General features: G+C 61.3%; 51 protein-coding genes, 1 tRNA gene and 1 pseudogene (2 of these 53 only partly in view). 24 read left to right on the forward strand and 29 right to left on the reverse strand.

The annotated features are described in order from the left end of the window. The 6 genes from IB266_RS18825 to IB266_RS18850 form a co-directional block, all read right to left on the reverse strand. Positions 1-469 carry the 5' portion of an FkbM family methyltransferase gene (locus IB266_RS18825; RefSeq protein WP_192262075.1) on the reverse strand. The gene continues 356 nt to the left of window position 1, outside the view, so only the first 469 of its 825 coding nucleotides appear in the window; its start codon is at positions 467-469; the stop codon falls past the left edge of the window. 331 nt (positions 470-800) lie between these two features. Continuing rightward, entirely contained in the window at positions 801-2,033 is a 1,233-nt protein-coding gene (locus IB266_RS18830) for a methyltransferase (RefSeq protein ID WP_192262076.1), read from the reverse strand. After that, on the reverse strand, positions 2,014-2,703 hold the full coding sequence (locus IB266_RS18835) for an ABC transporter permease (protein WP_060739629.1): 690 nt from the start codon (positions 2,701-2,703) through the stop codon (positions 2,014-2,016). The genes IB266_RS18830 and IB266_RS18835 overlap by 20 nt, the downstream gene beginning before the upstream one ends. Beyond that, positions 2,700-3,395: an ABC transporter permease gene (locus IB266_RS18840; protein ID WP_103310089.1), complete on the reverse strand. Its 696-nt coding sequence runs from the start codon at positions 3,393-3,395 to the stop codon at positions 2,700-2,702. Before IB266_RS18840 ends, IB266_RS18835 begins: the two co-directional genes overlap by 4 nt. Before the next feature lie 78 nt (positions 3,396-3,473). After that, positions 3,474-4,229, reverse strand: a complete 756-nt coding sequence (locus tag IB266_RS18845; RefSeq protein ID WP_060739627.1) for an ABC transporter substrate-binding protein — start codon at positions 4,227-4,229, stop codon at positions 3,474-3,476. Positions 4,230-4,242: 13 nt separating this feature from the next. Continuing rightward, complete coding sequence (locus IB266_RS18850; protein WP_014336086.1) at positions 4,243-5,016, reverse strand: ABC transporter ATP-binding protein; 774 nt, start codon at positions 5,014-5,016, stop codon at positions 4,243-4,245. A 396-nt stretch (positions 5,017-5,412) separates the two neighbouring features. On the opposite strand from IB266_RS18850, the gene IB266_RS18855 reads away from it, so the two are divergent. Beyond that, entirely contained in the window at positions 5,413-5,862 is a 450-nt protein-coding gene (locus IB266_RS18855) for a carboxypeptidase regulatory-like domain-containing protein (protein WP_192262077.1), read from the forward strand. Positions 5,863-5,871: 9 nt separating this feature from the next. Here the strand turns inward: IB266_RS18855 and IB266_RS18860 are convergent, their stop codons facing one another. The 9 genes and pseudogenes from IB266_RS18860 to IB266_RS18900 all read right to left on the reverse strand — a co-directional run bounded on the left by IB266_RS18860 (position 5,872) and on the right by IB266_RS18900 (position 14,146). Continuing rightward, positions 5,872-6,318: a hypothetical protein gene (locus IB266_RS18860; protein WP_192262078.1), complete on the reverse strand. Its 447-nt coding sequence runs from the start codon at positions 6,316-6,318 to the stop codon at positions 5,872-5,874. A 40-nt stretch (positions 6,319-6,358) separates the two neighbouring features. After that, entirely contained in the window at positions 6,359-8,593 is a 2,235-nt protein-coding gene (locus tag IB266_RS18865; protein WP_192262079.1) for an ATP-binding protein, read from the reverse strand. Further along, positions 8,590-9,195, reverse strand: a complete 606-nt coding sequence (locus tag IB266_RS18870; RefSeq protein WP_192262080.1) for a biliverdin-producing heme oxygenase — start codon at positions 9,193-9,195, stop codon at positions 8,590-8,592. Before IB266_RS18870 ends, IB266_RS18865 begins: the two co-directional genes overlap by 4 nt. A 99-nt stretch (positions 9,196-9,294) precedes the next feature. Continuing rightward, positions 9,295-9,567: pseudogene (locus IB266_RS18875) on the reverse strand (PDDEXK nuclease domain-containing protein); the annotation flags it as partial. A 257-nt stretch (positions 9,568-9,824) separates the two neighbouring features. Continuing rightward, entirely contained in the window at positions 9,825-10,232 is a 408-nt protein-coding gene (locus IB266_RS18880; protein WP_060739619.1) for a hypothetical protein, read from the reverse strand. Between the two features lie 177 nt (positions 10,233-10,409). Further along, positions 10,410-10,485, reverse strand: a tRNA-Phe gene (locus IB266_RS18885). A gap of 102 nt (positions 10,486-10,587) precedes the next feature. Continuing rightward, positions 10,588-10,860, reverse strand: coding sequence for an oxidative damage protection protein (locus IB266_RS18890; RefSeq protein WP_060739617.1), 273 nt, complete (start codon positions 10,858-10,860; stop codon positions 10,588-10,590). Next, positions 10,857-11,924, reverse strand: a complete 1,068-nt coding sequence (gene mutY / locus IB266_RS18895) for an A/G-specific adenine glycosylase (RefSeq protein ID WP_060739616.1) — start codon at positions 11,922-11,924, stop codon at positions 10,857-10,859. Before mutY ends, IB266_RS18890 begins: the two co-directional genes overlap by 4 nt. After that, positions 11,921-14,146: an AsmA family protein gene (locus tag IB266_RS18900; RefSeq protein WP_192262081.1), complete on the reverse strand. Its 2,226-nt coding sequence runs from the start codon at positions 14,144-14,146 to the stop codon at positions 11,921-11,923. The genes mutY and IB266_RS18900 overlap by 4 nt, the downstream gene beginning before the upstream one ends. Before the next feature lie 506 nt (positions 14,147-14,652). Here IB266_RS18900 and IB266_RS18905 point away from each other — a divergent pair. The 7 genes from IB266_RS18905 to IB266_RS18935 all read left to right on the forward strand — a co-directional run bounded on the left by IB266_RS18905 (position 14,653) and on the right by IB266_RS18935 (position 20,450). Then, complete coding sequence (locus tag IB266_RS18905) at positions 14,653-16,314, forward strand: OFA family MFS transporter (protein WP_192262082.1); 1,662 nt, start codon at positions 14,653-14,655, stop codon at positions 16,312-16,314. Positions 16,315-16,594: 280 nt separating this feature from the next. After that, positions 16,595-17,188, forward strand: a complete 594-nt coding sequence (hisB, locus tag IB266_RS18910; RefSeq protein ID WP_003186751.1) for an imidazoleglycerol-phosphate dehydratase HisB — start codon at positions 16,595-16,597, stop codon at positions 17,186-17,188. Further along, entirely contained in the window at positions 17,188-17,826 is a 639-nt protein-coding gene (gene hisH / locus IB266_RS18915; protein WP_024619262.1) for an imidazole glycerol phosphate synthase subunit HisH, read from the forward strand. Before hisB ends, hisH begins: the two co-directional genes overlap by 1 nt. Next, on the forward strand, positions 17,826-18,080 hold the full coding sequence (locus tag IB266_RS18920) for a DUF2164 domain-containing protein (protein WP_003186749.1): 255 nt from the start codon (positions 17,826-17,828) through the stop codon (positions 18,078-18,080). Before hisH ends, IB266_RS18920 begins: the two co-directional genes overlap by 1 nt. 42 nt (positions 18,081-18,122) lie before the next feature. Further along, positions 18,123-18,860, forward strand: a complete 738-nt coding sequence (gene hisA, locus IB266_RS18925) for a 1-(5-phosphoribosyl)-5-[(5-phosphoribosylamino)methylideneamino]imidazole-4-carboxamide isomerase (RefSeq protein ID WP_192262083.1) — start codon at positions 18,123-18,125, stop codon at positions 18,858-18,860. A gap of 9 nt (positions 18,861-18,869) precedes the next feature. Then, complete coding sequence (hisF, locus tag IB266_RS18930) at positions 18,870-19,640, forward strand: imidazole glycerol phosphate synthase subunit HisF (protein WP_003196830.1); 771 nt, start codon at positions 18,870-18,872, stop codon at positions 19,638-19,640. 63 nt (positions 19,641-19,703) lie between these two features. Continuing rightward, positions 19,704-20,450: a substrate-binding periplasmic protein gene (locus IB266_RS18935; protein WP_192262084.1), complete on the forward strand. Its 747-nt coding sequence runs from the start codon at positions 19,704-19,706 to the stop codon at positions 20,448-20,450. 864 nt (positions 20,451-21,314) lie between these two features. Here IB266_RS18935 and IB266_RS18940 read toward each other — a convergent pair. From IB266_RS18940 to gpmI, 4 genes are all read right to left on the reverse strand, one after another. Beyond that, positions 21,315-22,094 (reverse strand): divergent polysaccharide deacetylase family protein, encoded by a 780-nt coding sequence (locus IB266_RS18940; RefSeq protein ID WP_192262085.1) that lies wholly within the window; start codon positions 22,092-22,094, stop codon positions 21,315-21,317. A 1-nt stretch (position 22,095) separates the two neighbouring features. Beyond that, complete coding sequence (locus tag IB266_RS18945; RefSeq protein WP_103309351.1) at positions 22,096-23,412, reverse strand: S41 family peptidase; 1,317 nt, start codon at positions 23,410-23,412, stop codon at positions 22,096-22,098. Between the two features lie 32 nt (positions 23,413-23,444). Beyond that, positions 23,445-24,737 (reverse strand): murein hydrolase activator EnvC family protein, encoded by a 1,293-nt coding sequence (locus IB266_RS18950; protein WP_192262086.1) that lies wholly within the window; start codon positions 24,735-24,737, stop codon positions 23,445-23,447. A gap of 214 nt (positions 24,738-24,951) precedes the next feature. Continuing rightward, positions 24,952-26,481, reverse strand: a complete 1,530-nt coding sequence (gpmI, locus tag IB266_RS18955; RefSeq protein WP_192262087.1) for a 2,3-bisphosphoglycerate-independent phosphoglycerate mutase — start codon at positions 26,479-26,481, stop codon at positions 24,952-24,954. 152 nt (positions 26,482-26,633) lie between these two features. On the opposite strand from gpmI, the gene IB266_RS18960 reads away from it, so the two are divergent. From IB266_RS18960 to secB, 3 genes are read left to right on the forward strand one after another with little or no spacing between them, the layout of a single operon-like run. Then, complete coding sequence (locus IB266_RS18960; RefSeq protein ID WP_060739607.1) at positions 26,634-27,047, forward strand: rhodanese-like domain-containing protein; 414 nt, start codon at positions 26,634-26,636, stop codon at positions 27,045-27,047. A 1-nt stretch (position 27,048) separates the two neighbouring features. Then, a complete protein-coding gene (gene grxC, locus IB266_RS18965; RefSeq protein ID WP_060739606.1) occupies positions 27,049-27,303 on the forward strand; it encodes a glutaredoxin 3 in 255 nt (84 codons plus the stop codon). Positions 27,304-27,342: 39 nt separating this feature from the next. Beyond that, positions 27,343-27,825 carry a protein-export chaperone SecB gene (gene secB / locus IB266_RS18970; RefSeq protein WP_060739605.1) on the forward strand — a complete coding sequence of 161 codons (483 nt, stop codon included), beginning with the start codon at positions 27,343-27,345 and terminating at the stop codon, positions 27,823-27,825. Between the two features lie 189 nt (positions 27,826-28,014). Here secB and trmL read toward each other — a convergent pair whose 3' ends face one another. Further along, a complete protein-coding gene (gene trmL, locus IB266_RS18975; protein WP_192262088.1) occupies positions 28,015-28,470 on the reverse strand; it encodes a tRNA (uridine(34)/cytosine(34)/5-carboxymethylaminomethyluridine(34)-2'-O)-methyltransferase TrmL in 456 nt (151 codons plus the stop codon). On the opposite strand from trmL, the gene IB266_RS18980 reads away from it, so the two are divergent. Next, on the forward strand, positions 28,469-28,909 hold the full coding sequence (locus tag IB266_RS18980; RefSeq protein WP_192262089.1) for a hypothetical protein: 441 nt from the start codon (positions 28,469-28,471) through the stop codon (positions 28,907-28,909). The genes trmL and IB266_RS18980 overlap by 2 nt on opposite strands. A 550-nt stretch (positions 28,910-29,459) precedes the next feature. Here IB266_RS18980 and ntrC read toward each other — a convergent pair. The 6 genes from ntrC to glnA form a co-directional block, all read right to left on the reverse strand. Further along, on the reverse strand, positions 29,460-30,896 hold the full coding sequence (gene ntrC / locus IB266_RS18985) for a nitrogen regulation protein NR(I) (protein ID WP_060739603.1): 1,437 nt from the start codon (positions 30,894-30,896) through the stop codon (positions 29,460-29,462). Then, positions 30,893-31,978 (reverse strand): nitrogen regulation protein NR(II), encoded by a 1,086-nt coding sequence (gene glnL, locus IB266_RS18990; RefSeq protein ID WP_053117539.1) that lies wholly within the window; start codon positions 31,976-31,978, stop codon positions 30,893-30,895. Before glnL ends, ntrC begins: the two co-directional genes overlap by 4 nt. 253 nt (positions 31,979-32,231) lie before the next feature. Further along, positions 32,232-32,855: a DUF4124 domain-containing protein gene (locus IB266_RS18995; RefSeq protein ID WP_192262090.1), complete on the reverse strand. Its 624-nt coding sequence runs from the start codon at positions 32,853-32,855 to the stop codon at positions 32,232-32,234. After that, entirely contained in the window at positions 32,852-33,370 is a 519-nt protein-coding gene (locus IB266_RS19000; RefSeq protein ID WP_192262091.1) for a DUF4124 domain-containing protein, read from the reverse strand. The genes IB266_RS18995 and IB266_RS19000 overlap by 4 nt, the downstream gene beginning before the upstream one ends. A gap of 189 nt (positions 33,371-33,559) precedes the next feature. After that, positions 33,560-34,129: a chorismate mutase gene (locus IB266_RS19005; RefSeq protein ID WP_192262092.1), complete on the reverse strand. Its 570-nt coding sequence runs from the start codon at positions 34,127-34,129 to the stop codon at positions 33,560-33,562. A gap of 121 nt (positions 34,130-34,250) precedes the next feature. Then, positions 34,251-35,657 (reverse strand): type I glutamate--ammonia ligase, encoded by a 1,407-nt coding sequence (gene glnA, locus IB266_RS19010; RefSeq protein WP_014336114.1) that lies wholly within the window; start codon positions 35,655-35,657, stop codon positions 34,251-34,253. A gap of 328 nt (positions 35,658-35,985) precedes the next feature. Here glnA and thiI point away from each other — a divergent pair, with 328 nt between their 5' ends. Continuing rightward, complete coding sequence (gene thiI / locus IB266_RS19015) at positions 35,986-37,440, forward strand: tRNA uracil 4-sulfurtransferase ThiI (protein WP_192262093.1); 1,455 nt, start codon at positions 35,986-35,988, stop codon at positions 37,438-37,440. A 138-nt stretch (positions 37,441-37,578) separates the two neighbouring features. After that, positions 37,579-39,399 carry a translational GTPase TypA gene (typA, locus tag IB266_RS19020; RefSeq protein ID WP_003186725.1) on the forward strand — a complete coding sequence of 607 codons (1,821 nt, stop codon included), beginning with the start codon at positions 37,579-37,581 and terminating at the stop codon, positions 39,397-39,399. 225 nt (positions 39,400-39,624) lie between these two features. Here the strand turns inward: typA and IB266_RS19025 are convergent, their stop codons facing one another. After that, complete coding sequence (locus IB266_RS19025) at positions 39,625-40,062, reverse strand: YkgJ family cysteine cluster protein (protein ID WP_025211360.1); 438 nt, start codon at positions 40,060-40,062, stop codon at positions 39,625-39,627. A 255-nt stretch (positions 40,063-40,317) separates the two neighbouring features. Here IB266_RS19025 and IB266_RS19030 point away from each other — a divergent pair, with 255 nt between their 5' ends. The 5 genes from IB266_RS19030 (at position 40,318) to IB266_RS19050 (ending at position 49,820) form a co-directional block, all read left to right on the forward strand. Further along, positions 40,318-42,768, forward strand: a complete 2,451-nt coding sequence (locus tag IB266_RS19030; RefSeq protein WP_192262094.1) for a glycogen/starch/alpha-glucan phosphorylase — start codon at positions 40,318-40,320, stop codon at positions 42,766-42,768. A 203-nt stretch (positions 42,769-42,971) separates the two neighbouring features. Beyond that, the gene (locus IB266_RS19035; RefSeq protein WP_192262095.1) at positions 42,972-46,595 is read left to right on the forward strand and encodes a DUF2339 domain-containing protein; all 3,624 of its coding nucleotides are present in this window, start codon (positions 42,972-42,974) and stop codon (positions 46,593-46,595) included. After that, positions 46,592-47,974 carry a DUF3999 domain-containing protein gene (locus tag IB266_RS19040; RefSeq protein ID WP_192262096.1) on the forward strand — a complete coding sequence of 461 codons (1,383 nt, stop codon included), beginning with the start codon at positions 46,592-46,594 and terminating at the stop codon, positions 47,972-47,974. The genes IB266_RS19035 and IB266_RS19040 overlap by 4 nt, the downstream gene beginning before the upstream one ends. A gap of 235 nt (positions 47,975-48,209) precedes the next feature. Continuing rightward, positions 48,210-49,220, forward strand: coding sequence for a class 1 fructose-bisphosphatase (locus IB266_RS19045; protein ID WP_018607993.1), 1,011 nt, complete (start codon positions 48,210-48,212; stop codon positions 49,218-49,220). Between the two features lie 3 nt (positions 49,221-49,223). Next, entirely contained in the window at positions 49,224-49,820 is a 597-nt protein-coding gene (locus IB266_RS19050; RefSeq protein WP_192262097.1) for a DUF924 family protein, read from the forward strand. 113 nt (positions 49,821-49,933) lie between these two features. On the opposite strand, the gene IB266_RS19055 is transcribed toward IB266_RS19050, so the two are convergent. Beyond that, positions 49,934-51,826, reverse strand: a complete 1,893-nt coding sequence (locus IB266_RS19055; protein WP_225613584.1) for a methyl-accepting chemotaxis protein — start codon at positions 51,824-51,826, stop codon at positions 49,934-49,936. A 284-nt stretch (positions 51,827-52,110) separates the two neighbouring features. Here IB266_RS19055 and IB266_RS19060 point away from each other — a divergent pair, with 284 nt between their 5' ends. Together IB266_RS19060 and IB266_RS19065 are read left to right on the forward strand one after the other, a co-directional pair. After that, positions 52,111-52,365: a hypothetical protein gene (locus tag IB266_RS19060; RefSeq protein WP_003186715.1), complete on the forward strand. Its 255-nt coding sequence runs from the start codon at positions 52,111-52,113 to the stop codon at positions 52,363-52,365. A gap of 31 nt (positions 52,366-52,396) precedes the next feature. Continuing rightward, positions 52,397-52,966 carry a lipocalin family protein gene (locus IB266_RS19065; protein WP_060739593.1) on the forward strand — a complete coding sequence of 190 codons (570 nt, stop codon included), beginning with the start codon at positions 52,397-52,399 and terminating at the stop codon, positions 52,964-52,966. Positions 52,967-53,086: 120 nt separating this feature from the next. Here the strand turns inward: IB266_RS19065 and IB266_RS19070 are convergent, their stop codons facing one another. Next, on the reverse strand, positions 53,087-54,451 hold the full coding sequence (locus IB266_RS19070; protein ID WP_060739592.1) for a formimidoylglutamate deiminase: 1,365 nt from the start codon (positions 54,449-54,451) through the stop codon (positions 53,087-53,089). A 143-nt stretch (positions 54,452-54,594) separates the two neighbouring features. Here IB266_RS19070 and hutC point away from each other — a divergent pair, with 143 nt between their 5' ends. The 3 genes from hutC to hutU all read left to right on the forward strand — a co-directional run. After that, positions 54,595-55,305, forward strand: coding sequence for a histidine utilization repressor (gene hutC, locus IB266_RS19075; RefSeq protein ID WP_170842365.1), 711 nt, complete (start codon positions 54,595-54,597; stop codon positions 55,303-55,305). Beyond that, positions 55,302-55,871 (forward strand): HutD family protein, encoded by a 570-nt coding sequence (locus IB266_RS19080; RefSeq protein WP_060739590.1) that lies wholly within the window; start codon positions 55,302-55,304, stop codon positions 55,869-55,871. Before hutC ends, IB266_RS19080 begins: the two co-directional genes overlap by 4 nt. A 459-nt stretch (positions 55,872-56,330) precedes the next feature. Next, positions 56,331-56,584, forward strand: the 5' end (the start) of a protein-coding gene (gene hutU / locus IB266_RS19085) for a urocanate hydratase (RefSeq protein WP_039592729.1). 1,435 nt of this gene lie beyond the right edge of the window; only the first 254 of its 1,689 coding nucleotides appear in the window; its start codon is at positions 56,331-56,333; its stop codon lies off the right edge, out of view.

Raw genomic sequence — 56,584 nt, forward strand, 5'->3', positions numbered from 1 at the left:
TGAAGTCCATGCCGCGCAGCACGGTTTCTTCGTGGCCTTCGACGTCGATTTTCAGGAAGTGGATGGGGTGGTCCTGGGCGTATTGTTCGCAGATGGAGGCCAGGGTGCGGGATTGGACGGTCTGGTTGCGCACGTCCATGCCGGCGTCGCGATGCTGTTGGGCGACGCTGGCTTCTACCGTGGACAGGCCCGTGTCGGCGATGGTGTAGAAGGTCAGGCTTTCGGCGTTTTCACCGGCCACGCATTGCAGGTTGGTGTCGTGGGGGCGTTGCTGACAGAGGGCGTCGTAGTAGGCCGGCACGGGTTCGATGTTGATGCCACGCCAGCCGCGGTCGTAAAACGCTCGGGTGACTGAATCATCTGTCGGATGGTTGGCGCCGACGTCGAGGTAAAAGCCGTTTTCCACCGATTGAAGGGCGCGCCACAGGCGTATGTCTTCGAAGTTTTGTGCGTAGGAAATGAACGTCACGGCCAGTCCTTGAGTGTGTCGGCATTGTGTCAATCACGATACGTGGGGCTGTTGTATAGCACGGGCGCGGCGGACGCAATTATTGGCGCGGGGCAGCACTGAATTCGGCGGTTATGTCGTTTTGCTTAGACGCTTATGCACAACGGGCTGGATGAGACGCAGGGCATCTTGCGATTTTGTGACCGCTTTCGCGTTTCGTCGCAAATGCCTGTTTTCATGGTTTTTTATCCATATGAACAAAAAATGACCAATGCTGATACGGTCAGGAAATCTCGGATTTCTTGGATCCGGGTTTATTTCATCAACAGAGTTATCCACAGGCTGTTTCGCCTCAGTAACGCTCTGCCAGCAACAGCAGATTGCGCGGCGTCAGTGGGGTTTCGCAGAAGGTGCCAAGGCGAACGTCGTAGCCTTTTTGCGTGAGGAAAAGCGCCCGGTCCAGCACCAGCCAAAGCTCCAGCGGTCGTCGGAAAAGGCCTCTCAGTAACTCCAGGTTGCGTACCTCGGCCAAGCGCTGATGGCCCGCTGCTTCCAAGGCGACCCAATCAGGCGTGCCGACTGTGGATAAGTCTTTCAGGGCTGCCAGATCGGTGCAGTACTGGGCGAAGGATTTTTCCAGCCAAGCGCTGGGGAGTGACGGCGTGGGCAAGTAGTCGTTGCACCCTCTGATTTGTCGTTGCAGCAAGTCGAAGCCCAGGCGCCAGGCCATGGAGTGGTCTCGTTGTCTTCTGACGCGTGCGCCAGCGGTGACGGATTCGGTCAGCGGCAGGCTGAGATCGTCGAGCGACAGCTGTAGGGCGGAGCCCTTGGCGGCGTCGGACAGCGCTTGATAGCGCTCGGTGTTGATGCGGTTGTAACAGCACGGTGCGATAGCCAGTTGTGCACAGCCAGCGGCGCTGGCCAGTTGCATCAAGCGCACATGCAGGTCGCCACAGGCGTGCAGGGCTACGGGAGTGTGTTCGGGGTGGAGCACCTGGGCTGCGTCCGCCGCTAGCACGTCTTGTTGCAGGTGCGTGGCGGGCAGGTGATGGCGCTGGCTCAGCTGTTGGCCACTGGCGACCAGTGCGGGGTCGTATTCCAGGCAAGTCAGTTGCTGTTCACCGTGCAGCAGGCGTCGACCGAGGTGACCTTTGCCGGCGCACCAATCCAGCCAGTGGGTCGGCTGGGTGGTGAAGTGCAGGCGGCTGGCGAAGGCTTCGATCTGCTGCCATTTGCGCCCGGGTACGTCGACGTTCAGGCGATGGCTTGGCGCTTCGAGTGTGCTGGCAGGCAATTCTGCGAGAGCGCTCAATGTGCGAGAGATAGCGGCCAATTCCGGGAACGGTGCGGGTGCGTCCTCCATCAACCACGGCTGATGATGATCATTTTCCGCCGCTTCCAGCGAACGCTGGCGTAGCCATCGGGCCAATTCCGGGTGGGACGTTTCCCAAGGCAGCTGCAGGTGGGTGAACGGACGTGGTTTCCACAGCGCCTGGTGCGCTGTGAGAAAAACGTCCAGCGCCGTGAAGCGGGCGAGCAATGCCTCGCCCGTCAGCACGTCGCTGTCAGCGCCCTTGGCAGGCATCGACGCGCAACCAGCGCTCCAGCTGCTTGAAGCCTTGCACCAACAGGAAGGACATCAGCAGGTAGAACATGCCGGCGGCGAAGAATATCTCCACCGGCAGGTAGGTCCGGGCAATGATGGTGCGGGCCATGCCGGTGAGTTCCAGCAGGGTCACGGTGCTCGCCAGGGCACTGGCCTTGAGCATCAGGATCACTTCGTTGCTGTAGGCCGGCAGGCCGATGCGGGCAGCACGGGGCAGCATGATGTAGAACAATGCCTTGGGCCGAGACATGCCCAGGGCCCGTGCGGCTTCGATCTCGCCCTTTGGGATGGCCTGGATCGCGCCGCGCAGGATCTCGGCGATGTAGGCGGCGGTGTGCAAGGTCATGGTGACCGTGGCGCACCAGAACGGGTCCCGCAGGTACGGCCACAGCGCGCTGCTGCGCACGGCGTCGAACTGCGCCAGGCCGTAGTAGACCAAAAACAGCTGGACCAACAGCGGCGTGCCACGGAAAAAGAAGATGTAGGCGTAGGGCAATGCCCGCACCTGCCACAGGCGCGAAGAGCGGGCGATGCCCAGCGGAATCGCCAGCAGCAGCCCGGCGATCACGGCGATGGCCACCAGCTCCAGGGTCAGTGTCGCGCCTTGGGCCAGCTTCGGCAGCCACTTGATGATGACGTCCCAGTTCATTGGGTGCTCCTGGCAAATCCACGGGCGGCGCGTCGTTCCAGCAGGTGCATGCCGAGCATGGCGAGCACCGTCAGCCCCAGGTACATGAACGCTGCGACCATATAGAAGGTGAACGGTTGCTTGGACACGGTCACGCCAATCTGTGCGTGGCGCATGATTTCTTCCAGGCCGATCACCGAGACCAGCGCGGTGTCCTTCATCAGGATCATGAACAGGTTGCCCAGGCCCGGCAGGGCGATGCGCCACATCTGCGGCATGATCAGTCGGGTGAAGATCCGCCACTTCGACAGGCCCAGGGCGACGCCGGCCTCACGGTGGCCCTTGGGAATTGCCAGGATCGCGCCGCGAAACACTTCCGTGGCGTAGGCGCCAAAGCACAGGCCCAGGGCAATGACACCGGCGGCGAAGGCGTTGAGGGCAAGGTCAGGCATGCCCAGGTACTCGCCCAGCGCACGCATCAGGTTGACGGTACCGAAGTAGATCAACAGCACCCAGAGCAATTCCGGAATGCCACGAACCAGTGTCGAGTAAGTGCCGCCAAGCCATTGCAATGGCTTGTACGGCGAGGTCTTGGCCAAGGCACCGAGCAGGCCGAGCACCAGCCCCAGGCATAGGGCCGAGAGTGCCAGTTTGACGGTCATCAGTGCGCCAGCGGCGAGCGCCGGGCCGAATCCGTGGAGATCGATCATCATGGGTGTGTGTTCATATCGCGGCAGGCTTTGCTAAGGGCCGGCGCTGCGGTGTGGCAGCGTCGGCCGGGTACGTCAGCATCAATAGATGTTGAACGGAAAGTACTTGTCGTTGATTTTCTTGTAGGTGCCGTCGGCGACAATTTCCTTGAGTGCGGCGTTCAGTTTGTTGCGCAATTCGTTGTCGCCCTTGCGCACGGCGATGCCGATCTTGTCGCTTTCCACCACCGGGTCGCCCTTGAATTCGTAGGCGCGGCCGGCCTCGGTTTTCAGCCAGTCATAGTTGACGTATTTGTCCGCCAGGATCGCATCGACGCGGCCAGAGGTCAGGTCCAGATAAGCGTTTTCCTGCGTGTCGTAGAGCTTGGTGGTGATGTCGCTACCCAGTTCGTCTTCCAGCCAGGTGCCGGCCAGGGTCGCCCGTTGTGCGCCGATGACCTTGCCTTTGAGCGAGTCCTTATCGGTCTTGAACTCGGCGCTTTTCGGCGCGATGAACTGCAGTTTGTTGGAGTAGTACGGGTCGGTGAAGTCCACCGCCTGCTTGCGTTCCTCGGTGATCGACAGCGAGGAAATCAGGAAGTCGAATTTCTTGGCGTTCAGGGCCGGGATGATGCCGTCCCAATCGGAGGTGACGACTTCGCACTCGACTTTCATCTTGGCGCACAGGGCGTCGCCGATGTCTTTATCGAACCCCACGACCTGGCCGCTGGCGTCCTTGTTGTTGAACGGTGGATAGGCCGCTTCGATGCCCATCTTCAGTTTATCGGCCGCCATGGCGTTGGCCGAGAAGACCAGGCTGACGGCTGCTGCCAGGAGGAATTTCTTGTAGGTCTGCATCTGTACTGCTCCGTTAGCGGTTGCTGGACATGAATTGTTTGCAGCGCGCCGAAAGCGGGTTTTCGAAGACCTGCTGTGGCGATCCTTGCTCCTCGACCAGGCCTTGATGAAGGAACACGACTTCGCTGGAAACCTGACGGGCGAAGCCCATTTCATGGGTGACCAGCAGCATGGTGCGTCCTTCTTCGGCCAGGGCGCGGATCACACTAAGTACTTCCTGGACCATTTCCGGGTCAAGGGCGGAGGTGGGTTCGTCGAACAGAATCACCTTGGGCTGCATCGCCAGGGTGCGGGCGATGGCGGCGCGTTGCTGCTGGCCGCCCGACAGTTCGGCCGGGTAGGCGTGGCGCTTGTCGGCGATACCGACCTTGGCCAGCAGCGCTTCGGCCACTTCGACGGCTTCGGCCTTGCTCTGGCCGAGCACCCGGCGCGGGGCTTCGATGATGTTATCGAGCACGCTCATGTGCGGCCAGAGGTTAAAGTTTTGAAACACAAAACCGATCTCGCTGCGCAGGCGGTTGATCTGTTTGCCGTCGGCGGCCACCAGTTCACCGTTTTTCGCGGCCTTGAGCTTGAGCTCTTCGCCGGCCACCAGGATCTGGCCCTGGTTGGGATTTTCCAGCAGGTTGATGCAGCGCAGAAACGTGGACTTGCCGGACCCGGAGGATCCGAGGATCGAGATCACATCGCCGTCGCGGGCGGTCAGCGAGACGCCCTTGAGCACCTCCAGCTGTCCGTAGCGTTTGTGCAGGTTGCGGATTTCAAGCGCGGGCGTGGCCTGGGCCATGTGCGGTCCTCATGGTGTGTGCTCCCTTGCTGTTGGCTGCCTTCCTTGGCGAGGCGGCCAAGCTAGCATGCGTCCGAATGACAGCCAACAGCGCTTCGGCTGGTAAACCGGGGATGTGTGGCAGGTTGTCGCATCGGCACAGCAGTCTGTCGCGCCATCAACAACCGAACGGCCGTTTGAACCCTGTCTGCCGGTGAAAAGCCCGGGGAGTCGCGTGAAAAAAGGCGCGATGGTGCCAGCTTTGGGCGGGGGTTGGAAGGGTTAACCGGATGAGCGTGTCGCTGTGCTTTGAGTGGTTACTTGGTTTCCGTTCATAGCCAATAGATCTAAACCTTGCCGCGTAATCAAGATCAAAAGAGAACTCATGAGCTGTTTCCAGTACCTGGAGTCCTCGCCATGAAGCATAACCATTACTTTTTGCTGCCCTTCCTTCTGCTCGGCGCGCTGTTGTTCCCCATCATGCTCAACGCCACGAACCTGGCCCCGGTAGACAGTGCCGGCGTGCAGGTCCAGCCACAGCAACAGAACGGCATTACCTATCTGTCCGGTGGTATCGGCGAGGACGAAGCCCGGGCCATCGGGCAGGCCCATGGCTACAACCTGCACATGACTTTTGCGATCGGCCCGGAAAACAAATACGTCCCGGATGTGGACGTGACCGTGCAGAACGCATCGGGACAAACATTGTTGACGCTCAGCGATGCGGGGCCGCTGGTTTATGTGCAATTGCCGCCGGGCAAGTACAACGTGGTGGCGACGCGCAACGGGGAGGCGCGACGCGACACTGCTGAGGTAGGCAGCGGGGCCGCGCGCAACCTGGTGTTCCATTGGAACGGTGATGAATAGCCGACCCGCTTATTCGCTGGCGGGTGCTTCCATCGACTGGCGATAACGGTCCAATGCTTCGCTGAAGTCCTTGATGAACTCCGGTGTGCTGAGCCAGCGCTGGGCGGTCTCGCGGTCCATGTCATCGACCCACATGCGGTAGTCCACCAGCATGTCGGCGGCCAGGTTGGTCGCCGCCATGCCTTCGTTTTCAGCGTTCTTCAGGTCGAGCAGGCCTGGGCGTTCGATGATCATCACGCTCAGGGACGTAAGCAGCGTATCGAGCATTTCACTGCGGCTGACGGCCTCGGCTTCGCGCAGCTTGGCGAACAGTTCCAGCACGTAGACCGGTGGCTGGGCGGTGGCGTGGGCCGGATCGCCATACATCGGGATCGATTTGCGCCCGGTCATGCGGATTTGCTTGGCTTTGTCTTTGGCGCGCTTGGCGCGTTTTTGCTGTTTGTTCAGTGAGGCCATTGGGCTTCGGTTTCCAATTCGTTAGGGGGCGGTGCCCGGCTCAGTCGATTCTCGGCACGGTAAAGCGGAATTCGCTGCCCTGGCCTGGCTGGCTTTCGGCATGCAGTTTACCGCCATGGGCCTGGACAATCCCCTTGGAAATGTACAACCCCAGCCCGGTGCCGTTCGGGTTGCCCTCCTTGCTCGTCCAGTAGCGCTCGAAAACATGAGGCAACTGCTCTGGCGTAATCCCTTCACCGGTGTCGCGGACGCTGAACACGATCTCGTTCCCGACGGACATCGCACTGATGCCCACGGAGCCCTGCTGCGGCGTGAACTTGATAGCGTTGCCGATCAGGTTGGACAGCACCTGGAACAGCCGCTCGGGATCGGCATTGATCCTCAGGTTCGGTTCGGCACTGAAGGAAATGTCGATGGCCTTGGCAGTGGCCAACGGCGTCAGCAGCGAGCAGGCGTCTTCGAAGATCTGGCTGACGTCCATTGGCTGGGGATTGATGGTGTAGCGCCCGGCGTCGATGCGCGAGGTGTCGAGCAGGTCCTCCAGCAGGGCATTCATGCGGCTGGTAGCCTGTTGCATGGTGTCGATGGCTGAGGCGATACGCTTGGAGCTGTGGGAACCGTCGGAGCTGAAGGCCTTTTGCATCATGCCGCAGAGCATGGAAATGACCGTCATCGGGCTGCGCAGGTCATGAGACACCACGGCCACCAGTTCATCGCGGGCCTGCACGGCCAGGCGCTCCTTGTGCACCTGGCGGGCCAGGTCGTTTTCCAAGGCCGAGCGCCGCAAGTCGTTGGCGGCGAACAGATCGCCATGGCTCCATTTGGTACTGATGCCGGCCATTTCGACTTTCCAGATCTCGAAAGACGTCCGGGGTCGCAGGCGCAGACCGGTCTCGCTGTTTTCCAGGTCCAGGGGTTTTTGTGGGTCGCCGCTCCATTGGAGGGTTTGCTTCACCTCGGGGCGGAACCACAGCACGCCGTTTTCCACAGGCTTGGGCAAGTGGATCGCCAGCACGCCGCTCGCCACGTCCTGATACGCCTGGGCCGCAGGGAACACGCTGCTCAGGTTGTGGTGAGAGAACACCGGCTTGCCGGTTTCCAGGATCCATTTGTGCAGCTCGCGGATCTGCTCCGGTTCCGGGCACTGGCCATGGCGGTGCAGTTTGTTGTCCTCGAGAATCGCGACGCCACTGGCGCCGGTCAGGTCCATGAGGCGTTGCGGCTCGTGGGACAGGCTATCGAAGACGTTGTCGCTGGACTCGGCCATGACCGCGGCGAGGACCTTGAGGTCTTCCAGCTTGGCGTCCCGTTGCCGAGTCAGTTCCAGGGTTTGCATGGCGCTGATCTGCAATGACAGCACCTGGCCAATGGTCTGGCAGGCCATGCGCATTTCATGGGGCACCAGCAGCGGCTGGCGATTGCCGCAACTGATCAGCCCCCACAAGCGTTCGCCTTCCATCAACGAGATGCTCATGGACGACAGCACACCCATGTTTTTCATGTACTGGCGGTGGATCGGCGAGACGCTGCGCAGTGTGGCAAAACTCAGGTCCAGGGGCGCCTGGGTGTCGGACCGCAATTGCGGAACCAGCGGCACCGGCGCGTAGTCGGCGTTGGGGATGATCCGCAGCCAGTTGATGCGATACAGCTCGCGAGCCTGTTCGGGAATATCCGACGCCGGGAAAAACAGGCCCTTGTAGAGCTCCATCGACGGCGCACTGGCCTCGGCAATCACTTGGCCGTGGCCTTCTTCCTCGAAGCGATAGATCAGCACCCGGTCGTAACCGGTCATGGCCTGGATTTCCCGCACACTGATTTCGTACAGGGCCTGGAGGGTTTTCGCACTTTGCAGGCGTAGCAACATGCGGCCCATGTTGGCCTCGCCGCTGACCCCTTCGGGGCGATAGTCGCTCAGGTGCTGTTCCAATTCGACGATCAGGGCGCCCTGATGGCGATGCACCAGGGCATCAAAACGCTGCTGGTTCACGACAATGGCCACGGGCACGTTGTCGCTTTCCGGGGCGGCGCGACAGGCGATGAGGATCGCCTCGGCCTGTTCCAGCCCCAGCAGTGCGTCGAGTGTCTGGCCCAGCAGCCTGTGGGGATCCTGCGCCATCAATTGCAACACGTTGGCGCTGACCTGACGGATCACGAAGTCGGGCTCGGACAGCATCAACAACACGCCGTGGGGCTGGATGGCCCCAGGAAAGCGAATCGGTTCGTCTGCGCAATTGGCCAGCAGTTCTTCGAAGGCTTCCTGGTTTTCCGGGGTCATGACAATACCTTTTGGCTGTCCAGCCAGTGTTCAAAATGAGAGAACGTCGCCTTGGCGGCGCGTGTGACTTCGAACACCTGGGCCTGGCCAAGGTTCCTGTCGTCCAGGTATTGGAGGAAATCCTTCCAGCGCCGGCCGGTGAGTTCGCCATACACGTTGAGGAAGGCTGCTCCGCTAGAGGCGTCAAGCCCCAGCTCCTCGGCCACCCTACGCCGCAGGATCTGCCCCCCGAGCGTTGCACCTTCCAGCACATAGGACACGCCGAGTGCGGCGGCACGGGAGTCGATCAGCGGCAACGCCTGGCAGGTGGGCAGCGCTTCGATAGTAGCTGCTTCCAGACCCAGGGCCGTGAGATCCGCCCGCAGCACCGGAAGTTTGATCCGTAGGGATTGGTCCAGCCCGGTCGGCGTCAGTGCAAGTACATGAAGGCGTTGTTCCAACGGTTGATAGAAGCCGTAGTAGGCCGCCATCAGGCGCCGATACAGATCGAGGTCCAGCTGTTCGGAGAAAAACGGCAGGCGTTTTTCCAAGGCAATGTGCAGTTCAGCGGTTTCGCTCCGCAATGCCTGGATCAGAGAAGGGTAGGGTGCGGCCGATGACATGCAGGATAGGGTTCTTTGACTGGAGCGTTGCTGAAAGAAACGCATAAATCTTACATGGGTTTTGGGCAATGCAGTCATCGGGTGTCGGCCCTCATTTCCTCAAGTCGCTGCGCCTGCTTGCTGCTCGCCGAGTCGCGCCCGTTCGCGATTTAGCTCATTGCACAGCTCTTCTTCCGAGGGGAGCACCAGCTTGTATTGACTGGCCAACAATTGCTCATTGCCCTGCAATACGGAGTAACGCACCACCGATTCGTCTTTCTGGGTGCACAGAATGATGCCGACGGTGGGTTTGTCATCCGGGCCGCGTTTAAGGTCGTCGTAGAGGCGCACATACATGTCCATCTGCCCGATGTCCTGATGGCTCAGCTCGCCGAGTTCGTTGATCAAGGGGGCGAACTGAGGGTCATCTTGGGGCAGCAGTGGCGTCATCGCAGTGTCCAACCATTGAGAGGGGCGGACTGCAAGGATGCATCAAGCGATGTTTCGATGATGCCGGACGGGGCTGATTGCTTGGGAGGAAAAATAGTGGATTGGCGCAGGACGGGTATGACGCCGCCCCATGTTGGTTGACCTTGGTTTGTAGGAGCTATCCCCGCAGGGCGTCATCCATCGTGGCCCCGGTCTGATAGTCAGTCCTGGCCTTGCGTCAGCGCCTGGGAGGCAGCCACATAATCGGCCTGGAATTGCTTGCTTTCCACCCAGTCCAGCGCGGTCTGCTCATCCACGCCCGTGGTCAGACGGCGGTATTCGATCAATGCGGTAATGATGAAATCGGTCGCTTCTTCCTCACCTTCCTGTTCCAGCACCAGCGCCAGCAGGGGATGGGCCAGGAACGCTTCGCACAGCGCCTTCTGGCTGACCTTTTCGGCGGCACTCATTATCTGGAACAGTTCCGTCAGGTCCACGGTTTCCAGATCGATGCGCTCGTCGTTCGGGTCCAGGAAGTCGTTCGGCGCAGCAGCACGCCGAGTGCGGTTCTGCTTGGCTTTCGCCTTGGCGCGCTGGCTGCGCTTGTGCTGTTTGTTCGCCGATGACATGGTCGGATTCCTGATGGATAAGGCCATCTATCCTACAGCCTCAACGCCGACGCTTCGAATCTCAATCCACGACGAAGAGCGTAGCCCCCGATGAGGTGGAGGGTCGATGAGGCGGCGCAAGGAAATCCCGGGCAATAAAAAACCCCGATCAATTGCTTGATCGGGGTTTTCGGTATTTGGTGCCCAGAGACGGAATCGAACCGCCGACACGGGGATTTTCAATCCCCTGCTCTACCGACTGAGCTATCTGGGCAACGGGGCGCATTAAACGGGTTTTTCAGGGGGGCGTCAAGCAAGTTTTCAAAAAATATTTAACTATTACCGTCGCTTACGATCCGCCCCCGCGCTGAACAGCTTATTCGGATGGCGGTACGTAGCCTTCGGCCTTGGCGTAATCTTCGCCGGAAAAGTACTTGTCCATCTCGCCCTGAAGGTATTTGCGATCTTCGGCGTTCATCATGTTCAGGCGTTTTTCATTGATCAGCAGGGTCTGGTGTTTCTGCCAGTCGGCCCAGGCCTTGGCCGAAACATTGTCGTAGATGTCCTGGCCCTTGGCACCCGGGAACGGCGCACGTTCCAGGCCTTCCAGTTGTTCTTTGTACTTGCGGCACATGATGGTGCGGGTCATTGCAACTCTCCTGCGTTCATTACGGCGGCCGCGCGTTCGAGCAAGGTTTTGACCGGGGCGGCAAGGCCCAGGCGCGGCGGGGTGGCGAGGTTATACCAGAGCCAGTCGGCCTCGGCCACGTGATGGCCGGTTTCCCGGACCCGGACCAGCCAGGGTTCGATCGCCAACTGGAAGTGGCTGAAGGTGTGCACCAGGCCTGGCATTTCGTGTTGGCTGCCCAGTTCCAGCGAGTGTTGCAGGGCCAGGTGTTGCAGGTCGTCGAGGTCGTCGAGTTCCGGCAGGCTCCACAGCCCGCCCCATAGTCCGGTGGAAGGGCGACGGTAAAGCAGGATCGCGCCCTCGTGGTTGGCCAGCATCGGCATCAAGGTGCGCTTTTTGGGCACCTCTTTACGAGGCTTGGGAATCGGGTAGCGGGTTTCCAGGCCCAGCATGTGGGCCTCGCAGCCCTGTTTCAGTGGGCAGAGCAGGCAACTGGGCTTGCTGCGGGTACAGAGTGTCGCGCCCAGGTCCATCATCGCCTGGGTGTAGGCGTTGACCCGGTCTTGTGGCGTGAAGCGCTCGGCGGTGGCCCACAGCTGTTTCGCCACCTTGGGTTCGCCCGGGTAGCCTTCCTGGGCGGTGAAGCGCGCCAGCACCCGCTTGACGTTGCCATCGAGGATCGGCGCCCGAAGGCCCATGCTGATGCTGGCGATGGCGCCGGCGGTGGACAGGCCGATCCCCGGCAACTCGGTGAGCTTTTCCACGTCCCGGGGGAATTCGCCGCCGTACTGCTCGACGACGATTTTCGCGGTTTTCTGCAAGTTGCGCGCACGGGTGTAGTAACCCAGCCCGGTCCACAGGTGCAGCACTTCGTCCTCCGGCGCGGCGGCCAGGGCTTGAACGGTGGGCAGCGAGGCCATGAACCGGTCGAAGTAGTTGAGCACGGTACTGACCTGGGTCTGCTGCAACATGATTTCCGAGACCCACACCCGATAGGGAGTGATGTCTTGCTGCCAAGGCAAATCGTGGCGCCCGTGGCGGTCGAACCAGTCCAGTACCGCGGAGGAAAACTGCTCGGCTCTCATCGCTTGAACAGCCCCTTGAGCGCGTCTTTCAGCTCGGGACTGACCTTGTCGCCGAGCTTCTCCTCGATCTTGTCGCCGAGGCGGTCGCCGGCCAGTTTCGCCGCGACCTTGCCCAGCCCGTCATTGTCCAGGCGGCAGGCCTTCGCCCCCAGCTCCAGTGGGCCGCGGCAGCGCAACGGCCATTCGACGTCGACGTAGCGTTCGTTGACCTGGCAGGCCGGGTCGGGCATGTCGCTCTTGTCGCCTTCGACGATGACGCCGACGCGGTAATCCATGCCCAGCACCCGCAGGTCGATATCGCCGTTGCCGTTGACGGTCATGCCGGGGATGCGGACTTTCAGGTCCGGGTTGTGGGCAACGCCGTTGTTGAAAGTGAGATTGCCGTTGAGTTGCTGGAACGGCGTGTCCTTGCCCCGGGGTTCGCCGCTGAGGGACTTGCGATTGAGGGTGGCGATGCCTTTGCACAATTGCTGTTCGAGGTTGGCATTGAGCAGCACGCCATCGTTGATGACGAACCCGGCGTTGCCGTTGAGGCTGTCGATCAGGGCCTTCTGGCTATTACCGGTGGCGGTGATCGCACTGTTCACGGTGACCAGGCCTTTGACCGGCGGATTCTTGCCCTGGCTTTCGATGATCTTCTCGGCAGGGACCCGGTTGATACGGGTTTGCAGGCTCAACAGTGGGGTAGGTTGGCGCACATCCAGGGTGCCCTTGGTTTCGAAGTTGCCGCTGTACAGATCGCCCCGCAGGTTCTCCAGGGTCAGCAGGCCGCCCAGGCCGGTGGCCTTGAGCGCGGCGTTCTGGATCGGCAGTTTATCCAGGGTCAGTTGCCCTAAGGTCAGGTCTGCATCGAGGTCCAGCTTGCTCAGGCGCTCCACAGGAAACAGCCGATCGTTACTCCAGGCACCCTGGGTCGGCGCGCTTGGCAGCGGTGAGTTGCCGACACCGGCCATGGCGCTGGCTTCGGTGTTGCTGACTTCGGCCTCACGGGCCGCCTTGGAGCTGTCGGCTTCGGCGGATTTTGGCGGCAGGTAGCGGTCGACATTGAACGTGTCGGCCTTGAGCTGCACGCGCAGGGCCTGCTTGGCAAAGTCTTGCACGGCAATACGACCGCTGAAGTTGCTGTCGTCGAGCTTCAGGTTGATGTCGTTGAATTCGACGCTGGTCGGCGTGCCGGCAATGCGGCTGGCCAGCTCGACTTTGCTCAGGCTGCCTTCGGCCATGGCCGGAAGTGTCTGGCCGACGCTGTCGACGAATTTCGCCAGATCGAACTGGGCGATCGATAGGCCGCCATTCAATTGCGGAGTCTTGTCGAGGTCGTTGACCTTCAGTTCACCCAGGGCACGCAGTTGATTGAGGGACAGCTTGATGCCGGTCCATTCGGCGACATTTGCCGCCTTGTCCAGGAACAGCTGGCCTTGGGCGGCGAAGTTCAGTGACTTGCCTTGCAAGGGGTCGCCGGTGGCTTCGCCGGACAGTTTCAGGTCTTCGAACTTGTAGCGCTGCAAGGCGCGTTCGTAGCGCAGTTCTCCCGTCACTTCGGTGCGCACGCGTACGGCCGGCTGGTTGCTGGACAGGAATGCGGTCAGGGTGACCGGGATGTTGGTGGAGTCGTGGACCGGGCCGGTGCTCAGTTGGATGCTCTCGGCGGTGTACAGCTTGCCGGTCTGCTCGTCGGTGTATTCGACCCGGGCGTTGTTCACGGTCAGGCTGTCGATGTCCAGGCGGGTCGGCTGGGCAGGTTTTTCTGCCGGGGTGTTGGCGGGCGGGGCCGGTTGCTCGGTTGGCGCCGGGGTGTTCGCCGTCGTCGCTGAGGTTGGCGCCTTGCCGATGTCTTCCCAGTTACCGTGACCGTTCTTGTCGCGGTTGAGCCGCAGGTTCAGGCCCTCGACGCGCACATCGCTCATCTGCACTTCCCGGCGCAGTAGCGGTATCACTCGGACCGAAAGACCGAGCATCTGCAGGTCGGCGAAAGGTTGGGTCGGATTGGCCAGGGTCGCGACGCTGGCATCGTGCAATTCCAGACCCAGCCAAGGGAACAGGCTCCAGCCGATATCGCCATTGAGGGTCAGCTCGATGTGGGCCTTGTCGCGGGCTATCTGGCGGATCTCTTCTTTGTAGTCGTTGGGATCGAACAGGTGGGTCAGGGCAAAGCCCAGGGCCACAATGATCAGCAACAGCCCGAGAAGTACCAGACCCAGGATTTTGCCGAACGCTTTCATGGGCGAATCCTTGTAGGTTGAGTTCAAAATTTAGCCGGGAGTATAACGCTGTGGATTGGTGGTGGTGCGTTAGGTGCTCGTTATAAGTCCCGTCCGCAGATTCAGTGTGGGAGCGCGCTTGGCCGCCCATGTCTGGCATCGCGAAACGGTTCGAACAGCCAGTCCGGGGCATCCTGGTAGATTTCCCGCAGGTCCTGTTGGCCCTGACAGTTGGCGTCGGTAATGAGCTAGACAACGACGAGCATGAAAATTCCTGAAAAAATAAACCATTAGCCCCCTACAGAAAGCGAGCTAGCGTGCGATAAGACAGATGGCACGAAAAAGGTGATATCACTTTGGTTTTTCTGCCACGAGCAAATGGTAACCTTTGCCCGTTCGTCCGTCCTTCTGCGACTTGATGTCGCACACTATGGAGCTTCACCAGAAAATACAGCCATGCCTGCGTGCAATGAAGGCTGAGGGTGACGCGTGGCTGACGGACCATTCCAATAACTGGGGGATACACAATGAGCACGAGCATCACGGCGGGCGGCATCGCCGACCAGCCTGCGTTCCTCTCCAAGGAACGCATCATCGCCAAGCCCGGTTTCAACCGGTGGCTGGTTCCACCGGCCGCACTGGCCATTCACCTTTGCATCGGCATGGCCTATGGCTTCTCGGTGTTCTGGTTGCCACTGTCCAAAGCCTTGGGTGTCACCAAGCCTGTGGCCTGTGCACCGGATATGAGTTTCATCTCGCAAGTCTTTTCGTCCCAATGTGACTGGCCGATCTCGATGCTCGGCTGGATCTACACCCTGTTCTTCATCTTCCTGGGTTGCTCGGCAGCCATCTGGGGCGGCTGGCTGGAACACGCCGGGCCACGCAAGGCCGGCGTTGTATCGGCCTTGTGCTGGTGCGGTGGCCTGCTGATTTCCGCGTTGGGTATCTATACCCATCAGATCTGGCTGATGTGGGTCGGTTCCGGGGTGATCGGTGGTATCGGCCTGGGCCTGGGCTACATCTCCCCGGTGTCGACCCTGATCAAGTGGTTCCCGGACAAGCGCGGCATGGCGACCGGCATGGCGATCATGGGCTTCGGCGGTGGTGCGATGGTCGGTGCTCCACTGGCCGCGGCGCTGATGAACCATTTCGCTTCGCCGACGGGCGTGGGCGTATGGCAGAGCTTCCTGGTCATGGCCGCGATCTACTTCGTGTTCATGATTGGTGGCGCCTTGTCGTACCGCGTACCGCCGACCGGCTGGAAGCCTGAAGGCTGGACCCCGGCACCGAAGAAAGCCGCGAATGCGATGATCACCCATCGCCACGTTCACGTGAATGTTGCCTGGAAAACCCCGCAGTTCCGTCTGGTATGGCTGGTGCTGTGCCTGAACGTATCCGCCGGTATCGGCATCCTGGGCATGGCTTCGCCACTGCTGCAGGAGGTGTTCGGCGGCAAGCTGCTCGGCAACGACCTGCCTTTCGGTCAACTGGACGCCGTGCAACTGGGCCAGATCGCGGCCATCGCGGCCGGTTTCACCGGTCTGTTGAGCTTGTTCAACATCGGCGGTCGGTTCTTCTGGGCCTCCTTCTCGGATTACCTGGGTCGTAAAAACACCTATTTCGTGTTCTTCGCCCTGGGCTTTGCCCTGTACGCGCTGATCCCGAACCTGGGTCACCTGGGCAGTGTCGCGCTGTTCGTGGCGGCGTTCTGCATCATCCTGTCGATGTACGGCGGCGGTTTCGCCACCGTGCCGGCCTACCTGGCGGACCTGTTCGGTACGCAAATGGTCGGTGCGATCCACGGTCGCCTGCTGACCGCCTGGGCTGCCGCGGGCGTGCTGGGTCCGGTGCTGGTGAACTACCTGCGTGAATATCAACTGAGCATCGGCGTTGAACGCGCCGCGGCCTATGACATCACCTTGTACATCCTCGCCGGCCTGCTGGTGCTGGGCTTCCTCTGCAACCTGATGGTCCGTCCGGTCGCCGACAAGTACTTCATGACCGACGCCGAACTGGCCGCCGAACAGGCGCTGGGTCATGACAAAGGCGCCGACAGCAGCACGTCGCTGGAGTGGAAAGCCGCACCGGGCACCAAGCCCCTGGCGATCGCCGCCTGGCTGGTGGTGGGCATTCCGTTGGCGTGGGGTGTGTGGGTGACCCTGCAGAAGACGGCGGTGTTGTTCCGCTAAGACCGTTGCCCTGACCAACAGGACAGGGCAATCCTTGTGGGAGCGAGCTTGCTCGCGATGAGGGTATGTCAGTCGACATCATGGTCGGCTGACCCACCGCCATCGCGAGCAAGCTCGCTCCCACAGTCGTTTTGGGTGATGGCAAAGACTTGTATGGACATGTCTATCACCGACAGCCCGGGATTCAGCCCGTCAGTGATGTCACCTCTTGTGTTTCTGTTTGCCGCTCGCGCCCCTATAATGGCTGCCTTTTTCGCCCAATGATTTTGCGGAGCTGGTGATGGCCGAACGTAAGGCGTCTGTCGAGCGCGACACTCTGGAAACCCAGATCAAAGCCTCGATCAACCTGGATGGCACCGGAAAGGCCCGGTTTGATATCGGTGTACCTTTTCTTGAGCACATGCTGGACCAGATCGCCCGTCACGGGCTGATCGACCTGGACATCGTCAGCAAGGGCGACCTGCATATCGACGACCACCATACAGTGGAAGACGTTGGTATCACCCTGGGCCAGGCCTTTACCAAAGCCATCGGCGACAAGAAGGGCATCCGTCGCTACGGCCATGCCTACGTGCCGCTCGATGAAGCGCTGTCGCGGGTGGTCATTGACTTCTCCGGCCGCCCGGGCCTGCAGATGCACGTGCCGTATACCCGTGCCACCGTCGGCGGCTTCGACGTCGACCTGTTCCAGGAATTCTTCCAGGGCTTCGTCAACCACGCCAACGTGACCCTGCACATCGACAACCTGCGCGGGCACAACACCCACCACCAGATCGAAACCGTGTTCAAGGCTTTCGGCCGCGCGCTGCGCATGGCCGTGGAGCTCGATGACCGCATGGCCGGCCAGATGCCTTCCACCAAGGGCGTCCTGTAATGCAGACGGTCGCGGTTATCGACTACGGCATGGGCAACCTGCACTCGGTGGCCAAGGCCCTCGAGCACGTGGGCGCCGGCAAGGTGCTGATCACCAGCGATGCCGACGTGATTCGCGAAGCCGACCGGGTGGTGTTCCCCGGCGTCGGCGCGATTCGTGATTGCATGGCCGAGATTCGTCGCCTGGGCTTCGACAAGCTGGTGCACGAAGTCAGCCAGGACCGTCCGTTTCTCGGCATCTGCGTGGGCATGCAGGCCTTGCTCGATCGCAGCGAAGAGAACGATGGTGTCGATTGCATCTCGCTGTTCCCGGGCCAGGTGAAGTTCTTTGGCAAGGGCCTGCACGAAGACGGCGAGCACTTGAAGGTCCCGCACATGGGCTGGAACGAAGTGAAGCAGACGGTGGATCACCCGCTGTGGCACAACATTCCGGACTTGGCGCGCTTCTACTTCGTGCACAGCTACTACATCGCCGCCGGCAATGCGCGGCAGGTGGTGGGCAGCGGTCACTATGGCGTCGATTTCGCCGCGGCCCTGGCCGATGGTTCGCGCTTCGCCGTGCAGTTCCACCCGGAGAAGAGCCATACCCATGGCCTGCAATTGCTGCAGAACTTCGCGGCGTGGGACGGGCGCTGGTAATGGCCCGCAAGAAACCGCCGATCCTCACCCTCACGCCCGAGCAGGAGAGTGAAGCGAACCGCAAGATCCAGCGGTTCATGGAGGAGCGTTTCGAACTGGACCTGGGTTCGTTCGAAGCGGCGGAAATTCTTGACCTGTTTACCCGCGAAATTGCGCCGCACTATTACAACAGGGCGATTTTCGATGTGCAGACGCACCTTAAAGAAAGGTTCGAAAGCATTGAAAGCGACTTGTGGGCGCTCGAGAAAAATTGATTTTCGAGCCAAGCTGAATATTCGTATTTGAAGGTTTGCCAGATGCTGATTATCCCCGCTATCGATCTCAAGGACGGCGCTTGCGTACGTCTGCGTCAGGGCCGCATGGAAGACTCCACGGTGTTTTCCGATGACCCGGTGAGCATGGCCGCCAAGTGGGTGGAGGGCGGCTGCCGTCGCCTGCATCTGGTCGACCTCAATGGCGCCTTCGAAGGGCAGCCGGTCAATGGCGAGGTGGTCACGGCCATTGCCAGGCGCTACCCGAACTTGCCGATCCAGATCGGCGGCGGCATTCGTTCGCTGGAAACCATCGAGCACTACGTCAAGGCTGGCGTGAGCTACGTGATCATCGGCACCAAGGCGGTGAAGGAGCCTGAGTTCGTTGCCGAAGCGTGCCGCGCGTTCCCGGGCAAGGTCATCGTTGGCCTGGACGCCAAGGACGGCTTTGTCGCCACCGACGGCTGGGCTGAAGTCAGCACCGTGCAGGTGATCGACCTGGCCAAGCGTTTCGAAGCCGACGGCGTGTCTGCCATCGTCTACACCGACATCGCCAAAGACGGCATGATGCAGGGCTGCAATGTCCCGTTCACCGCCGCCCTGGCTGCCGCCACCAAGATTCCGGTGATCGCCTCCGGTGGCATCCACAACCTGGGTGACATCAAGGCACTGCTCGACGCCAAGGCGCCGGGCATCATCGGTGCGATCACCGGTCGCGCGATCTACGAAGGCACCCTGGACGTCGCCGAGGCCCAGGCCTTCTGCGATTCCTACAAAGGCTGAGGACTCACCATGGCGCTGGCCAAACGCATTATCCCTTGCCTGGACGTGGACAACGGCCGGGTGGTCAAGGGTGTGAAGTTCGAGAACATCCGTGATGCCGGCGACCCGGTGGAAATCGCCCGTCGCTACGACGAACAGGGTGCGGACGAGATTACCTTCCTCGACATCACGGCCAGCGTCGATGGCCGCGATACCACGCTGCATACCGTCGAGCGCATGGCCAGCCAGGTGTTTATCCCGCTGACCGTGGGCGGTGGCGTGCGCACCGTGCAAGACATCCGCAACCTGCTCAATGCCGGAGCGGACAAAGTGTCGATCAACACTGCGGCGGTGTTCAACCCGGAGTTCGTCGGCGAAGCGGCCCAGCACTTCGGCTCGCAATGCATTGTCGTGGCCATCGATGCCAAGAAAGTCTCCGGCCCGGGTGAAACCCCGCGCTGGGAAATCTTCACCCACGGCGGTCGCAAGCCCACGGGCCTGGACGCCGTCGAGTGGGCGAAGAAGATGGAAGGCCTGGGCGCCGGTGAAATCCTGCTGACCAGCATGGACCAGGACGGCATGAAAAACGGTTTCGACCTGGGCGTCACCCGCGCCATCAGCGATGCCCTGGGCATTCCGGTGATCGCGTCCGGCGGCGTCGGCAACCTGCAACACCTGGCCGACGGCATCCTGGAAGGCCACGCCAGTGCGGTGCTGGCGGCGAGCATTTTCCACTTTGGCGAATACACCGTGCCGGAAGCCAAGGCCTATATGGCTCATCGCGGTATCTGCATTCGCTGACTGCTGGACACCATGGCGGGCCCAAGGCACTCTTGGGCACACCATGGATTGCGGTAGCCCGACATGCTCAAACGCCTCGTTCTTGCCTTTGCCGGTGCCACGTTGCTGCTCGCAGGTACTGTCCGCGCCGCTGATACATCGCTGGTGTTGCTGACGGAAAACTTCCCCCCGTACAACATGGCCAAGAACGGCAAGAACTTCGCCCAGGACGAGAACATCCATGGCATTGCCGTGGACATCGTCCGCGAGATATTCAAGCGCGCCGATATCTCCTACAGCCTGACGCTACGTTTCCCCTGGGAGCGCATCTACAAACTCGCCCTGGAAAGTCCGGGTTACGGTGTGTTTGTCATGGCGCGGTTGCCGGAGCGTGAAAAGCTTTTCAAATGGGTCGGACCCATCGGTCCGGACGACTGGATCATGCTCGCCAAGGCCGACAGCAAGATCGCTCTCGACTCGCTGGAGCAGGCGCGTCAATACAAGATCGGTGCCTACAAGGGCGACGCAATTGCCGAGACATTGGCCAAGCAGGGACTCAAGCCGATTGTCGTGTTGCGCGATCAGGACAACGCCAGGAAGCTGGTCAACGGCCAGATCGATCTGTGGGCCACCGGGGACCCGGCCGGGCGTTACCTGGCACGTCAGGAAGGGGTGACCGATCTCAAGACCGTGCTGCGCTTCAACAGTGCCGAGTTGTACCTGGCCTTGAACAAGGACGTGCCCGACGACGTGGTCGCCCGGCTTCAGGCTGCCTTGGATGAGCTACGCAAGGAAGGGGCGGTGGACGCGATCATGGCGCGGTATCTCTGATAGCTGGAACAAACCTGTGGGAGCGGGCCTGCTCGCGAAAGCGGTGGGTCAGCTTGTCGGGATGTTGAATGTGCCGCCGTCATCGCGAGCAAGCTCGCTCCCACAGGGACCTGCTGTGAACGCCAATCTTGTGCCCGATGCAAAACCACTGTGGGAGCGAGCTTGCTCGCGAAAGCGGTGGGTCAGCTTGCCGGGATGTTGAATGTGCCGCCGTCATCGCGAGCAGGCTCGCTCCCACAGGGATCTGCTGTGAACGCCAATCTTGGGCCCGATGCAAAACCACTGTGGGAGCGAGCTTGCTCGCGAAAGCGGTGGGTCAGCTTGTAGAGATGTTGAATGTGCCGCCGTCATCGCGAGCAGGCTCGCTCCCACAGGGATCTGCTGTGAACGCCAATCTTGTGCCCGATGCAAAACCACAGTGGGAGCGGGCTTGCTCGCGAAAGCGGTGGGTCAGCTTGTCGGGATGTTGAATGTGCCGCCGTCATCGCGAGCAGGCTCGCTCCCACAGGGGATCTGCTGTGAACGCCAATCTTGTGCCCGATGCAAAACCACTGTGGGAGCGAGCTTGCTCGCGAAAGCGGTGGGTCAGCTTGTAGAGATGTTGAATGTGCCGCCGTCATTGCGAGCAGGCTCGCTCCCACAGGGGATCTGCTGTGAACGCCAATCTTGTGCCCGATGCAAAACCACTGTGGGAGCGGGCTTGCTCGCGAAAGCGGTGGGTCAGCTTGCCGGGATGTTGAATGTGCCGCCGTCATCGCGAGCAAGCTCGCTCCCACAGGGATCTGCTGTGAACGCCAATCTTGTGCCCGATGCAAAACCACTGTGGGAGCGAGCTTGCTCGCGATAGCGGCAACGCGGTTGTCGCTATCGATACACCCCATTCTTCCCATGCCCGACCATCGCCTGATTGCTGCGCAGGCTGATCATCGACTTGATATCGATCCATTCGATGCCCTGGGCCTTGAGCTTGGGTAGCTCGCGTTCGAGTACCGCCAGGGTCTGCGGATAGGGATGGCCGATCATCACGGCCGAGCCTTGCCGGCGGGCCAGGTCGATGGCGGTTTGCAGCTGTTGGGCGATGGCGGTTTCGGTGCGCTCGTCGTCCAGGAACACATCCCGCGACACACTGGCGAGGCCGATCTTTTGCGCTTCGGCGGCGGCGACGGTCTGGGCGCTGGTACGGCTGTCGACGAAAAACTTGTGGCGTTGCTGCAAGTTCGCCATCAGCCACGCCATGGCCTGGGGCTGGGCGGTCATGCGGCTGCCCATGTGGTTGTTGATCCCGCTGGTGTAGGGCACGGCGGCGAACGCGGCGTCGAGGCGCTTGCCCAGTTCTTCGATGGACAGGTCCGGATGCCAGGCGAACGGCCCGGTGGCCGGGTCCATGGGCATGTGCAGCATGACCAGCTTGCCGGCGCGATGGGCTTCGCGGGCGAATTCGGCGGCGTGGGGTGTGTCAGGCATGATCGCGGCGGTGACCGGCCCGGGGAGGGCGAGCACCCGGCGGTCCCGAGGCAGGTTTTGCCCCAGGTCGTCGATGATCAGGCTCAGGTACGCCTTGTGCGGCGAAGAGGGCGTGGCGGGCGCCGCGTTAACGGCCCCCGCCAGCAGGCACAGCAGGACGAAGGTGAAACGCAGGCCCATCTCAGCGGCCGGACGTGATGTTCAACCCTTTGAGCAAGCTCAAGGCCTGGGCCAACTGATAGTCGTCATCCTGGGGCATTGGCTTGGCCTTGGTGCCGGAACCGGTCGGTTTGTCGGCGCCGCCGTTGCCGTTGCCCAGGTGACCTTGCAGGTCGGCTTCCTTGAAGTACTCGCTGTCCTGCTCGTTGGTGATCTTGGCCTTGCGCACTTCGATGTCCGGGACAATCCCCTGGGCCTGGATGGAACGGCCGTTAGGCGTGAAGTACAGCGCGGTGGTGATCTTGAGGGCGCGGTCGTTGTTCAGTGGCAATACGGTCTGCACCGAGCCCTTGCCGAAGCTGGTGGTGCCCATGACCACACCGCGCTTCTGGTCCTGCAGGGCGCCGGCGACGATTTCCGAGGCCGAAGCGCTGCCGCCGTTGATCAGCACCACCAATGGCACGGCTTCGCTCAAGTCGTTGCCAGTGGCCGAGAAGCGCAGCTCGGAATTGGCGATACGGCCCTTGGTGTAGACGATCAGGCCCTTGGTGATGAAGTGGTCCACCACTTCCACCGCCGACTGCAATACGCCGCCGGGGTTGTTACGCAGGTCCAGGACCAGGCCGTTGAGTTTCTTGCCGTTGTCCTTGCGCATCTTGGCCAGGGCCTTGGCGACTTCTTCGCCGGTCTTGACCTGGAACTGGGTGATGCGGATGTAGCCGTAGCCCGACTCCAGCAACTGGCTTTTCACGCTCTTGACCTGGATGACCGCTCGCGTGAGCGTCACATCGAACGGTGTGCCACCGTCGCGTACCAGGGTCAGGGTGATCTTCTGGCCGATCTTGCCGCGCATCTTGTCCACGGCTTCGGTCATGCTCTGGCCGCGCGTCGGCTGGCCGTTGATCTTGACGATGAAGTCACCGGCCTGGATGCCGGCCTTGGAAGCAGGCGTGTCGTCGATTGGCGAGACCACCTTGACGAAGCCGTCTTCGCTGCCGACCTCGATGCCCAGGCCGCCGAATTCGCCGCTGGTGCTTTCCTGCAGCTCGGCAAAATCGTCTGGCCCCAGGTAGGCCGAATGCGGGTCAAGGTTGCTGAGCATGCCTTTGATGGCGTTCTCCAGCAGCATCTTGTCATCCACCGGTTCCACGTAGGCGGCCTTGATACGGTCCATGACCTCGGCAAAGGTGCGCAGTTCGTCCAGCGGCAGCGGCGCCTTGGTGGTTGCGGCCGTGGCGGCGGGGGCCGATGGGGCCGGTTCGGCGGCGAAAGCCAGGGGCGCACCGATCACGAGGGCGATCGTCAGGGCCAGCGAGGTAAGGCGGGACAAATGCAGCATGTCGAACGAACTCCTTAATAGGATGGGCGCGCTTATCCTTGCGCACGACACCATTGGGCCGGGTCACTGGGGCGACCCTGCTGACGAATAGCGAAATACAGTGCTGGCGTATCCTGCCCGCCACTGTTACCGACCGTGGAGATGGACTCTCCGGCCTTGACCACGTCGCCCGCCGACTTGAGCAGCGTCTGGTTGTGGCCGTACAGGCTCAAGTAACCGTTGCCGTGATCGAGAATCACCAGCAGGCCGGCGCCGCGCAACCAGTCGGCGAATACCACGCGCCCGCCATGCACGGCATGTACCTGGCTGCCAGCGGAGGCGCTGATCATCACCCCGTCCCACTTGGTGCGGGTGTCGTCGCCGCGGGTTTCACCGAAGCGCGCAAGCAATCGACCATTGACCGGCCACGGAAGTTTGCCTCGGGCTGAAGCAAAAGCGCCGCCAAAGGTTTCGCCGTCACTGGAAACCAGTGCGCCGGGGCTGGATTTTGCCGGTTTGCGCGGTGCATCGCCGGCGTCTGCGTCGACCTGGGCTTCACGCAAACGCTTTTTTTCGGCTTCCTGCTGGGCGATCAGCGCTTTCTGGCGCGCTTCTTCCGCCTCTCGGGCCTGGCGGGCCAGGGTCTCTTCGATGGTTTTCAACACATTGGCCAGTTCGGCCTGGTCCTGCTCGCGGGCCTTGAGCTTGCTGTCGCGGGCCTTCACGTCGTCATTGAGCTTGGCCAGAGCCACCTGGCGTTCCTTGCGAACCTTCTCGAGTTCTTCGCGCTGGGTGTCGAGGCTGCTTTTCTGCACCAGCAACTGGGCCTGCTGCAGCTCGATGTCTTTTTCGACATTGGCCAGTTGGCGCAAGGTTTCATTGAAGCTCTTGAGTTGTTCCAGGCGTGCCTGGCTCAGGTAATCGTAATAGGTGAGGGTACGGGCGAATTTCTCGGGGTTCTGCTGGTTGAGCAGCAGCTTGAGGTATTCCTGGCGGCCGTTCTGGTAGGCGGCCCGGGCCTGGATGGCGATCAGCTTTTGTTGTTCAGTGCGCGCGCTCTGGAGTTTTTTTTTCTCTCCATCGAGCCGCTGCAGCTCGGATTCGCTTTTCTTCAGTTCTTTTTGCAGGGCGTCGACCTGCTTCTCCAGCTTGCCCATCTCGGTTTCAGTGCCGCGCAGGTCTTTCTGCACGCTGGATTTCTCTTCCTGCAACTTGCCCAGCAGCTTTTTCAGCTCGGCAATGTCCTGGCGCGTGGCTTCCAACTGCTGTTGGGTTTGCGCGCGCTCGTCGGCAAAGGCCGGTTGGAGCAAGCAGGTCAGAACGAGGGCTATCAGGACGCGAAGCATAGAGGCGGGCGACACCAGGGAAAGGGACGGCCTAGTATGCCCGCCCCACGCCGCAAAAAAAACGCCCATTTGGGGCTGTGTGATAACTGGCCCGAAAAACACCAAGAACCCATGTGGGAGCGAGCTTGCTCGCGATGGCGGTGTATCAGTCAACATCAAGGTTAGCTGATCCGGCGCTATCGCGAGCAAGCTCGCTCCCACAGGGTTTGTGGAATCAAACCAGGATCGAAGTCCCGGTCATTTCCGCAGGCTTTTCCATCCCCAGCAACATCAGCATGGTTGGCGCCACGTCAGCCAGCACGCCACCGTCGCGGACCTTGAAGTCCCGCTTGCCGACATAGATGAACGGCACCGGCTCGGTGGTGTGGGCGGTGTGGGCCTGGCCGGTGGATTCGTCGGACATCTGCTCGACGTTGCCATGGTCGGCCGTGATCAGTGCTTCGCCGCCGACCTTTTCCAGGGCCTCGACGATGCGGCCAACGCAGGTGTCCAGGCATTCCACGGCCTTGACCGCCGCGTCGAACACGCCGCTGTGGCCGACCATGTCGCCGTTGGCGTAGTTGACCACGATCACGTCGTAACGCTGGTTTTCAATGGCGTCGACGATGCGGTCGGTCACTTCCGGTGCGCTCATCTCCGGTTGCAGGTCGTAGGTGGCGACTTTCGGCGAGGGGATCAGGATGCGTTCTTCGCCCGGGAACGGTTCTTCACGGCCGCCGGAGAAAAAGAACGTCACGTGGGCGTACTTTTCGGTCTCGGCGATGCGCAGTTGGGTCTTGCCGTTTTTCGCCAGGTAGTCGCCCAGCACGTTTTCCAGGCTGCCGGCGGCGAAGGCCGAAGGCGCGGGAATGCTGGCGGCGTATTGGGTCAGCATGACGAAACCGGCCAGTTTTGGCTGACGGGCGCGCTCGAATTCCTTGAAATCGTCTTCGACGAACACGCGGGTCAGTTCACGGGCGCGGTCGGCACGGAAGTTCATGAACACCACGGCATCGCCGTCTTCGACTTTCACCGGCTCGCCAATGGTGGTGGCCTTGACGAATTCATCGCTTTCGCCGCGCTCGTAGGCGGCTTGCAGGCCTTCCTGGGCGGTGGCGGCGTTGAATTCGGCGCTGCCGTCGACGATCAGGTTGTAGGCCTGGGACACGCGATCCCAACGGTTGTCACGGTCCATGGCGAAGTAGCGGCCGACGAGGCTGGCGATGCGCCCCTTGCCGAGGGCCTGGAACGTTGCGTCCAGCAGCTCGATCGACGACATGGCGCTTTTCGGCGGGGTGTCGCGGCCATCGAGGAACGCGTGCAGGTAGATCTTCTCGGCGCCGCGCTTGGCAGCCAGTTCGGCCATGGCGATCAGGTGGTCCTGGTGGCTGTGCACACCACCGTCGGACAGCAGGCCCATGAAGTGCACGGCCTTGCCGGCGGCCACGGCCTTATCCACCGCGGCGCAGATGGTCGGGTTTTCGAAGAACTCGCCGTCGCGGATCGATTTGGTCACGCGGGTGAAGTCCTGGTACACCACGCGGCCTGCGCCGAGGTTCATGTGGCCGACTTCGGAGTTGCCCATCTGTCCGTCCGGCAGGCCGACGTCCATGCCGCTGCCGGAGATCAGGCCGTTGGGCACGGTGGCCCACAGACGGTCCAGCACAGGCTTGTTGGCCGAATACACGGCGTTGGATTCGTGGCTGTGACTGTGACCGAAGCCGTCGAGAATCATCAGGACCAAAGGTTTAGGCGTGGTAGTCATGGAATCCACTCGTGGCGGGTTAAAAGAAGACGATGGAAAAGGGACGGGCAGTTTAAAGGTAAGTTCCGGCGGCGTCACCGCCGGGCGGGGTTTGGCCGGCCTTGCGTGCTGTGTATACTGGCCGACATTTTAACGCCCTGGAACCTCCTTCGATGGTTGCTCACCTGATTCAATTTGCCACTAACCACTACATTCTCGTCGGTATCTTCGTCGTGCTGCTGGCGTTGCTGGTTGCCCACACGATGCAGGGCGGCGGTCGCAGCCTGAGCACTGGCGAGCTGACCGCACTGGTCAACAAGGATGCCGGCCTGGTGGTGGACATCCGCCCGAGCAAGGATTACGCCGCCGGTCACATTGTCGGGGCGGTGAACATTCCCCAGGACAAACTGATGGCGCGGATCGGCGAGCTGGAGAAACACAAGGCCAAGACGCTGATCCTGGTGGACGCCCAAGGCCAGCACGCCGGCACCCACGCCCGCGAGCTGATGAAGTCCGGTTTTACCGCCGCCAAGCTGTCCGGCGGCGTTGCCAGCTGGAAAGCCGACAATCTGCCCCTGGTGAAGTGAAATGTCCCACGTTGTTGTCTATTCCAGCGATTACTGCCCCTATTGCTCCAGAGCCAAGTCCCTGCTCCAGAACAAAGGCGTGGCCTTCGAAGAGATCAAGGTCGACGGCAAGCCGCAACTGCGCACCGAAATGACCCAGAAGGCCGGGCGCACGTCCGTGCCGCAGATCTGGATCGGCAGCACCCACGTGGGCGGTTGCGATGATCTGTTCGCCTTGGAGCGCGCCGGCAAGCTCGACGCGCTGCTCAAGGCCTGAATTTCCCACTAAAGAACCTGAAAGTAAGAAGGATCTGCGATGACTGACCAACAGAACACAGCTGCCAGCGAAGAAGAAGCCGCACCGCAATTCTCCTTGCAGCGCATTTATGTACGTGACCTGTCCTTCGAAGCCCCGAAAAGCCCGGCGATCTTTCGCCAGCAGTGGGAGCCGAGCGTAGGCCTGGACCTGAACACCCGTCAGAAAGCCCTGGAAGATGACTTCCACGAAGTGGTGCTGACCTTGTCGGTCACCGTCAAGAACGGTGACGAAGTGGCGTTCATCGCTGAAGTGCAACAGGCCGGGATCTTCCTGATCAAGAACCTGGATGCTCCTTCGATGAGCCACACCCTGGGCGCGTTCTGCCCGAACATCCTGTTCCCTTACGCCCGGGAAACCCTGGACAGCCTGGTGACCCGCGGCTCGTTCCCGGCCCTGATGCTGGCGCCGGTGAACTTCGATGCCCTGTATGCGCAAGAACTGCAGCGCATGCAACAAGAAGGCGGCGCGACCGTTCAGTAAGCGTCCACTGCCAGGCATAGCGCTCGACGGCCAGGCACAAAACCTGTGGGAGCCGAGCCCTGTGGGAGCCGAGCTTGCTCGCGATGAACGATGACACGGTTTTGCAGTTGAACCGTGTCGACCTCATCGCGAGCAAGCTCGGCTCCCACAGGCTCGCTCCCACAGGTGTTTCTGGCTGACAGGAAGGGGTCAGGCGAAGCCGTTCTGCCGCCACGCCTCATAAACCGCCACCGCCACGGTATTGGACAGGTTCAGGCTGCGGCAGCCTTCGCGCATTGGCAGGCGCAGGCGCTGCTCGGTGGGCAGGGCATCCAGTACGTCGGCCGGCAGGCCACGGCTTTCCGGGCCGAACAGGAAAGCGTCACCGGCGACGAAGCTGGCGTCATGGAACGGCCGCGAACCCTTGGTGGTAAAGGCGAACAGACGCGGATGCCCGAGGCTTTCCAGACAACTGGCGAGGTCGGCGTGACGCTGCAAGGTGGCATACTCGTGGTAGTCGAGGCCGGCGCGGCGCAGGCGCTTGTCGTCCATGTCGAAGCCCAGCGGTTCGATCAAATGCAGGTGGCAGCCGCTGTTGGCGCACAGCCTGATGACGTTGCCGGTATTCGGCGGAATTTCCGGTTGAAAAAGGATGACGTGAAACATGCACGGCTCCGCAGATAAAGATGAGCGGCATTCTACGCCGCAAACCGACCGACGTTCGAAGCTAATGCCTCGGGTGATGGGCTCTTTGGCGATCGTTGGCGTGATGGTCGGGCTGATGATCGGGCGCCTGACCACGCCCGAGCCGAGCGCGTTGCAACAGATCGAGGTGACAGACGGAGCGCTGGTGGCCTGGTTCAACAATGAACCCAAGCTCCATGGCGAAATTGTCGACGGCTCAGTGGCGTTGCTGTTCCAAGCAGAAGGCCAGCCGCAGAAGGGCCAGCTCAAGCTCAACGGCAAGGATGTGAACTGGCGGGTGCGTTTGAGTGACGAGGGGTTGTTGCTGACGCTGGTGGCGGCGCGTCCATTGCGAGGGGAGTGGGCCGGCAGCGAGGTCGATGATCGCTGGCGGCTGGAGGTCCGTCTCCAGGAGCAATAAAAGAGGGAATCCCCGGCCTGCCTGTACCAAGGTCCCCAAAACGGGAGGGCTCGCGCTAAGCGCATGGCCCTGGGTGTAAAGAAGGGAAACCTTGACCTGCCTGTATCAAGGCCCCCAAAACAGTGGGCTCGCTGAGCCCGGTATAAAATGGGGATTCCCCGGCCTGCCTGTACCAAGGTCCCCGAAACTGGGTAGTGATCTAGCTATTGCAGGGGGCGTGCCAGTTTTAAATTATTTGTCACAAAAACGCTTTCTGTAACGCAAAAGCCCCGTATTCCGGGGCTTTTGCTTTTGTTTGTGCGGTTTTTTCGAGCTGGGCCGATTGGTTTTGGCGGGTAGTGCATGTGCAATTGCGGTTCGCAGTGCATTGATGCGGTGCATGAGGCCTTTAAAAGCATCGCGAGCAAGCTCGCTCCCACAGGATGGACTGCCCCCAAAAAGTTGGACACCCATCTGACTTTTGGGGGGCAGTCCAGGAATTGCGTTTCCCTTGTGGGAGCGAGCTTGCTCGCGATTGGGCCTTCAAATTCAGCGAAGGGCTGAAGACTGATCAGCCCTCATCCCCGTCATCATCATCCCCACCGTCGACCTTCATCCCCAACTCCTTGATCTTGCGGGTCAAGGTATTGCGGCCCCAGCCCAGCAGCACGGCGGCATCGCGGCGGCGGCCGGCGGTGTGCTTGAGGGCGGTTTCGATCATGATCCGCTCGAAGGCCGGTACCGCGCTGTCCAACAGGCTCGACTGACCGCGGGCCAGGGCCTGGTCGGCCCACTGGCGCAGGGCTTGCTCCCAGTTGGTCACGGGGGCCGAATCCTGGGGCAGGCTCAGGAGTTCCGGCGGCAGGTCGCTGATGTGCACTTCGCGACCTGAAGCCATCACCGTGATCCAGCGGCAGGTGTTCTCCAACTGGCGCACGTTGCCCGGCCACGGCAGGTTCTTGAGGTATTCCTCGGTTTCGCTTTTGAGCAGCTTGGGCTCGACCGCCAGTTCCTGGGCCGCGCGGCTGAGGAAGTGCCGGGCCAGGGTCGGGATGTCTTCGCGACGATCCGCCAGGCGAGGGATATGAATACGGATGACGTTCAGGCGGTGGAACAAGTCCTCACGGAATTTGCCGGCGTGAACCAGGGTTTCCAGGTTCTGGTGGGTCGCGGCGATGATGCGCACGTCCACCTTCACCGGTGTATGGCCGCCGACCCGATAGAACTCGCCATCGGCCAGCACGCGCAGCAAGCGGGTCTGGGTGTCGGCCGGCATGTCGCCGATTTCATCGAGGAACAACGTGCCGCCGTCGGCTTGCTCGAAGCGCCCGCGCCGCAGGTTGGCCGCGCCGGTGAAGGCGCCTTTTTCGTGGCCGAACAGCTCGGACTCCATCAAGTCCTTGGGAATCGCCGCCATGTTCAGCGCGATGAACGGCGACGCCGCCCGTGGGCTGTGGCGGTGCAGGGCGTGGGCCACCAGTTCCTTACCGGTGCCCGACTCGCCATTGATCAGCACAGTGATGTTGGAGTGGCTCAAGCGCCCGATGGCGCGAAACACTTCCTGCATCGCCGGCGCTTCGCCGATGATTTCCGGGGTGCGGGCCAGGGCCGGCACCTCTTCCATGCCTTGTTGTTCCTGGGCGTGCTGGTTGGCGCGCTTGACCAGCGATACGGCTTCGTCGACGTCAAATGGCTTGGGCAGGTATTCGAAAGCGCCGCCCTGGTAGGACGCCACGGCGCTGTCCAGGTCGGAATGGGCGGTCATGATGATCACCGGCAGTCGCGGATGCTGCTCGCGAATCCGCGCCAACAGGTCCAGGCCGCTGGCGCCAGGCATGCGGATGTCGGAGATGATGACGTCCGGTTGCTGACGCGCCAGGCGACTCATCACCCCGTCGGCGCTGTCGAAGCTCTGGGTGGTCATGCCTTCTTGTTGCAAGGCTTTTTCCAGGACCCAACGGATAGAACGGTCGTCATCGACGATCCACACGGTTTCACTACGGCTCATGTCGATGTGGCTCCTTGTTCCAGTGGCAGGAAGATCGAGAAAGTGGTGTGGCCGGGGTGGCTCTCACATTCGATCAAGCCCTGATGCTGACTGATGATGTTCTGGGTAATGGCCAGGCCCAGCCCGGTACCATCCGGACGGCCGCTGACCATGGGAAAAAAGATGGTTTCCTGCAGTTCGGCAGGGATGCCCGGACCGTTGTCGATGATTTCGATCTTGGTCACCAGGCGATGGCGCACGTGGCCGATGGTGAACTGGCGCATGGCGCGGGTACGCAGGCTGATGCGACCCAGGCGCAGTTCGTTCTGGCTGCTGATGGCCTGCATCGCGTTGCGCACGATATTCAGTACCGCCTGGATCATCTGCTCGCGGTCGATCAAGACGTCGGGAATGCTTGGATCATAGTCGCGCACCAAAGTGATGCAACCCTGGCTTTCCGCCTCCACCAGGCTGCTGACGCGCTCCAGCACTTCATGGACGTTGCACATCGCCAGGGACGGTAGCTTGTTCGAGCCGAGCATGCGGTCCACCAGGTTCCGCAGGCGGTCGGCTTCCTCGATGATGACGTTGGTGTAGTCCTTGAGGCTTTCTTCCGGCAGTTCGCGGGCAAGCAACTGTGCCGCGCCACGTATTCCGCCGAGAGGGTTCTTGATCTCGTGGGCCAGGCCCCGCACCAGCATCTTGCTGGTTTCCTGCTTGGACAACTGCGCCTCTTCCTTGGTGATGCGCAGCAGGCGATCACGCGGGTGGACTTCCAGCAGCAACAGGGTGGCGCCGTTGTTCAGGATCGGCGTGACCGCATAATCCACGGTCAGGGTCTGGCCGGTCAGGGCGGTGAGCATCGCCTCGCGCTTGGTGAACGGGTGAGCCTGCTCCACCGCTTGGCGCAGGGAATTGAGCGCTTCGGCAGATTCGGTAAACAACTCGCTGATGAACTGCCCGTGGCTGCGCTGGCCGCTGACGGCCAGGAGCATCTCCGCCGCCGGGTTCATGTACTCCAGACGCAGTTCGGCGTCGAGCAGGATGGTCGCGGTGGTGAGGTTGTCGAGCAGCAAGCGGTGTAGTGCGTCGCTAATGGTCATCAGGACCTCTTTTGGAGCGTAGCAACTCGGGACCGGTCCCAAATTGCGCGCGCGATTAATGCGCTGTCACAAGGAAAATGCAAAAACCAAACCAAGGCTCCGAAAAGAAGCGTTTAGAGCCTCAAAAGGGTGTTTTTCGGTCGCTTGCGTGGCGTTCTGCCAGCTTTTCCGGGTACTTTCGAACCAAAATGGGTTTTTGGACTGAGTAGCGTGCAAGCTATTGCACCAATATAGTGCGACAGCCTGGGTGGTGTTAAAAAAACGGCAAGATGCTGCTTTTTTCTTCTTCAGGCTTTTCGGCGAGAGGGCACTCGGGGCGTTGACCGTAATCGGCCATGGCACAGGGCTTGATGCGGCGCTTCTGCGCAAGGGATATGCGCTGCATGTGGAAGGGCTGGTTGGCGGTGCGTTCGACGATACGGTCCTGCTCGTCGAGGATTTCGACCGCCAGGTGATGGGTGCCTCGATCGATGTCGCTCAAGGCGAATACCGGGCTCGGTCCCGGCGCGCCCGTTGGTTTGCCGTCGAGCAACAGGCGGTAGCGGTGGCCTTTTCTCAGGCTCGGTTCGCTGGTGACACTGACGATCAATTCGCCTGCGGTGCTGCGTATCGTCGCGTCCGGCTCGGGAATCAACAGCCTGAGCATTTCGTAATGAAACAACGGTTCGGGCCTGGCTTCGGTCGCGGGCGCCGAGGCTGTACCCGTGGGCGGCGCCGGCATCCGGTTGCCGGGTGGCAGTTGGACTTTCTTTGCGTTGCCAGGGCGCGGCTGATCGGTGAACACGCGATTGCCCTGGGCATCAATGTAGGTGTAGACCTGCGCCACGCCGGGCATCGCCGTCAGCACCAGGCCCAGCGCGAGCAGCCAGCGGATCATGGCTGGTGCACCCGTTGCACGGTGAAGGTGACGGTTTCGCTTTGCTGCACGAGGTTGTCGCCGTCGATGACTTGAACCGCCAGGCTGTGTTCGCCCCGGTCGATATTCACCAATTGCAGGCGCGGCACGTTGCTCGCTTGGCCGTAGGGCTGCCCGTCCAGCAGCAACCGGAACAGATGCGGGCTGCGCAGGCGCGGTTGAGCGTGTACGCCAACGGTGAAGGTGCCGTTGTTGGCGCGCAGGGCCTCGTCGGTGGGGATGTCGGTCAGTTCCAGGGTTTCGTAGGCATCGCCCTGCTTTTCGCTGTTGATGGGGGGCGTCGGTGTGCCCGGGCTGGCCGGAGACTGGCGTTCGATGCTGTTGAGCGGTGGCAACTCCACCGTCTGGGCCGGGACGCCTTGGGGCGGCTGGTTGCTGTAGGCGGTATTGCCCTCGGCGTCGATGTACTTGTAGATCTGCGCGGCGGCGGGCAGTGCCAGCAGCGACAACAGGATGATTGAAAAACCGCGCCCCATAAAATCGACCGAAAACTAGAAGTGTTGGGTTGCAGCATAGGTCAGGGGGGAGGGTTGGCCCAAGTTGTTGTGTGTTGGGCCATGACCTACCTTGTGGGAGCGAGCTTGCTCGCGATGGCGGAGTGTCAGGCACTGAGGTGTTGAATGTGCTGGCCTCATCGCGAGCAAGCTCGCTCCCACAGGGGGGGCTTAGGCTTTTGTGGAGATACACAGCTCTGCGGTTGCTCGGATCAGGGCGAGCCGGTGCACCGGGTGCTGCTTGTTGTGGTGGGTGGCACGGGCCAGCCATTGCGGGCACTGCGGGTCGGTGCGGTAGGGGGCAAAGTCGGCCAGTTGTTGCAACAGGCGTTTCTGCAGGCGGTCGAGCTGCGGGCGGATCTGCCCCACCAGGTCCGGACGCGGGAGGTCCGGGGCCTTGCCGTCCAGGGCCCAGTCGGACAAGTTGATGTACTGCACCATTTTGTTGGCTTCTATCTGGGCGGCAAAAAACGCTTCCACGGTTTCGCTGCTCAGTTTGTAGGCCGGTGCCTGGGCAACGGCGGCGGCGATGACTTCACGCTCGCGCTGACGGTCCTCTACGGGTTTGCCACTGTCCCATTTACTCAGCGCCACTTGATCGGCGATGGCCAGGCGTTCGCCAATGGCGTTAAGCAACGGGGTCAGGGCCTCGGGGGCGGGAGTCGAGGTCGAGGCGGCTGCGGCGGTGGAGGCCAGCAGCGCGGCAGACAGGGCAAGGCAGAGCTTGAAGCGCAAAGTCATGGGCAGTCTCGTCTTCTATGGGGGGGCTACGGGGCATCATGCACGTAACCTGCGCCCATAAAAAAGGCCTCCCGAGGGAGGCCTTTCTTTATTTCACGCCGTGCGTGGCGGCGCTACCGGATCAGCAGCTGTAGTACAGCTCATATTCCAGTGGGTGTACGAAGGTGCGAACCTTGATTTCTTCTTCGCTTTTCAGTGCGATGTAAGCGTCGATGAAGTCATCGCTGAATACGCCGCCTTTGGTCAGGAATGCACGGCCCTTGTCCAGCTCTTCCAGGGCTTCTTTCAAGCTGCCACACACCTGTGGGATTTCCTTGGCCTCTTCAGGCGGCAGGTCATACAGGTTTTTGTCAGCGGCATCGCCAGGGTGGATCTTGTTCTGGATACCGTCCAGGCCGGCCATCATCAGTGCAGCGAAGGCCAGGTACGGGTTGGCAGCCGGATCCGGGAAGCGTGCTTCGATACGGCGGGCTTTAGGGCTGTTCACGTAAGGAATACGGATCGAGGCGGAACGGTTGCGAGCCGAGTAGGCCAGCATGACCGGGGCTTCGAAGCCTGGTACCAGACGCTTGTAGGAGTTGGTCGACGGGTTGGTGAAGCCGTTCAGGGCCTTACCGTGCTTGATGATACCGCCGATGAAGTACAGGGCAGTGTCCGACAGACCGGCATAGCCTTCGCCTGCGAAGGTGTTCTTGCCGTCCTTGGAGATCGACATGTGAACGTGCATGCCCGAACCGTTGTCGCCGTACAGAGGCTTCGGCATGAAGGTCGCGGTGCGGCCGTAAGCGTCAGCAACGTTGTGTACGCAGTACTTGAGGGTCTGTACTTCGTCAGCCTTCTTGACCAGCGTGTTGAATTTCACGCCGATTTCGTTCTGGCCGGCAGTCGCCACTTCGTGGTGGTGAACTTCGACGGTCTGGCCCATTTCTTCCAGTGCGTTGCACATGGAGGTACGGATTTCGTGGTCGAAGTCGAACGGTGGAACCGGGAAGTAACCGCCTTTGATGCCTGGACGGTGACCTTTGTTACCGCCTTCCACGTCCTGGTCGGACATCCACGAGCCTTGTTCGGAGAAGATCTTGAACATGGAGCCGGAGATGTCGGACTTGAACTTGACCGAGTCGAAGATGAAGAACTCAGGCTCAGGACCGAAGAAGGCGGTGTCGCCGATACCGGTGGACTTCAGGTATTCCTCGGCGCGGTGGGCGATGGCGCGTGGGTCGCGGTCATAGCCTTGCATGGTCGAAGGTTCGATGATGTCGCAGACCAGGATCAGGGTCGGCTCTTCGGTGAACGGGTCCAGGACGGCGGTTTCGTCGTCCGGCATCAGGATCATGTCGGAGGCTTCGATGCCTTTCCAGCCAGAGATGGAGGAGCCGTCGAACATTTTCCCGATTTCAAAGAATTCGTCGTCCAGCGCATCACGGGCCGGCATGGTCACGTGATGTTGAGTACCTTTGGTGTCAGTGAAGCGCAGATCAATCCACTTGACGTCATGATCTTTGATGAGTTGAACCGACTTCGACATATGTCCTCCGGGTGGCTTCGGGCGGGTAGTGGAGTGCCCTTAGATATGGGTGATGCCGGCGCGAATACTCTGCCAAGGCAACCTGCCTCACAAGGGAGCAAATTGCATGCCAGTGCCCCAGCATGGGTTTTTTGCACCAAATACACGCTTTTAAAGGCGTAAATCAAAGATTGTCCGACAATAACGCACTGCAATGTGGCGTCGCCAATCGATAATGACCTGTTTTGGTGCGCGTAAAACCATCTGCACATTAACTGGTTAAACCTTGAGCAATTTCCGCTATAATCCGCGCCCCCCTTTTTCGGCTGGCCGTTCGCGCGCTGTTTTCATGAAACTAATCGTAAAAGTCTTCCCCGAGATCACCATCAAGAGCCGCCCGGTACGGATGCGTTTCATCCGCCAGTTGGCCAAGAACATCCGTGCCGTGCTCCGAGACCTGGATCCGGCCGTGGTGGTGAATGGCGTGTGGGACAACCTCGAACTGGAAACCCGTGTCAGCGAACCCAAGCTCCTGAAGGAAATGACCGAGCGCCTGAGTTGCATGCCGGGCATCGCGCATTTTTTGCAAGTCGATGAATACCCGCTGGGGGATTTCGACGACATCCTTGCCAAGTGCATGCTTCATTATGGTGACGCACTGGCCGGCAAGATCTTTTCGGTGCGTTGCAAGCGTGCCGGCAAGCACGCGTTCAGCTCGATGGATGTGGAGAAGTTCGTCGGCAGCCAGTTGCGCCGGCAATGCAGCGCGGCCGGTATTTCGTTGAAAGACCCGGAAATCGAAGTGCGCATCGAAATTCGCGACCAGCGGTTGTTCGTGATCCACAGCCAGCACAACAGCATCGGCGGTTATCCGCTGGGTTCGCTGGAGCAGACCCTGGTGCTGATGTCCGGTGGCTTCGACTCCACGGTGGCCGCCTACCAGATCATGCGTCGCGGGTTGATGAGCCATTTCTGCTTCTTCAACCTCGGCGGGCGTGCCCATGAATTGGGCGTGATGGAAGTGGCGCACTTCATCTGGAAGAAGTACGGCAGCTCTCAACGCGTGTTATTTGTGAGTGTGCCGTTCGAGGAAGTCCTGGGCGAGATTCTCGGCAAAGTCGATAACAGTCATATGGGCGTCATTTTGAAGCGTATGATGTTGCGCGCCGCTTCACGAATTGCCGACCGCCTGCAAATCGATGCGCTGGTGACCGGCGAGGCGATCTCCCAGGTGTCGAGCCAGACGTTGCCGAACCTGTCGGTGATCGACTGCGTGACCGAGAAGCTGGTCTTGCGTCCACTGATCGCCAGCCACAAGCAGGACATCATCGACCAGGCCAACGAAATCGGCACCGCCGAGTTTGCCCGGCACATGCCGGAATACTGCGGCGTCATCTCGGTCAATCCGAAGACGGCGGCCAAGCGCGGGCGGGTGGAGCACGAAGAGAAAGAATTCGACATGGCGGTACTCGAGCGAGCGCTCGAAAACGCCAGGCTGGTGCCGATCGATCGCGTCATCGACGAATTGGGCCAGGACATCAAGATTGAAGAAGTCGGCGAAGCGCTGGCCGGTCAGATCATCATCGACATCCGCCACCCGGATGACGCTGAAGACGACCCGCTGAGTGTCGCCGGCATCGAGGTAAAAACGATGCCGTTCTATGCCGTGAACGCGCGTTTCAAGGAACTGGACCCTACTCGCCAGTACCTGCTGTATTGCGACAAAGGCGTGATGAGTCGCCTGCATGCCCACCATTTGCTCAGTGAGGGGCATGCCAATGTGCGCGTTTATCGACCGAGCTAAGTGCCCGGGGCTGTTTGCCTGTGGCCTGCGTCACCGGCCCCCCGACGCCGCCGACAGGCTGTAACGGCTTTGTCGGACTCAACGTAAATCGCTGCCACGACCTGTCAGCACACCGAATCCTCTGATCGAGATACACAAGTGATCGAAAATCTACGCAACATCGCCATCATTGCTCACGTTGACCATGGTAAGACCACCCTGGTAGACAAACTCTTGCGTCAATCCGGCACCCTGGAGCGCAACGAGCTCAACGACGAGCGCGTGATGGACTCCAACGACCAGGAAAAAGAGCGCGGTATTACCATCCTGGCGAAAAACACCGCCATCAACTGGAACGGCTACCACATCAACATCGTGGACACCCCGGGCCACGCCGACTTCGGTGGTGAAGTAGAGCGCGTGATGTCGATGGTCGACTCCGTGCTGCTGCTGGTTGACGCTCAAGACGGCCCTATGCCGCAAACCCGTTTCGTGACCAAGAAGGCGTTCGAAGCCGGCCTGCGTCCGATCGTGGTCATCAACAAGGTTGACCGTCCAGGCGCGCGTCCGGACTGGGTTCTGGACCAGATCTTCGACCTGTTCGACAACCTGGGTGCCACCGAAGAACAGCTGGACTTCAAAGTCGTCTACGCCTCGGCCCTGAACGGCATTGCCGGTCTGGACCACACTGCCATGGCTGAAGACATGACCCCGCTGTACCAGTCGATCGTCGACGACGTACCAGCGCCGAAAGTCGACCGTGACGGTCCGTTCCAGATGCAGATCTCGGCACTGGACTACAACAGCTTCCTGGGTGTGATCGGTGTTGGCCGTATCGCCCGTGGTCGCATCAAGCCGAACACCCCGGTGGTTGCCATCGACGCCGACGGCAAGAAGCGCAACGGTCGTATCCTCAAGCTGATGGGTCACCACGGCCTGCACCGCATCGACGTTGAAGAAGCTGCGGCCGGCGACATCGTCTGCATCAGCGGCTTCGAGCAACTGTTCATCTCCGACACCCTGTGCGACCCACTGAACGTCGAAGCGATGAAGCCGTTGACCGTCGACGAGCCAACCGTTTCCATGACCTTCCAGGTCAACGACTCGCCATTCTGCGGTAAAGAAGGCAAGTTCGTGACCAGCCGTAACATCAAGGAACGCCTGGACAAAGAGCTGCTCTACAACGTTGCCCTGCGCGTTGAAGAAGGCGACTCGGCCGACAAGTTCAAAGTGTCCGGCCGTGGTGAGCTGCACCTCTCGGTACTGATCGAAACCATGCGTCGCGAAGGCTTCGAAATGGGCGTGGGTCGTCCTGAAGTGATCATCCGCATGGTTGATGGCGTCAAGCACGAACCGTACGAAAACGTGACCATCGACCTGCCGGAAGAATCCCAGGGCGCGATCATGGAGCAAATGGGCCTGCGTAAAGGCGACCTGACCAACATGGTTCCGGATGGCAAGGGCCGTGTGCGCCTTGAGTACAACATCCCGGCCCGTGGCCTGATCGGTTTCCGTAACGAGTTCCTGACCCTGACCTCCGGTGGCGGCATCCTGACCTCGATCTTCGATCGTTACGACGTGATGAAGTCCGGCGACATGTCCGGCCGTCAGAACGGCGTGCTGGTATCGGTTGCGACCGGCAAGGCCCTGACCTACTCGCTGGAAACCCTGCAAGCGCGCGGCAAGCTGTTCGTCGAGCACGGCCAGGATATCTACGAAGGTCAAATCGTCGGCCTGAACAGCCGCGACAACGACCTGGGCGTGAACCCGACCAAAGGCAAGAAGCTCGACAACATGCGTGCTTCGGGCAAGGACGAAACCATCGCCCTGGTTCCGCCGGTCAAGTTCACCCTGGAGCAAGCGCTGGAGTTCGTACAGGAAGACGAATTGTGCGAAGTGACGCCTAAGTCGATTCGCCTGCGTAAGAAAATCCTTGGCGAAAGCGAGCGTACCCGCGCTGCCAAGAAAAGCGGCAACTGAGTTTCGACTTAGTTAGCGGCTGAAAAAAAACGCCCCTGATTGTGAGATCAGGGGCGTTTTTTATGCCTGGAAGTGATGTAGCGCCTGTCAGGGCCCTATCGCGAGCAAGCTCGCTCCCACAGTGGATTTGCAGTGGGTACAGATGTTGTGTCCGACAGGAATCCCCTGTGGGAGCGAGCTTGCTCGCGATGGCGTCGGCTCAGGCACCGCTGAACCCGCAGTCGATCAGAATTTGTCCAACGTCCGCGGATTCCGCTCGCGCTCCACTTCCTTGGGCTTGTAGGCACAATACCCCGGCCGTGGCCCAATCCGCGGATGGTTGCGGCAGGTGTCCGGGCGCTTCTCGTAAATGGTGCACAACCGGCTCTTGCGGTCCAGATAAAGGCAATCGTTGTTGCTCATGCGCTGGAGCGTGAAAATTTCCGACTTCTGGTTGTAGCGCTCGACGATCCCTTCCTTTTGCAGGCGCTTGGCGATGTTCTTCGGCGGGTCGCCCAGTTCGAACTCATCGACGATGCCGATGCGGATCAGGTCCTTGATCTTGGCCTCCACCGGCAGCGTGCAGCAGCTCGATACGCAGGAACCGCACATCGGGGCGGAGTACTTGGCCCAGGTATCGAGTCGGTCGATCTCCGCGGCGGCGATCAGGTTGGGCTTCATCATCACGGTTTACCAGCATGCATCAGGGCGCGCGATCATACCGGGACTGGTGAAATTTTGAACGACCATCTGCCGGTTTTTTTTTCATCTGCGCTAAAACGCTCGAGGACCGGCACGGCCCCTGCATTCATTTGCCCATCCGGCAACTCTCTGGCGACGATTCTCCGACACTCGGGGGAATCCACCGAACCAAGAGCCTGTACCGTCTGTCAGACCGACTAGGCTCAGACAATTCCATGCTCGTTCGAGGTCTCATCAATGACTCAAGAACCACTTGTTCGCGAAGCTGAAGTTGCGGCATTTCGCGACGCCGTGTTGACCAAACTCACTTACGCCGTCGGCAAGGACCCGGATCATGCGTTTGATCACGATTGGTTCGAAGCCATTGCCCTGGCCGCCCGCGACCACATGGTCGAACACTGGATGGACCACACGCGGCAGATCTACCGCAAGGGCCAGAAGCGCGTCTATTACCTCTCCCTGGAATTCCTCATCGGCCGCTTGCTCTACGACAGCCTGAGCAACCTTGGCCTGCTGGACACCGCGCGTGAGGCCCTGACCGAGCTGGGCGTGGACCTGGAGCGCATCCGTTTGCTCGAACCCGATGCGGCGCTGGGCAACGGTGGTCTTGGCCGCTTGGCGGCATGTTTCATGGAAAGCATGTCCACACTGGGCATCGCTGGCCATGGCTACGGCATTCGTTATGAGCACGGCCTGTTCCGCCAGGCGATTGTCGATGGCTGGCAGCAGGAGCAGACCGAGCATTGGCTGGATTTCGGCAACCCGTGGGAGTTCGAGCGGCCGGAGGTGGTCTACCCGATCGGTTTTGGCGGCAGCGTCGAGACCGTGACCGATGAGGCCGGCAAGACCCGGCAAGTCTGGTCCCCGGCCGAAACCGTGCGGGCCATCGCCTACGACACGCCGGTGGTGGGTTGGCGCGGTGCCAGCGTCAACACCCTGCGTCTGTGGCGCGCCCGGGCCGTGGAAGACTTGCACCTGGAGCGCTTCAACGCCGGCGACCACTTGGGCGCGGTGGCGGAAGTGGCTCGGGCCGAAAGTATTTCCCGCGTCCTCTATCCGGCCGACAGCACCGAAGCCGGCCAGGAATTGCGCCTGCGCCAGGAATATTTCTTTGTCGCCGCCTCGTTGCAGGACTTGCTGCGGCGCCATCGCAACATGCACACCTCGGTGCTGACCCTGGGCGACCATGCGGCGATCCAGCTCAACGACACGCACCCGTCCATCGCCGTGGCCGAGCTGATGCGGCAATTGGTGGATGTCTATGACGTGGCCTGGGATGCGGCCTGGCAGATCACCCAGGACACGCTGTCCTACACCAACCACACACTGCTGCCCGAAGCCCTGGAGACCTGGCCGGTGGGGCTGATGGAGCGCATGTTGCCCCGGCACATGCAGATCATCTACCTGATCAACGCCCAGCACATCGATTCGCTGCGGGCCAAAGGCGTGCACGATTTCGACGTGCTGCGCTCGGTTTCGCTGATCGAAGAGGACAACGGTCGCCGGGTGCGCATGGGCAACCTGGCATTCCTCGGTTCCCACAGCGTCAACGGCGTGTCCGGGTTGCACACGCAACTGATGCGCAGCACGGTGTTCTCCGAGCTGCACAAGCTCTATCCGGATCGGATCAACAACAAGACCAACGGCATCACCTTCCGCCGCTGGTTGTTCCAGGCCAACGCCGAATTGACCTCGATGATGGTCGACGCCCTCGGCCCGAGCGTGCTGGACAACCCCGAGGAGCGCCTGATCGAACTGGAGCCGTTCGCCGACAAGCCGGCGTTCCGCAAACAGTTCGCCGAGCAGCGCCTGCACAGCAAGAAAGCCCTGGCTTACCTGATCCACGAGCGACTGGGCATTGCCGTCAACCCGGCGGCGATGTTCGACGTGCAGGTCAAGCGGATCCACGAATACAAGCGCCAGTTGCTCAACCTGATGCACACCGTGGCGCTGTACCAGGCGATCCGTGCCGAGCCGGAAGTGGATTGGGTGCCGCGGGTGAAGATCTTCGCCGGCAAGGCCGCCGCCAGTTATCACCAGGCCAAGCTGATCATCAAGCTGACCAACGACATCGCCCGAGTGGTGAACAACGATCCGACCGTGCGCGGTTTGCTCAAAGTAGTGTTCCTGCCCAACTACAACGTCAGCCTGGCCGAAAGCATCATTCCGGCGGCGGACCTGTCGGAGCAGATTTCCACGGCCGGCTTCGAAGCGTCGGGCACCAGCAACATGAAGTTCGGCCTCAACGGCGCGCTGACCATCGGTACCATGGATGGCGCCAACGTGGAGATGCATGAGCGCGTCGGTGGCGAGCACATGTTCATTTTCGGCCTGACGGCTGAGCAAGTGGAAGCGCGCAAGCAAAACGGTGAGTTCAGCGCTGCGCCGGACATCGCCGCCTCCCATCGCCTGAATGATGTGTTGCAGGCGATTCGCGGCGGGGTGTTCTCGCCGGATGATCCGATGCGCTACGCCGGGCTTGTCGACTCGCTGGTTGACTATGACCGCTTCCTGGTCTGTGCCGACTTCGACTCGTACTGGAGCGCCCAGGCCCGGGTCGAAGAGCGTTGGCACGACGACAAGCAGTGGTGGCGTTCGGCGGTGCTCAACACCGCGCGCATGGGCTGGTTCTCCTCGGACCGGACCATCCGTGAATACGCCACCGACATCTGGAAAGCCCTGGAGTAGCATTTGCTGCAAGAAATGTGAGCGAAGCCCAACGGCGGTTGGGCTTCGTCGATATACTAGGCGCCAGTTTCGCCGGGCTTTGTGGCCGGACTCAGCAATTGGCAGCGCCAACATTCCAATGTGGGTTTGGGGTTCCACTAGACTGATCCAGGCATCGCATCACCCCGGTCATGCCCGCAACGGGCCGCTTAGGGATATCAACCATGCAATGGATCTTGACGTTGTTGGGCCTGGCACTCGGCTGGGTGGTGGACGAGTCGTTCGCCGATGCGCTGATAGGCGCACTGGTGGGACTTGGCATCGCCCAGGCGTTTCGATTGGGGCGCCTGGGTGTCCAGGCGGCCAAGCAACAGATCTTGTTGCAAGAGGCCCAGCAGAGCTTGCTCACGTTGGAGGGCCGCCTGGCGGTACTCGAACGCGGCAAGGTGGCCGAACCGAGTGATCCGGCCCCCGCACCCGAGGTTGTCGTGCCCCAGGCCGCGAAGCCCGCAACGCGCATCGAACCGGAGCTCGTCTGGGAATTTCCGTCAGACCTCGAACCCGCTCCCGCGATGGCCACCCAGGCCAGCCAGCCGTTGCCCGATGACATTTGGAAGCCCGCGCCAGAGACATCCAGTCGGCGTGCCGAGCGCGATTTTGCTCCTCTGCCTCTGGAGCCAATGATTGCGGAGCCGGCGGCCCCACGTGGTCCGAATCTGTTCGACCGCGCCATCATCGGTGCGCGCAACTGGTTGTTCGGCGGCAATACGGTGCTGCGGGTCGGTGTGGTGTTGTTGTTCCTCGGCCTGGCGTTTCTGCTGCGCTATGCCACCGAAGGCATGGTGGTGCCGATCGAATTGCGTTACGCCGGCGTCGCGGCCAGTGCGTTGGGCCTGTTGGGCCTGGGCTGGTGGTTGCGCCAGCGCAACAACAGTTATGCGCTGATGCTCCAGGGCACCGGGATCGCCGTGTTGTACCTGACGGTGTTCGCCGCCATGCGCTTGCATCCGTTGCTCGATTCCAAGGCGGCCCTGGGCTTGCTGGTGGCGGTGACGGTGTTTTCGGCGATCCTGGCGGTTACCCAGAATGCCCTGGGCCTGGCTGCGGCGGCGGCACTGGGCGGGTTCGCCGCGCCGATCCTGACTTCTACCGGCAGCGGCAACCACGTCGCGCTGTTCAGCTATTTCATCCTGCTCAATGCCGGCATTCTCGCGATAGCCTGGTTCAAGGCCTGGCGCCTGCTCAACCTGATCGGTTTTGTCGGCACCTTCGGCATCGGTTTCGCCTGGGGCCTGCGTTCCTACACGCCAGAACTGCTCTGGAGCACCGAGCCGTTCCTGATCCTGTTCTTCCTCATCTACCTGGCGATCGGCTTGCTGTTCACCCGCCGCAAGCTGCTGGAAATGAACGACGCCCCCGAAGAGGGCAGCCGCGACGCGTTGTTGCGCTGGTCGGCGCGCAAGGGCGATTACGTGGACGGCACGATGCTGTTCGCCCCGCCGCTGGTGGGCTTCGGCTTGCAGTTCGCGTTGGTGCAGCACCTGGAGTTCGCCGCTGCCTTCAGCGCCCTGGCCCTGGGCATGATCTACATGGGCCTGGCGCGGCTATTGATGGGCGGCCGCGCCTTGTTGTTGGCGGAAACCTGCCTGGCCCTGGGGGTGATTTTTTCCAGCCTGGCAATCCCGTTGGGGCTCGACGCCCGTTGGACCGCCGCGGCCTGGGCCGTGGAGGGCGCGGGGATTTTCTGGCTGGGCCTGCGTCAGCAACGACCTTTCGCACGAGCCTTTGCTTTGCTGCTGCAATTGGGTTCGGCGCTGGCCTTCCTCAGCGAATTGCGATCTGGCGAAAGCAGCCTGCTCGACGGCTCACCGTTGGGGGCGTTGATGCTCGGCGGCGCTTTGCTGTTCACGTTCTACCAACTGCGCAAGGCCGCCCCTGAACACACGGCGGCTTGGGAGCGCCAAGGCCTGCCGGTGCTGGCGGTGCTGGGCTTGAGTTTCCTCTATCTGCTGGCACCGTTGTTCTTCTTCACCCACGGCACGGCCATCGCCTGGGCCCTGGCCGGATTGGCGACGTTGTTTGTCGGCCTGCGCCTGCAATCGCGCAGTTTCCTGTTCACCGCGTTCGCGGTGCAATTGCTCGGCGGCGCACTGTTCCTGTTGCGCTTGCAAGGCGCCGAGGGCGATTCGGCGGCGGTGTTCAGCGCGGGCTGGAGCGGTTTGCTCAGTGCTTCTCTGATCGGTCTGGCGTTGATCGGCGGCATGTTGCTGGCGGCGCGCGACGACATGGTGCGCAACGATGTCCGGTTGCTGCGCGGCTTGTCGGTGGTACTGCTGGCGGGGCTGGTGCTGATCAACCTCGCGGTGCTGTTCGTCCTGCCCTGGCAAACCGCGAGCGGGGTGTGGGCGGCCAGCGGGCTGTTGATCATCTGGCTGAGCCTGTACCTGAAACAGCGCGTGAGCTTTGTCTTCGGTCTGCTGTTGCAACTGCTCGGCGGCGCGTCGTTCCTGATGGCGGGGCCGGCACTGTTGGGGCCGCTCAATGCCGAGGACCTGCGACCCCTGGCCCACAGCGGGTTCTGGACGCCGCTGGTCCTGGGGCTGGCAGCGCTGGTGGGCGCATGGCGTCTGCAGCGGGCGCACGCGGCGCAGGAACTGGACGCCTTGAGCTTGCAGCGCCTGTCCGAGCTGTTGCTGATCTGGGGCGCGGGTTGGTGGGCGCTGGCGTGGGTCAGCGAAGTGCTGCGTTTTGCCCCGGCGAACCTGCAAGGCAGCATGCTGTTGTTGGTCGCGGCCATCAGCGTGGCGGTGTGGAGCGTTTTGTCGCTGCGGTTGAAATGGCCGGCACTGGGGTTGCTGTGCACCCTGTTGATCCCGGCGGCGGGCTGTGTGCTTGTCGCAGCGTGGGATAGCCGCTACCACCCGGCGGCGGACTTTGGCTGGCTGGCCTGGCTGGCGGTATTTGCCGTGCATTTCCTCTCGCTCAAGCGCCTGGCGCCGGTGCTGCCGGCCCGGGCGCGCAGTACGGCCCACGTACTCGGTTGCTGGTTGCTGATGGCGGTGTTGATGCTGGAATTGCGTTACGGCCTGCTGTTGCTGTCCGAGCAGTACAACGCTTGGCGCTGGCTGGCCTGGGCGATCCTGCCAGGTCTGTATCTGGTGCTGATGGCCACGCCGCGTACCTTGCCATGGCCGGTTTCGGCACAACCACGGGAATATCGTGTCTATGCGGCGGCGCCCATGGCGCTGTTGATGCTCGGTTGGTTCTGGCTGACCAACACCTTCAGTGATGGCAACTCAGAGCCACTGCCTTATGTGCCGTTGCTCAATCCCTTGGAGCTGGGCCTGCTGTTCGCCTTGTTCGGTATCTATGTGTGGGCTCGCAACGCCGTGGAGCAATCGACGAACGGCTGGAATCGCGTCGGGCACATCGCCCAGTTGATCGCCGGTGTGTCGCTGTTCGCGTTCTTCACCGCCCTGGTGATGCGCACGGCCCACCAGTGGATGGGGGTGCCATACGAGTTGGACGCGCTGCTCGAATCGATGTTCGTGCAGGCCGGGTTGTCCATTGTCTGGACCTTGATCGCCCTGGGCCTGATGATCGGTGGGCATCTGCGCCATCGCCGTGAAGTGTGGCTGATCGGTGCGGCGTTGATCGCCGTGGTCGTGGCGAAGCTGTTCTTTGTCGAATTGAGTAACCGTGGCGGTCTGGCGCGGATCGTGTCGTTCATCGGCGTGGGTGTATTGCTATTGGTGGTGGGCTACTTTGCGCCGCTGCCGCCCAAGCGCCCGGAGACGGTCGCCCAGGATGAGCCGCCTATGCCTGTCAGTGAGGGAGTGTCATCTTGAGTCGCAAGTTGAATCGGATCGGGCTGGGCGTGGTCGGATTGTGGGTGGCGTTGTCGGCTACGGCCCAGGAGCAAGCGGCGGATTTCGCCCATCAAGTGCCGTTGGCCCTGAGCGGCGAAGGGCCGTGGTATCGCCTGCCGTTGCCACTGGACGTGCAGTTGCAGGCGCGGCAGACCGACCTGAGCGACCTGCGCGTCTTCAACGCCGCCGGCCAGGCCCAGGCCTACGCCTTGGTGCGCGAGTCGGCCCAGAGCCGGGAAAACCGCACCCTCACCGATGTGAAGTGGTTCCCGCTATACAACGCCGCCGACGACAGCGAGCGCGCGCCCAGCGTACGTGTGCAGTCGAACGCCAATGGCACGCTGGTGGAAGTCCAGCCATCGAGTCGGCTCGAAGCGGGGGAGGAGGAACTGCGCGGTTGGTTGCTGGATGCCAGCGCGATCAAGGCACCGTTGCAGCAGTTGGTCCTCGACTGGACCAGCGAGCGCGACGGCTTCCAGCGGTTCACCATCGAAGCCAGTGACGACTTGCAGCACTGGCAATCCTGGGGTGAAGGCCAGGTGGCGCGCTTGACCTTTGCCGATGAGCGGGTCGAGCAGCATGAAGTGAACCTGCCGGGGCAACCGGCGCGCTATCTGCGGTTGCTGTGGGATTCGCCGTCCTCCGCGCCGGTGCTGACCTCGGCCCAGCTGCACAGCGCCAGCCGCGAAAGCCTGCCGTTGCCGCTGGTCTGGTCGCAACCGTTGGCCGGCAGCACGACGAAGGCCGGTGAGTACACCTGGCAGTTGCCCATGGGGCTGAACATCGAACAAGTGCAGGTCGAACTGAGCCAGGCCAACAGCCTGGCGCCGGTGACCCTGGCCGGTCGCCGTGAAAGCAGCCATCCGTGGCAGCCACTGGGCAGTGGCTTGCTCTATCGCCTGACCCAGAACGGCCAGGATGTGCTGCAAAACCAATTGCAACTGTCCGGCCAGACCGTGCAGCAATTGAAACTGACCGTGGACGAGCGTGGCGGCGGCCTGGGAACCGAAGCCCCGGCCCTGCGCTTTGCCGTGCGCCCGACCCAGGTGGTGTTCCTGGCGCGGGGCGAAGGGCCTTACCGCCTGGCGCTGGGCAGCGCGACAGTCAAAGCGGCCAGCTTGCCATTGAGCACGCTGGTGCCTGATTACAAACCGTCGCGCCTGGCGACGCTGGGGACGGCGACGGTGAACGGCGCGGCCACGTCGACGCCAACTGCGACCCCTGCAACCGCAACCGCGCCTGCGACGGTGGATACCAACTGGAAGAAAATCGGCTTGTGGGCGGTGTTGCTGCTGAGCGTGCTGTTCCTCGCGGCGATGGCGTTCAGCCTGCTTCGCAAACCGCCGGTCAAGAGCTGAGGTGCGTTCATCGCGAGCAAGCTCGCTCCCACAATAGACCGCGTTCGTCGAAACAACTCGGTCAACTGTGGGAGCGAGCTTGCTCGCGATGGCGTCCTCTCAATCGACAGAAATATCCAAGCGAGCCGCCACCCCGTGAACTCAATCCTCCATATCCCGTCTCATAGGAGGAATTAAGTCCCGACTCGCGCTAAACTGCGCTGGTTTTTCCGCCCCCTATTCTTCGGAGCCGTCCATGTCCCGCGTTACCTTGAGTCGCTATTTGATTGAGCAGACCCGCAGCAACAATACCCCTGCCGATCTGCGCTTTTTGATCGAAGTGGTGGCGCGTGCGTGCAAGGAAATCAGCCACGCCGTCTCCAAAGGCGCGTTGGGTGGTGTCCTGGGCAGCATGGGCACCGAAAACGTGCAGGGTGAAGTGCAGAAGAAGCTCGACGTGCTGTCCAACGAAATCCTGCTCGAAGCCAACGAATGGGGTGGTCACCTGGCCGGCATGGCGTCCGAGGAAATGGACAATGCCTACCAGATCCCGGGCAAGTATCCCAAGGGTGCCTACCTGCTGGTGTTCGACCCACTGGACGGTTCGTCGAACATCGACATCAACGCGCCGGTCGGCACCATCTTCTCGGTACTGCGTTGCCCGAACGAGTACCTGAGCCAGAACGAAGCCCTGAATGAAAAGGCCTTCCTGCAGCCGGGCACCGAGCAGGTCGCCGCCGGTTATGCCATCTACGGCCCCCAGACCATGCTGGTGCTGACCCTGGGTGACGGCGTCAAGGGCTTCACCCTGGACCGTGAGATGGGCAGCTTCGTACTGACCCACGAAGACATCACCATTCCTGAAACCACCCAGGAATTCGCCATCAACATGTCCAACCAGCGTCACTGGGAAGCCCCGGTGAAACGCTACGTCGAAGAATTGCTGGCAGGCGAAGAAGGCCCGCTGAAGAAGAACTACAACATGCGCTGGGTCGCCGCGATGGTTGCCGACGTGCACCGGATCCTGACCCGTGGCGGCTTGTTCATGTACCCGCGCGACAGCCGCGAGCCGTCCAAGCCGGGCAAGCTGCGCCTGATGTACGAAGCCAACCCGATGTCGTTCCTGGTGGAACAGGCGGGCGGCGCTTCCACCGACGGTCACCAGCGCATCCTCGATATCAAGCCTGAAGGTCTGCACCAGCGCGTGGCCGTGTTCCTCGGTTCGAAGGAAGAAGTGGCTCGCGCCACGGCTTACCACAAGGAGTAAAGCATGGCCGAGCCCTGGCAGCCGTTGCTCGATTGGTGGTTTGGTGCAGCCAAGACACCGGACGAAATATCGGCTGACAGGGGCAAGCTGTGGTTCGGCAAAGGCCATGATCGCCAGGCGCAAGAGCGCTTCGGCGATCGGGTCGAGCAGGCACTGGCCGGCGGATTGACCGATTGGGCGCAACGCCCGGAAGGTTGGCTGGCCCTGGTGCTACTGCTCGATCAACTCCCGCGGATGATCTTTCGCGACACCCCCGAGGCTTTTTCCGGTGACCTGCGTGCCCAAGCACTGGTGGCTCAAGGCATGGCGGCGGGTTTCGACCGGCAACTCAAACCGATCCAGCGCGTCTTCATCTACCTGGTACTCGAACACTGCGAAAACCTGGCGGTGCAGAACGAGGCCGTGTCGCGGTTTATCGACCTGGTGCGAGAGCAACGGGAGGCGGAACGGGCGGTGTTTGAAGACAACCTGGATTATGCCGAGCGGCACCAGAAGATCATTGCCCGGTTTGGACGGTTCCCCCATCGCAATGCGGTGTTGGGGCGTGAGTCCACGGTTGAGGAAGTAGAGTTTTTGAACAGGCCTGGGTCCAGGTTCTGATTCTTTCGATCTAGCTGACGCCGCTATCGCGAGCAAGCTCGCTCCCACATTGATGACTTCGAACGCGGTCAATTGTGGGAGCGAGCTTGCTCGCGATGGGGCCCTTGAAAGCGCTAGATCCGGAAACTACCCACCAACTGCTTCAACCGCGCCGCCTGCTGCTCAAGGTCGGAACAGGCCCGCAAGGTGGCTTGCAGGTTTTCCACGCCTTCCTGGTTCAGCGTGTTGATCTCGGTGATGTCGACGTTGATCGACTCCACCACGGCGGTCTGTTCTTCAGTGGCGGTGGCCACGGATTGGTTCATGCCGTCGATTTCACCGATACGCTGGGTCACGCTGCCCAGTCGCTCGCCGGCCTGGTTGGCGATGCCGACGCTGCTTTCGCTCTGGCGCTGGCTATCGGTCATGGTCAGCACCGCTTCCCGTGCGCCGACTTGCAGCTCTTCGATCATCTTCTGCACTTGCTGCGCCGAGTCCTGGGTGCGGTGCGCCAGGTTGCGCACTTCATCGGCTACCACCGCGAAGCCGCGCCCGGCTTCACCGGCCCGGGCCGCCTCGATGGCGGCGTTGAGGGCGAGCAGGTTGGTCTGCTGGGAAATGCTGGTGATCACCTCGAGGATCTGGCCGATGTTCACTGTGTTGCTGTTCAGCGTTTCGATGTTGCCGCACGAATCGCTGATCTTGGCCGACAACTGCTGCATGGCCGCGATGGTTTTATCCACGACTTGCTGGCCGTCTTCGGCCAGGTTGCGGGCCTCGCTGGAATGTTGCGAGGCGAGGGCGGCGTTCTGGGCGATTTCCTGGGCGGCGGCGCCAAGCTGGTTGATGGCCGCGGCCACGCTGCTGGTGCGCGACGCCTGCTGGTCGGAGTTGAACATCGACGAGTTGGACGCACTGACCACGCGCAAGGCGACTTCGTTGACCTGGCCGGTGGCCGAGGCCACTTCGCGGATCGAGGTGTGAATGCGTTCGACAAAACGGTTGAACGACGTGCCCAGTGCGCCGAATTCGTCATGGCCGTGAATGACCAGGCGCCGGGTCAGGTCGCCTTCGCCTTCGGCGATGTCATGCATGGCGCGGCCCATGGTCAGCAACGGTTGCATCAGCACGCGGATCAACATGCCCAGCAGGGCGATGATGAACACCACCGCGATGACCATGGCGATCAGCGCCGACGTACGGAACTCACTGAGCATCGCCAGCGCGGTGTCCTTGTCGAGCACCAGCGCCACGTACCAGTCGGCGCCCGGCACGCCGTTGACGCGGGTGAAGGAGATGAATTGGGTCTTGCCGTCGAGGTCGACTTCCTTCACGCCCGGGCTGATTTGCGGCGCGCCGTTGGGGTAGGCCTCGGCCAGGGTCTTGAGCACGCGCTTGCTGTCGGGGTGGATCAGGATCTTGCCGTCGGCGCTGACGATGAACGCGTGGCCGTGGCCGCCGAAGTTCAGCGAGTTGATGATGGCGCTGACGCTGGACAGGTCAATGTCCGCACCGGCCACGCCAATCATCTGCCCCTGGCGCTGTACCGGCGTGGCGACGGTGATCACCAGCTTGCCCGACGAGGCGGCGATGTACGGTTCGGTGACGATGGTTTGCTGTGCGCTGTTGGCGGCCTTGTACCAGCCACGGGCACGTGGGTCGTAGTCGGCGGCGCGATTGCCGGCCGGTACCGAGAACATCACGCCGTCGGTGCCGCCGAAATAGCTGAGCTGAAAGTTGCCGGTGTAGGCCGGCAGGCCCACGGCGCGCTTGAGGCTGTCGGCACTGCTGCCGTCCACGGCGATCTGCTGGGCCAGCGATTGCAGCAATTGGATACGGCCGTCGACCCACGTCTGGATATTACGGCTGGTCAGGTTGCCGAGTTCCTGCATGGAGGTCTCGGTGCTGGCGTGCAGGCTTTGGCGTTGACGATAGTCGTTGAACAGGATGAAACAGGCGAATGCAACGGCCACCACGAGGGCGGCAGCCAGCAGGATTTTATGGCTGAATTTCATGTTTCTGGTCATTAAGAACACTACCGCGGAGGGACGGGTCAGGAAGGGGTGTCAATTTGCCATAGCGCAGGATTTTGCGCTGTTACTTTTTATCGGCGCAAAAGCCCGGCCCATCAGGCGTCAGGGGCCCAATCCCGACGAAAGGTACGACGGCGTCACAAACCGGTTGATTCATCGATGAAACACCTCTGCACAGCCAATAAATACTGGGGGTGTCAGGGAACCAGATAGGGGTTTTCTCTTCTAAGGATCAGGTTGGCACCCTGCCACCTCCCTTCCGTTCCAGGAGTTACACCATGTCGCTGCGATCTATCGCTCTGCTGTTTATGTGCGTCGTGTTGACCGCATGCAGCAAGGTCAACCAGGAAAACTATTCGAAACTGTCGGCTGGCATGCCCAAGGCCGAAGTCGAAACGTTGCTGGGGAAACCGACCGATTGTTCAGGCGCGCTCGGCATGTCCAGCTGTACCTGGGGCGACCAGAAAAGCTTTATCAGCGTGCAGTACGCCGGTGACAAAGTGTTGATGTTTTCCGGCCAAGGCCTGAAGTAAACCGAGGCCAAAGGCCTGCGGGAGAAAAATAATGATGCGGTTAGTTTTTGTGCTTTTGGCTGGCCTGGTATTGGCCGGCTGTGCCACTTCTGGCGAAGATCCGTTGGCGCCCAAGACGGTCAACAGCGTCAATCTCAAGCGTTACCAAGGGACCTGGTATGAGTTGGCCCGTCTGCCCATGTATTTCCAGCGCAATTGCGCGCAATCGGAAGCTCACTACATCCTCAAGCCAGACGGCAACGTGGGTGTGCTCAATCGCTGCCTGACCTCGGACTGGCAGTGGGAGGAAGCCAGGGGCACGGCCACGCCGCAGGTGCCGGGCAAGACCGACAAGCTCTGGGTCGAGTTCGACAACTGGTTTTCACGGATCGTGCCGGGCGTGGCGAAAGGGCAATATTGGGTGCTGTACGTCAGCGATGACTACAAGACCGCCATCGTCGGCGACCCGAGCCGCCGCTACATGTGGCTGCTGTCCCGCACACCGACCGTCAATAGCGTCGTGCGCGAGGAGCTGCTGAGCAAGGCGCGCCAGCAGGGCTATGACACGACACGACTGATCTGGCGCGCGTCGGATCGGCAGATGGCCAAGACTTCGAATTGATCGGCTCCTGAGAACCCATGTGGGAGCGAGCTTGCTCGCGATGACGGACTTTCAGCCAACCTCAGTGTTGAATGTGAAGGCCTCATCGCGAGCAAGCTCGCTCCCACATTTTTATCCGCGTCAGTCTAGAAGTTCGCGCAATACCTGGGTAAACGCCCGGGCACTTTCCTCTTCGCCGGCATGACGCCCATCACGCACAACCCACCGTCCACCGACCATCACATCCCGCACCTGACGATCGCCGCCGGCAAACAACCAGCGATTGAGAATCCCGTCGCCATTGGCCGTGGCCAGGTACGGATCGTTGCCATCGAGCACCAGCCAGTCGGCGCGCTTGCCGATGTCGAGGGCGCCGACCGGTTGCCCCAGGGCCTGGGCGCCGCCTTCCAATGCCGCATCGAACAAGGTGCGGCCGACCATCGGCTGATCCGCCCGATACAAGCGGTTGCGCCGTTGGTCACGCAGGCGCTGGCCATATTCCAGCCAGCGCAATTCTTCGACCACGCTCAAGGACACATGGCTGTCGGAGCCGATACCCAGGCGCCCGCCCTGGGCGAGGAAATCCACGGCCGGGAAAATCCCGTCCCCCAGGTTGGCTTCGGTGGTCAGGCACAGGCCGGCAATCGCCCGGCTCTTGGCCATGAGGCTGACTTCCTGGGCGTTGGCATGGGTGGCGTGCACCAGGCACCAGCGCTGGTCGACTTCGGTGTTTTCGTACAGCCATTGCAGCGGGCGGGCGCCGCTCCAGCTCAGGCAGTCATCGACTTCCTTCTGCTGCTCGGCGATGTGGATGTGCACCGGGCAATCACGGTCGCTGGCGGCCAGCACGTCCTGGATCTGCCCCGGTGTCACGGCGCGCAGCGAGTGGAAACACAAGCCCAGGGCCTGGGCCGGTTGCCCGGCCAGGATCGGTTGCAAGCGTGACTGAAGCTTCAAGTAGTTTTCGGTGCTGTTGATGAACCGGCGCTGCCCGTCATTGGGCGCCTGGCCGCCAAAACCGGAATGGCTGTAGAGCACCGGCAGCAGCGTCAGGCCGATGCCGGCGGCGCTGGCGGCGTGGCTGATGCGCAGGGCCAGCTCTGCCGGGTCGGCGTAGGGTGCGCCGTCGGTGTCATGGTGCACGTAATGGAATTCGGCGACCGAGGTGTAGCCGGCCTTGAGCATTTCGATGTATAGCTGGCGGGCGATGATGCCGAGTTGATCCGGGCTTATTTTTCCGACGAGGCGGTACATCAAGTCGCGCCAGGTCCAGAAACTGTCGTTGGGATTGCCCGCCACTTCCGCCAGCCCGGCCATCGCCCGTTGAAAGGCATGGGAGTGCAGGTTCGGCATGCCCGGCAACAGCGGACCGCCCAGCCGTTCGGCGCCGTCTGCGTGGGAACCGGCCTGGATATGGGTCAGGACGCCCTTGGCATCGACCTCAAGACGTACATCATGGGCCCATCCACTAGGCAGCAGCGCGCGTTCGGCAAAGAAGGCGGACATGGTTCAACCTCATCGTGCGTAATTTGTATATACATATACAGACGTTTGCCTGGCCGGTAAACTCCGGCAAGCTAGCAACCTTATTCGCAGAACAGGGAACCGCCGTGCCGACTCCGCCTGCCAAACCGCCGCTGGCCGCACACATGGGTGACAGTCCGGCGCCCTTGTACGCCCGCGTCAAACAGATGATCACCCAGCAGATCGACAGTGGAAACTGGCCGCCGCATTACCGCGTGCCGTCAGAAAGCGAGCTGGTCAGCCAGTTGGGCTTCAGCCGCATGACCATCAACCGTGCCCTGCGGGAAATGACCGCCGACGGCCTGTTGGTGCGCATGCAGGGGGTTGGCACGTTCGTGGCCGAGCCCAAGAGCCAATCCGCGTTGTTTGAAGTGCATAACATCGCCGACGAAATCGCCTCCCGTGGTCATCGCCACACCTGCAAGGTGATCACCCTGGAAGAAGAGGCGGCCGGTTCCGAGCGGGCCTTGGCCCTGGACATGCGTGAAGGCCAGAAGGTGTTCCATTCGCTGATCGTGCATTTCGAGAACGACATCCCTGTGCAAATCGAGGACCGTTTCGTCAACGCACTGGTGGCGCCGGACTACCTCAAGCAGGACTTCACCTTGCAGACGCCCTACGCCTACCTGAACCAGGTCGCGCCGCTGACCGAGGGTGAGCATGTGGTCGAGGCGATTCTGGCCGAGCCGAGCGAGTGCAAACTGCTGCAGATCGAGCGAGGTGAACCGTGCCTGTTGATCCGCCGCCGCACCTGGTCCGGGCGCCAGCCGGTGACCGCCGCGCGCCTGATCCATCCGGGTTCCCGTCACAGTCTGGAAGGGCGCTTTCATAAATGAGTCAGTTGAAGGTTTTACGCGCAGCAGATTACCCCCGCATGCCGTGGAAAAACGGCGGTGGCAGCACCGAGGAAATCACTCGTGATGCCGGCACTGGCCTGGAAGGTTTCGGCTGGCGTCTGTCGATTGCCGATATCGGTGAGTCGGGTGGTTTTTCCACGTTTGCCGGTTACGAGCGGATCATCAGCGTCTTGCAGGGAGACGGTATGACGCTGAACGTCGATGGCCAGGCCACGGGGCCTTTGCGCCCGCTGGACCCCTTTGCCTTCAGCGGCGAGAGCCATGTGCATTGCACCTTGCTGGGCGGCCCCATTCGGGATTTCAACCTGATCTATGCGCCGCAGCGTTACCGCGCGCGATTGCAGTGGGTGGGGGGGCAGCAGCGATTCTTCAGCGAAGCGGAGACGTTGCTGGTGTTCAGCGCGGCCCCGGGATTGACCATCAGGATTGGCGAGTCCGCCGTTATCCTGGGCCTCTACGACTGCTTGCAATTGAGCGGTAACACTGGGCTGCTGGACATCACCAGCCACGGCCAATGCTGTGTGATCGAGCTGACGGCCCGCTGATTTCAGCTTCTTGAGTACCCTGTGGGAGCAAGGCTTGCCCGCGACGCAGGCGACTCGATTTTCTGGCAGGCCACATTGCCTTCGTCGCGGGCAAGCCTTGCTCCCACAGATAAATCCCCTCGCCACAAAGTGTCTACCTGCTGTTTCTTCTGCGCACCAACTTGTTACCGAATGCCCCAGCGTGGCGCAGAACCGCGCTTTCGTAACCTGCCTGTGTTCTTCATAAATCCCTCCTTCAGAAATTTCATCTGGCTCTCAAACCGCTCAATCACGGGGCTTTCAGCCAATCCTCACGCCATCCTGCAAACGTGTCCTCGACAAGTTGGCCGCTTGATTGCATATGCTTGTACATACAAGTAAAGACGTATGCGTATGAGTCACCGATCTTCTACGCAACGTTCGCTAAATCGCTGCCCACTGCCCGGGCTGGTCTGGATTGATCGCTGAGGAGTTTTTGCTGTGACCGACGCTACCCGCAAACCCGAAAAATACCGTGACGTTGAAATCCGCGCCCCTCGCGGTAACACGCTGACCGCCAAGAGCTGGCTGACTGAAGCGCCGCTGCGCATGTTGATGAACAACCTCGACCCGGAAGTGGCCGAGAACCCCAAGGAACTGGTGGTCTACGGTGGCATCGGCCGCGCGGCGCGCAATTGGGAGTGCTACGACAAGATCGTCGAAAGCCTGACCAACCTGAACGACGACGAAACCCT

The organism is Pseudomonas sp. Pdm06, from assembly GCF_014851795.1.
GTDB classification, from domain to species: domain Bacteria; phylum Pseudomonadota; class Gammaproteobacteria; order Pseudomonadales; family Pseudomonadaceae; genus Aquipseudomonas; species Aquipseudomonas fluorescens_AA.

What these genes read in the sequence shown, in the direction of transcription:
- IB266_RS18830 (WP_192262076.1), bottom strand. Translation starts at nt 2,033, where the DNA reads ATGCCTGCCAAGGGCGCTGACAGCGACGTGCTGACGGGCGAGGCATTG.
- IB266_RS18835 (WP_060739629.1), bottom strand. Translation starts at nt 2,703, where the DNA reads ATGAACTGGGACGTCATCATCAAGTGGCTGCCGAAGCTGGCCCAAGGC.
- IB266_RS18840 (WP_103310089.1), bottom strand. Translation starts at nt 3,395, where the DNA reads ATGATGATCGATCTCCACGGATTCGGCCCGGCGCTCGCCGCTGGCGCA.
- IB266_RS18845 (WP_060739627.1), bottom strand. Translation starts at nt 4,229, where the DNA reads ATGCAGACCTACAAGAAATTCCTCCTGGCAGCAGCCGTCAGCCTGGTC.
- IB266_RS18850 (WP_014336086.1), bottom strand. Translation starts at nt 5,016, where the DNA reads ATGGCCCAGGCCACGCCCGCGCTTGAAATCCGCAACCTGCACAAACGC.
- IB266_RS18855 (WP_192262077.1), top strand. Translation starts at nt 5,413, where the DNA reads ATGAAGCATAACCATTACTTTTTGCTGCCCTTCCTTCTGCTCGGCGCG.
- IB266_RS18860 (WP_192262078.1), bottom strand. Translation starts at nt 6,318, where the DNA reads ATGGCCTCACTGAACAAACAGCAAAAACGCGCCAAGCGCGCCAAAGAC.
- IB266_RS18865 (WP_192262079.1), bottom strand. Translation starts at nt 8,593, where the DNA reads ATGACCCCGGAAAACCAGGAAGCCTTCGAAGAACTGCTGGCCAATTGC.
- IB266_RS18870 (WP_192262080.1), bottom strand. Translation starts at nt 9,195, where the DNA reads ATGTCATCGGCCGCACCCTACCCTTCTCTGATCCAGGCATTGCGGAGC.
- IB266_RS18880 (WP_060739619.1), bottom strand. Translation starts at nt 10,232, where the DNA reads ATGTCATCGGCGAACAAACAGCACAAGCGCAGCCAGCGCGCCAAGGCG.
- IB266_RS18890 (WP_060739617.1), bottom strand. Translation starts at nt 10,860, where the DNA reads ATGACCCGCACCATCATGTGCCGCAAGTACAAAGAACAACTGGAAGGC.
- mutY (WP_060739616.1), bottom strand. Translation starts at nt 11,924, where the DNA reads ATGAGAGCCGAGCAGTTTTCCTCCGCGGTACTGGACTGGTTCGACCGC.
- IB266_RS18900 (WP_192262081.1), bottom strand. Translation starts at nt 14,146, where the DNA reads ATGAAAGCGTTCGGCAAAATCCTGGGTCTGGTACTTCTCGGGCTGTTG.
- IB266_RS18905 (WP_192262082.1), top strand. Translation starts at nt 14,653, where the DNA reads ATGAGCACGAGCATCACGGCGGGCGGCATCGCCGACCAGCCTGCGTTC.
- hisB (WP_003186751.1), top strand. Translation starts at nt 16,595, where the DNA reads ATGGCCGAACGTAAGGCGTCTGTCGAGCGCGACACTCTGGAAACCCAG.
- hisH (WP_024619262.1), top strand. Translation starts at nt 17,188, where the DNA reads ATGCAGACGGTCGCGGTTATCGACTACGGCATGGGCAACCTGCACTCG.
- IB266_RS18920 (WP_003186749.1), top strand. Translation starts at nt 17,826, where the DNA reads ATGGCCCGCAAGAAACCGCCGATCCTCACCCTCACGCCCGAGCAGGAG.
- hisA (WP_192262083.1), top strand. Translation starts at nt 18,123, where the DNA reads ATGCTGATTATCCCCGCTATCGATCTCAAGGACGGCGCTTGCGTACGT.
- hisF (WP_003196830.1), top strand. Translation starts at nt 18,870, where the DNA reads ATGGCGCTGGCCAAACGCATTATCCCTTGCCTGGACGTGGACAACGGC.
- IB266_RS18935 (WP_192262084.1), top strand. Translation starts at nt 19,704, where the DNA reads ATGCTCAAACGCCTCGTTCTTGCCTTTGCCGGTGCCACGTTGCTGCTC.
- IB266_RS18940 (WP_192262085.1), bottom strand. Translation starts at nt 22,094, where the DNA reads ATGGGCCTGCGTTTCACCTTCGTCCTGCTGTGCCTGCTGGCGGGGGCC.
- IB266_RS18945 (WP_103309351.1), bottom strand. Translation starts at nt 23,412, where the DNA reads ATGCTGCATTTGTCCCGCCTTACCTCGCTGGCCCTGACGATCGCCCTC.
- IB266_RS18950 (WP_192262086.1), bottom strand. Translation starts at nt 24,737, where the DNA reads ATGCTTCGCGTCCTGATAGCCCTCGTTCTGACCTGCTTGCTCCAACCG.
- gpmI (WP_192262087.1), bottom strand. Translation starts at nt 26,481, where the DNA reads ATGACTACCACGCCTAAACCTTTGGTCCTGATGATTCTCGACGGCTTC.
- IB266_RS18960 (WP_060739607.1), top strand. Translation starts at nt 26,634, where the DNA reads ATGGTTGCTCACCTGATTCAATTTGCCACTAACCACTACATTCTCGTC.
- grxC (WP_060739606.1), top strand. Translation starts at nt 27,049, where the DNA reads ATGTCCCACGTTGTTGTCTATTCCAGCGATTACTGCCCCTATTGCTCC.
- secB (WP_060739605.1), top strand. Translation starts at nt 27,343, where the DNA reads ATGACTGACCAACAGAACACAGCTGCCAGCGAAGAAGAAGCCGCACCG.
- IB266_RS18980 (WP_192262089.1), top strand. Translation starts at nt 28,469, where the DNA reads ATGCACGGCTCCGCAGATAAAGATGAGCGGCATTCTACGCCGCAAACC.
- trmL (WP_192262088.1), bottom strand. Translation starts at nt 28,470, where the DNA reads ATGTTTCACGTCATCCTTTTTCAACCGGAAATTCCGCCGAATACCGGC.
- ntrC (WP_060739603.1), bottom strand. Translation starts at nt 30,896, where the DNA reads ATGAGCCGTAGTGAAACCGTGTGGATCGTCGATGACGACCGTTCTATC.
- glnL (WP_053117539.1), bottom strand. Translation starts at nt 31,978, where the DNA reads ATGACCATTAGCGACGCACTACACCGCTTGCTGCTCGACAACCTCACC.
- IB266_RS18995 (WP_192262090.1), bottom strand. Translation starts at nt 32,855, where the DNA reads ATGATCCGCTGGCTGCTCGCGCTGGGCCTGGTGCTGACGGCGATGCCC.
- IB266_RS19000 (WP_192262091.1), bottom strand. Translation starts at nt 33,370, where the DNA reads ATGGGGCGCGGTTTTTCAATCATCCTGTTGTCGCTGCTGGCACTGCCC.
- IB266_RS19005 (WP_192262092.1), bottom strand. Translation starts at nt 34,129, where the DNA reads ATGACTTTGCGCTTCAAGCTCTGCCTTGCCCTGTCTGCCGCGCTGCTG.
- glnA (WP_014336114.1), bottom strand. Translation starts at nt 35,657, where the DNA reads ATGTCGAAGTCGGTTCAACTCATCAAAGATCATGACGTCAAGTGGATT.
- thiI (WP_192262093.1), top strand. Translation starts at nt 35,986, where the DNA reads ATGAAACTAATCGTAAAAGTCTTCCCCGAGATCACCATCAAGAGCCGC.
- IB266_RS19025 (WP_025211360.1), bottom strand. Translation starts at nt 40,062, where the DNA reads ATGATGAAGCCCAACCTGATCGCCGCCGCGGAGATCGACCGACTCGAT.
- IB266_RS19030 (WP_192262094.1), top strand. Translation starts at nt 40,318, where the DNA reads ATGACTCAAGAACCACTTGTTCGCGAAGCTGAAGTTGCGGCATTTCGC.
- IB266_RS19035 (WP_192262095.1), top strand. Translation starts at nt 42,972, where the DNA reads ATGCAATGGATCTTGACGTTGTTGGGCCTGGCACTCGGCTGGGTGGTG.
- IB266_RS19045 (WP_018607993.1), top strand. Translation starts at nt 48,210, where the DNA reads ATGTCCCGCGTTACCTTGAGTCGCTATTTGATTGAGCAGACCCGCAGC.
- IB266_RS19050 (WP_192262097.1), top strand. Translation starts at nt 49,224, where the DNA reads ATGGCCGAGCCCTGGCAGCCGTTGCTCGATTGGTGGTTTGGTGCAGCC.
- IB266_RS19055 (WP_225613584.1), bottom strand. Translation starts at nt 51,826, where the DNA reads ATGACCAGAAACATGAAATTCAGCCATAAAATCCTGCTGGCTGCCGCC.
- IB266_RS19060 (WP_003186715.1), top strand. Translation starts at nt 52,111, where the DNA reads ATGTCGCTGCGATCTATCGCTCTGCTGTTTATGTGCGTCGTGTTGACC.
- IB266_RS19065 (WP_060739593.1), top strand. Translation starts at nt 52,397, where the DNA reads ATGATGCGGTTAGTTTTTGTGCTTTTGGCTGGCCTGGTATTGGCCGGC.
- IB266_RS19070 (WP_060739592.1), bottom strand. Translation starts at nt 54,451, where the DNA reads ATGTCCGCCTTCTTTGCCGAACGCGCGCTGCTGCCTAGTGGATGGGCC.
- hutC (WP_170842365.1), top strand. Translation starts at nt 54,595, where the DNA reads ATGGGTGACAGTCCGGCGCCCTTGTACGCCCGCGTCAAACAGATGATC.
- IB266_RS19080 (WP_060739590.1), top strand. Translation starts at nt 55,302, where the DNA reads ATGAGTCAGTTGAAGGTTTTACGCGCAGCAGATTACCCCCGCATGCCG.